Annotated in this window: 50 protein-coding genes (2 of these 50 running past the window's edge); 21 read left to right on the top strand and 29 right to left on the bottom strand. The window is 72.1% G+C overall.

Translation table 11 applies throughout. The features are described from left to right. Positions 1-112, bottom strand: the start of a protein-coding gene (locus tag ACZ516_RS12395) for a lysophospholipid acyltransferase family protein (protein WP_469009952.1). It extends 707 nt beyond the left edge of the window; only the first 112 of its 819 coding nucleotides appear in the window; its start codon is at positions 110-112; its stop codon lies beyond the left edge, outside the window. 222 nt (positions 113-334) lie between these two features. On the opposite strand from ACZ516_RS12395, the gene ACZ516_RS12390 reads away from it, so the two are divergent. Further along, positions 335-733, top strand: a complete 399-nt coding sequence (locus ACZ516_RS12390) for an SSI family serine proteinase inhibitor (protein WP_358698170.1) — start codon at positions 335-337, stop codon at positions 731-733. Between the two features lie 55 nt (positions 734-788). On the opposite strand, the gene ACZ516_RS12385 is transcribed toward ACZ516_RS12390, so the two are convergent. From ACZ516_RS12385 to ACZ516_RS12365, 5 genes are all read right to left on the bottom strand, one after another. Further along, positions 789-947: a hypothetical protein gene (locus tag ACZ516_RS12385; protein ID WP_358589874.1), complete on the bottom strand. Its 159-nt coding sequence runs from the start codon at positions 945-947 to the stop codon at positions 789-791. A gap of 87 nt (positions 948-1,034) precedes the next feature. After that, positions 1,035-1,985, bottom strand: coding sequence for a cytochrome c oxidase assembly protein (locus tag ACZ516_RS12380; protein WP_358589872.1), 951 nt, complete (start codon positions 1,983-1,985; stop codon positions 1,035-1,037). Positions 1,986-2,091: 106 nt separating this feature from the next. Then, positions 2,092-3,117 (bottom strand): 6-phosphofructokinase, encoded by a 1,026-nt coding sequence (locus tag ACZ516_RS12375; protein WP_358589870.1) that lies wholly within the window; start codon positions 3,115-3,117, stop codon positions 2,092-2,094. Between the two features lie 180 nt (positions 3,118-3,297). Then, positions 3,298-4,026, bottom strand: coding sequence for a type 1 glutamine amidotransferase (locus ACZ516_RS12370; protein WP_358589867.1), 729 nt, complete (start codon positions 4,024-4,026; stop codon positions 3,298-3,300). Between the two features lie 42 nt (positions 4,027-4,068). Further along, complete coding sequence (locus ACZ516_RS12365; RefSeq protein ID WP_358589865.1) at positions 4,069-5,307, bottom strand: MurT ligase domain-containing protein; 1,239 nt, start codon at positions 5,305-5,307, stop codon at positions 4,069-4,071. A 140-nt stretch (positions 5,308-5,447) separates the two neighbouring features. Between ACZ516_RS12365 and def the strand changes: the two genes are divergently transcribed. After that, positions 5,448-5,987 carry a peptide deformylase gene (gene def, locus ACZ516_RS12360; RefSeq protein WP_361082229.1) on the top strand — a complete coding sequence of 180 codons (540 nt, stop codon included), beginning with the start codon at positions 5,448-5,450 and terminating at the stop codon, positions 5,985-5,987. Between the two features lie 64 nt (positions 5,988-6,051). Here the strand turns inward: def and ACZ516_RS12355 are convergent, their stop codons facing one another. Continuing rightward, entirely contained in the window at positions 6,052-6,696 is a 645-nt protein-coding gene (locus tag ACZ516_RS12355; RefSeq protein WP_358587348.1) for a TetR/AcrR family transcriptional regulator, read from the bottom strand. Between the two features lie 166 nt (positions 6,697-6,862). On the opposite strand from ACZ516_RS12355, the gene ACZ516_RS12350 reads away from it, so the two are divergent. After that, positions 6,863-8,089 carry an acyl-CoA dehydrogenase family protein gene (locus tag ACZ516_RS12350; protein WP_469009948.1) on the top strand — a complete coding sequence of 409 codons (1,227 nt, stop codon included), beginning with the start codon at positions 6,863-6,865 and terminating at the stop codon, positions 8,087-8,089. 60 nt (positions 8,090-8,149) lie between these two features. Here the strand turns inward: ACZ516_RS12350 and ACZ516_RS12345 are convergent, their stop codons facing one another. The 4 genes from ACZ516_RS12345 to ACZ516_RS12330 all read right to left on the bottom strand — a co-directional run bounded on the left by ACZ516_RS12345 (position 8,150) and on the right by ACZ516_RS12330 (position 12,333). Further along, positions 8,150-8,938, bottom strand: coding sequence for a GNAT family N-acetyltransferase (locus ACZ516_RS12345; RefSeq protein ID WP_469009946.1), 789 nt, complete (start codon positions 8,936-8,938; stop codon positions 8,150-8,152). A gap of 61 nt (positions 8,939-8,999) precedes the next feature. Continuing rightward, the gene (locus ACZ516_RS12340) at positions 9,000-10,040 is read right to left on the bottom strand and encodes a PhlD (protein WP_469009945.1); all 1,041 of its coding nucleotides are present in this window, start codon (positions 10,038-10,040) and stop codon (positions 9,000-9,002) included. Between the two features lie 150 nt (positions 10,041-10,190). Then, positions 10,191-11,012, bottom strand: a complete 822-nt coding sequence (locus tag ACZ516_RS12335) for an MmyB family transcriptional regulator (RefSeq protein WP_469009943.1) — start codon at positions 11,010-11,012, stop codon at positions 10,191-10,193. Positions 11,013-11,445: 433 nt separating this feature from the next. After that, positions 11,446-12,333 (bottom strand): Gfo/Idh/MocA family protein, encoded by an 888-nt coding sequence (locus tag ACZ516_RS12330; protein ID WP_469009942.1) that lies wholly within the window; start codon positions 12,331-12,333, stop codon positions 11,446-11,448. Between the two features lie 331 nt (positions 12,334-12,664). On the opposite strand from ACZ516_RS12330, the gene ACZ516_RS12325 reads away from it, so the two are divergent. Together ACZ516_RS12325 and asnB are read left to right on the top strand one after the other, a co-directional pair. Beyond that, on the top strand, positions 12,665-13,294 hold the full coding sequence (locus ACZ516_RS12325) for a TetR/AcrR family transcriptional regulator (protein WP_467466519.1): 630 nt from the start codon (positions 12,665-12,667) through the stop codon (positions 13,292-13,294). 268 nt (positions 13,295-13,562) lie between these two features. Continuing rightward, entirely contained in the window at positions 13,563-15,404 is a 1,842-nt protein-coding gene (gene asnB / locus ACZ516_RS12320; protein ID WP_469009940.1) for an asparagine synthase (glutamine-hydrolyzing), read from the top strand. A gap of 10 nt (positions 15,405-15,414) precedes the next feature. On the opposite strand, the gene ACZ516_RS12315 is transcribed toward asnB, so the two are convergent. Together ACZ516_RS12315 and ACZ516_RS12310 are read right to left on the bottom strand one after the other, a co-directional pair. Beyond that, a complete protein-coding gene (locus ACZ516_RS12315; protein WP_361082242.1) occupies positions 15,415-15,684 on the bottom strand; it encodes a plasmid mobilization protein in 270 nt (89 codons plus the stop codon). A 257-nt stretch (positions 15,685-15,941) separates the two neighbouring features. Next, the gene (locus tag ACZ516_RS12310) at positions 15,942-16,697 is read right to left on the bottom strand and encodes a sulfite exporter TauE/SafE family protein (protein WP_469009939.1); all 756 of its coding nucleotides are present in this window, start codon (positions 16,695-16,697) and stop codon (positions 15,942-15,944) included. A 197-nt stretch (positions 16,698-16,894) separates the two neighbouring features. Here ACZ516_RS12310 and ACZ516_RS12305 point away from each other — a divergent pair, with 197 nt between their 5' ends. Together ACZ516_RS12305 and ACZ516_RS12300 are read left to right on the top strand one after the other, a co-directional pair. Then, positions 16,895-17,833: a LysR family transcriptional regulator gene (locus ACZ516_RS12305; RefSeq protein ID WP_469009938.1), complete on the top strand. Its 939-nt coding sequence runs from the start codon at positions 16,895-16,897 to the stop codon at positions 17,831-17,833. 152 nt (positions 17,834-17,985) lie between these two features. Beyond that, the gene (locus ACZ516_RS12300) at positions 17,986-20,052 is read left to right on the top strand and encodes a pectinesterase family protein (RefSeq protein WP_469009936.1); all 2,067 of its coding nucleotides are present in this window, start codon (positions 17,986-17,988) and stop codon (positions 20,050-20,052) included. Between the two features lie 89 nt (positions 20,053-20,141). Here ACZ516_RS12300 and lpdA read toward each other — a convergent pair whose 3' ends face one another. After that, positions 20,142-21,545: a dihydrolipoyl dehydrogenase gene (lpdA, locus tag ACZ516_RS12295; protein ID WP_469009934.1), complete on the bottom strand. Its 1,404-nt coding sequence runs from the start codon at positions 21,543-21,545 to the stop codon at positions 20,142-20,144. A gap of 280 nt (positions 21,546-21,825) precedes the next feature. Here lpdA and ACZ516_RS12290 point away from each other — a divergent pair, with 280 nt between their 5' ends. The 3 genes from ACZ516_RS12290 to ACZ516_RS12280 all read left to right on the top strand — a co-directional run bounded on the left by ACZ516_RS12290 (position 21,826) and on the right by ACZ516_RS12280 (position 25,208). Beyond that, a complete protein-coding gene (locus ACZ516_RS12290; RefSeq protein ID WP_361082250.1) occupies positions 21,826-22,707 on the top strand; it encodes an SAM-dependent methyltransferase in 882 nt (293 codons plus the stop codon). A gap of 262 nt (positions 22,708-22,969) precedes the next feature. After that, positions 22,970-23,845, top strand: coding sequence for a TauD/TfdA dioxygenase family protein (locus ACZ516_RS12285; protein ID WP_358698423.1), 876 nt, complete (start codon positions 22,970-22,972; stop codon positions 23,843-23,845). Positions 23,846-23,957: 112 nt separating this feature from the next. Then, entirely contained in the window at positions 23,958-25,208 is a 1,251-nt protein-coding gene (locus ACZ516_RS12280) for a CaiB/BaiF CoA transferase family protein (RefSeq protein WP_469009932.1), read from the top strand. Positions 25,209-25,335: 127 nt separating this feature from the next. Here ACZ516_RS12280 and ACZ516_RS12275 read toward each other — a convergent pair whose 3' ends face one another. From ACZ516_RS12275 to ACZ516_RS12265, 3 genes are all read right to left on the bottom strand, one after another. Then, entirely contained in the window at positions 25,336-25,776 is a 441-nt protein-coding gene (locus ACZ516_RS12275; protein WP_469009931.1) for an SSI family serine proteinase inhibitor, read from the bottom strand. A gap of 364 nt (positions 25,777-26,140) precedes the next feature. After that, positions 26,141-27,271, bottom strand: coding sequence for a diaminopropionate ammonia-lyase (locus ACZ516_RS12270; protein ID WP_469009930.1), 1,131 nt, complete (start codon positions 27,269-27,271; stop codon positions 26,141-26,143). 151 nt (positions 27,272-27,422) lie between these two features. After that, positions 27,423-27,866 (bottom strand): DUF3093 domain-containing protein, encoded by a 444-nt coding sequence (locus tag ACZ516_RS12265; protein WP_361085244.1) that lies wholly within the window; start codon positions 27,864-27,866, stop codon positions 27,423-27,425. Between the two features lie 220 nt (positions 27,867-28,086). On the opposite strand from ACZ516_RS12265, the gene ACZ516_RS12260 reads away from it, so the two are divergent. After that, complete coding sequence (locus tag ACZ516_RS12260; protein WP_469010464.1) at positions 28,087-30,831, top strand: alpha/beta hydrolase; 2,745 nt, start codon at positions 28,087-28,089, stop codon at positions 30,829-30,831. Positions 30,832-30,908: 77 nt separating this feature from the next. Here the strand turns inward: ACZ516_RS12260 and ACZ516_RS12255 are convergent, their stop codons facing one another. The 5 genes from ACZ516_RS12255 to ACZ516_RS12235 form a co-directional block, all read right to left on the bottom strand. Continuing rightward, positions 30,909-31,784 (bottom strand): slipin family protein, encoded by an 876-nt coding sequence (locus tag ACZ516_RS12255; protein WP_469010463.1) that lies wholly within the window; start codon positions 31,782-31,784, stop codon positions 30,909-30,911. Positions 31,785-31,902: 118 nt separating this feature from the next. Continuing rightward, positions 31,903-32,757, bottom strand: coding sequence for a hypothetical protein (locus ACZ516_RS12250; protein ID WP_358584621.1), 855 nt, complete (start codon positions 32,755-32,757; stop codon positions 31,903-31,905). Between the two features lie 289 nt (positions 32,758-33,046). Continuing rightward, a complete protein-coding gene (locus ACZ516_RS12245; protein ID WP_469009929.1) occupies positions 33,047-34,309 on the bottom strand; it encodes an MFS transporter in 1,263 nt (420 codons plus the stop codon). Positions 34,310-34,518: 209 nt separating this feature from the next. Then, the gene (locus ACZ516_RS12240; protein WP_358699471.1) at positions 34,519-34,989 is read right to left on the bottom strand and encodes a VOC family protein; all 471 of its coding nucleotides are present in this window, start codon (positions 34,987-34,989) and stop codon (positions 34,519-34,521) included. A 99-nt stretch (positions 34,990-35,088) separates the two neighbouring features. Continuing rightward, a complete protein-coding gene (locus ACZ516_RS12235; RefSeq protein WP_469009928.1) occupies positions 35,089-35,871 on the bottom strand; it encodes an arylamine N-acetyltransferase family protein in 783 nt (260 codons plus the stop codon). Between the two features lie 475 nt (positions 35,872-36,346). Between ACZ516_RS12235 and ACZ516_RS12230 the strand changes: the two genes are divergently transcribed. Further along, positions 36,347-38,566: an MMPL family transporter gene (locus ACZ516_RS12230; RefSeq protein ID WP_469009927.1), complete on the top strand. Its 2,220-nt coding sequence runs from the start codon at positions 36,347-36,349 to the stop codon at positions 38,564-38,566. 83 nt (positions 38,567-38,649) lie between these two features. Here ACZ516_RS12230 and ACZ516_RS12225 read toward each other — a convergent pair whose 3' ends face one another. Next, positions 38,650-39,090, bottom strand: a complete 441-nt coding sequence (locus ACZ516_RS12225) for a winged helix-turn-helix transcriptional regulator (RefSeq protein ID WP_358584612.1) — start codon at positions 39,088-39,090, stop codon at positions 38,650-38,652. A 106-nt stretch (positions 39,091-39,196) separates the two neighbouring features. Here ACZ516_RS12225 and ACZ516_RS12220 point away from each other — a divergent pair, with 106 nt between their 5' ends. Continuing rightward, positions 39,197-40,006 carry an NAD(P)H-binding protein gene (locus ACZ516_RS12220; protein WP_469009926.1) on the top strand — a complete coding sequence of 270 codons (810 nt, stop codon included), beginning with the start codon at positions 39,197-39,199 and terminating at the stop codon, positions 40,004-40,006. Between the two features lie 53 nt (positions 40,007-40,059). On the opposite strand, the gene ACZ516_RS12215 is transcribed toward ACZ516_RS12220, so the two are convergent. Then, complete coding sequence (locus ACZ516_RS12215) at positions 40,060-41,049, bottom strand: LacI family DNA-binding transcriptional regulator (protein ID WP_361085227.1); 990 nt, start codon at positions 41,047-41,049, stop codon at positions 40,060-40,062. Positions 41,050-41,424: 375 nt separating this feature from the next. Here ACZ516_RS12215 and ACZ516_RS12210 point away from each other — a divergent pair, with 375 nt between their 5' ends. From ACZ516_RS12210 to ACZ516_RS12190, 5 genes are all read left to right on the top strand, one after another. Then, a complete protein-coding gene (locus tag ACZ516_RS12210) occupies positions 41,425-42,360 on the top strand; it encodes a carbohydrate ABC transporter permease (RefSeq protein WP_469009924.1) in 936 nt (311 codons plus the stop codon). A gap of 5 nt (positions 42,361-42,365) precedes the next feature. Next, positions 42,366-43,301, top strand: coding sequence for a carbohydrate ABC transporter permease (locus ACZ516_RS12205; RefSeq protein WP_469009923.1), 936 nt, complete (start codon positions 42,366-42,368; stop codon positions 43,299-43,301). 110 nt (positions 43,302-43,411) lie between these two features. Continuing rightward, positions 43,412-44,752 (top strand): ABC transporter substrate-binding protein, encoded by a 1,341-nt coding sequence (locus ACZ516_RS12200; RefSeq protein WP_469009922.1) that lies wholly within the window; start codon positions 43,412-43,414, stop codon positions 44,750-44,752. A gap of 101 nt (positions 44,753-44,853) precedes the next feature. Next, entirely contained in the window at positions 44,854-46,899 is a 2,046-nt protein-coding gene (locus ACZ516_RS12195; RefSeq protein WP_469009920.1) for a beta-galactosidase, read from the top strand. A 64-nt stretch (positions 46,900-46,963) separates the two neighbouring features. Beyond that, positions 46,964-48,823, top strand: a complete 1,860-nt coding sequence (locus ACZ516_RS12190; protein WP_469009919.1) for a glycoside hydrolase family 30 protein — start codon at positions 46,964-46,966, stop codon at positions 48,821-48,823. Here the strand turns inward: ACZ516_RS12190 and ACZ516_RS12185 are convergent, their stop codons facing one another. After that, positions 48,824-49,858, bottom strand: coding sequence for a DUF3048 domain-containing protein (locus tag ACZ516_RS12185; protein ID WP_361085209.1), 1,035 nt, complete (start codon positions 49,856-49,858; stop codon positions 48,824-48,826). 258 nt (positions 49,859-50,116) lie between these two features. On the opposite strand from ACZ516_RS12185, the gene ACZ516_RS12180 reads away from it, so the two are divergent. After that, entirely contained in the window at positions 50,117-50,890 is a 774-nt protein-coding gene (locus tag ACZ516_RS12180) for a PTS sugar transporter subunit IIAB (RefSeq protein WP_469009917.1), read from the top strand. Between the two features lie 34 nt (positions 50,891-50,924). Beyond that, complete coding sequence (locus tag ACZ516_RS12175) at positions 50,925-52,496, top strand: PTS ascorbate transporter subunit IIC (protein WP_469009916.1); 1,572 nt, start codon at positions 50,925-50,927, stop codon at positions 52,494-52,496. Positions 52,497-52,517: 21 nt separating this feature from the next. Here the strand turns inward: ACZ516_RS12175 and ACZ516_RS12170 are convergent, their stop codons facing one another. The 4 genes from ACZ516_RS12170 to ACZ516_RS12155 form a co-directional block, all read right to left on the bottom strand. Beyond that, on the bottom strand, positions 52,518-53,375 hold the full coding sequence (locus tag ACZ516_RS12170) for an endo alpha-1,4 polygalactosaminidase (protein WP_469010461.1): 858 nt from the start codon (positions 53,373-53,375) through the stop codon (positions 52,518-52,520). 68 nt (positions 53,376-53,443) lie between these two features. After that, positions 53,444-54,325 carry an SGNH/GDSL hydrolase family protein gene (locus tag ACZ516_RS12165; protein WP_469009915.1) on the bottom strand — a complete coding sequence of 294 codons (882 nt, stop codon included), beginning with the start codon at positions 54,323-54,325 and terminating at the stop codon, positions 53,444-53,446. Between the two features lie 293 nt (positions 54,326-54,618). After that, positions 54,619-55,461, bottom strand: a complete 843-nt coding sequence (locus ACZ516_RS12160; RefSeq protein WP_358584589.1) for a DUF1206 domain-containing protein — start codon at positions 55,459-55,461, stop codon at positions 54,619-54,621. 77 nt (positions 55,462-55,538) lie between these two features. Further along, positions 55,539-55,991, bottom strand: coding sequence for an STAS domain-containing protein (locus tag ACZ516_RS12155; RefSeq protein ID WP_469009913.1), 453 nt, complete (start codon positions 55,989-55,991; stop codon positions 55,539-55,541). A 310-nt stretch (positions 55,992-56,301) separates the two neighbouring features. Here ACZ516_RS12155 and ACZ516_RS12150 point away from each other — a divergent pair, with 310 nt between their 5' ends. Beyond that, positions 56,302-56,549, top strand: partial view of a hypothetical protein gene (locus tag ACZ516_RS12150; protein ID WP_469009912.1) — the 5' portion only. Its footprint extends 904 nt past the window's final position; only the first 248 of its 1,152 coding nucleotides appear in the window; it begins with the start codon at positions 56,302-56,304; the stop codon falls past the right edge of the window.

Genomic DNA, 56,549 nt, shown 5'->3' with positions numbered 1-56,549 from the left:
CGACGATCGCGGCACCGGACTCGGGCACATGCTCCAGACCCTCGATCCTCGGCCGGAACAGCAGCCGTAGCAGAGGACCGAGGATCACGTACTTGAGCAGCAGATAGAACATGACGGCCACCTTCCCTGATCCGGGTGCCGACGCACCGTAGCCAATCGGCGACGCGTACGCGAGAGCCCGTTCGGGCTCTTACCCGCCGCCGCGCGGGCGACTCACCGGCGAGGCGGCTCGACGCACGGCCCGGACGGAGGATGCGCTGGTTGCCTCCCGGCGTCCCCGACGCCATGCACCGACGCCACCGCACGTCACCGTCACTCCCCCCGGAGGTTTCGCATGCGCCCCTTCACCGTCGCAGCCGCCGCTCTGATCGCGCTCGGCGCCGCCGTCCCCGCCCAGGCGGCGGACGAGGCCCCCGCCCCACGCCAGCGCGGCCTCTTCCTCACCGTCTCGGGCTCCGACAACACCTGGGTCCGCGGCGTCCTGCTGCGCTGCCACCCCCGGCCCGACGGGCACGGCCACCACCCGCACGCCGCCAAGGCGTGCGCGGCCATCGGCCGAGCCAAGGGAAACTTCGACAAGCTGGCCGACGAGCCGCACGCGTGCACCAAGCAGTACGACCCGGTGACCGTCACGGCGACCGGCACCTACCGGGGCCGGAGCGTCAACTGGCACAAGAAGTACCCCAACGCCTGCGCGATGGACGTGGACACCGCTCACGTCTTCCGCTTCTGACGTACGGGGCGGGCCCAAGCGGCACTCCCGGCCCCCGGCTGTCGCGCGGCGCGCCTCACGCGGCGCGCGACAGCACCATCGCCAGCGTGATCAGTCCAAGGACGACCCAGCCGAACCACAGCCAGCCGTTGCTCCCGAGCGTCACCGAATAGGCCGTCACCATGACCAGGCCTCCGATGGTGAACCCACCCATGGTCTTCGTGGAACCGGGCATCGCTCAGCCTCCTCCCGGCAGTCCCGGGCGCCTGCGCGCCAAGACCGCGGTCCGAAGACCATCGTGACCCGTGGAGGGCCTCCCGCGCTAGCGGCCGCGTGCGGCCAGTGAGGCCAGATAGGCGTTGTACGCCTCCAGCTCCTTGTCCCCGTCGCGGTCCGCGGCGCGGTCCTTGCGGCGGGCCTCACGGTCCTCCGAGCGCCGCCACTGGAAGAGCAGGGCCACCAGGACCACCACGGAGGGGATCTCGCTGAAGGCCCAGGCGATACCGCCCGCCGCCTCCTGATCGGCCAGCGGATCGATGCCCAGCGAGGCCGGCGGGTGCAGGTACGTGCCGATCATCGGCTGGGTCGCCATCATCAGCGCGATGCCGAAGAACGCGTGGAAGGGCATGCCGGCGAACAGCTCCAGCATCCGCATCACGTAGCCGGGGCGGTGCGGCCCCGGGTCGACGCCCATGATCGGCCAGAAGAAGACCAGGCCGACGGCGAGGAAGTGCACCATCATCCCGATGTGGCCCGCCTTGGAGCCCATCAGGGTGTCGAAGATCGGCGTGAAGTAGAGCGCGTACAGGCTCGCGATGAACAGCGGGATCGTGAACGCGGGGTGCGTGACGATCCGCATGTACCGGCTGTGCAGCAGCCACAGCAGCCACTCGCGCGGCCCCTTGTGACCGCGCGCCGCGGCCGGCAGGCCGCGCAGGGCCAGGGTGATCGGCGCGCCGAGCAGCAGCAGGATCGGCGACAGCATGCTGATCACCATGTGCTGGACCATGTGCACGCTGAACATGACCATGCCGTAGTCGTTGAGCTTGGTGCACATCACGAGCAGGACGGTGAGGATGCCGGTCACGAAGGAGATCGTGCGGCCCACCGGCCACTTGTCGCCGCGCCGCACGAGCCGCGTCACGCCCCACCCGTACAGGGCGAGGGCCACCAGGCAGCCGATGAGGAAGAAGGGGTCGGCGGAGAGTTCCAGGCCTCGCCCCAGCGTGAACGGCGGCAGATCCATGTTCATGCCGTGCCCGCTGTGATCCATCCGGTGGCTCCTGATTCGTGCGGATTGTGCGACGTGCGTCGGCACCAGAGTAGAACCGCCCCCGGCCGCTGACGCGACCGGGGGCGGCTAGTACAACGGGCAACGACTAGAGCACGCACTCCGCCTCGGCGTACCGCTCGTCCGGCACGGTCTTCAGCGTCTCGACGGCCTCGGCGAGCGGCACCATCGTGATGTCCGTGCCGCGCAGGGCCGTCATCCGGCCGAACTCGCCGCGGTGCACGGCCTCCACCGCGTGCCAGCCGAAGCGGGTCGCGAGGACGCGGTCGTACGCGGTCGGGGTGCCGCCGCGCTGGACGTGGCCGAGGATGACGGGCCGCGCCTCCTTGCCGAGGCGCTGCTCCAGTTCGAGGGAGAGCTGGCGGGCGATGCCGGCGAACCGCTCGTGGCCGTAGACGTCCTTGGCGCCCTCGTCGAAGTCCATGGACCCGGCCCGGGGCTTGGCGCCCTCGGCGGCCACGACGATCGCGAACTTCTTGCCCGCCGAGAAGCGCTCGCCGACCTTCGCGGCCAGCTCCTCGATGTCGAAGGGGCGCTCGGGCACCACGATGGCGTGCGCGCCGGCCGCCATGCCGGAGTGCAGGGCGATCCAGCCCGTGTGCCGGCCCATGACCTCGACGATCAGCACTCGCTGGTGCGACTCGGCGGTGGTCTTGAGGCGGTCGAGCGCCTCCGTCGCCACGCCCACCGCGGTGTCGAAGCCGAAGGTGACGTCGGTGACGGCGATGTCGTTGTCGATCGTCTTGGGCACGCCGACGATCGGCAGGCCCGCGTCGGACAGCAGCCGGGCCGCCTTCAGCGTGCCCTCACCGCCGATCGGGATGATCGCGTCGAGGCCGAGATCGGCGACGTGGCCCCGGGCGCGCTCCACACCGTCCCGCAGATGGGCGGGCTGCACGCGCGAGGAGCCGAGGATCGTGCCGCCGCGGGCGAGGATGCCGCCCACCGCGTCCAGGTCGAGCTTGCGGTAGTCGCACTCCAGGAGGCCTTTCCAGCCGTCGTGGAAGCCGATGACCTCGTCGCCGTGGTCCACGACCGCGCGGTGCACGACGGAGCGGATGACGGCGTTCAGGCCGGGGCAGTCGCCGCCGGAGGTCAGGACACCAATGCGCATAGCCCGGGAAACCTTTGCAACGTGGGCCGAAAGGGCCGGACCACGTCGTCCGGCTGGATCCCCGCCACCCTATAGGCGCCGGGGGGCGGGCCCGCATCAGGCGTCCGAGGGCTGGACGCCCCCGCTCACATGTGCGGGCGGGGCGTCAAGCGGGCCACCGCGCGGCCGGCGGGGCGGGCACTACGCGGGCTGCTGCGCGGCGTTGATGCGCTCGGCGCGCAGCGCCTCGTACCAGCGGTCGTCCGTGGGCGGCAGCGCGTTCACGTCGAGGGCCAGCTTGAGCAGCAGGTCCGCGATCAGCGGGTTGCGGGCCAGGACCGGGCCGTGCATGTACGTCCCGAAGACCGTGCCGTTGTACGCGCCCTCGGTGCCGTCGCCCGTGCCGTTGCCCCGGCCGAGCGTGACGCGGGCGAAGGGGCGCGCGGAGGGACCGATGTGCGTGATGCCCTGGTGGTTCTCGAAGCCGGTCAGCGGGGGCAGGCCCAGCTGCGGGTCGATGTCACCGAGGACGTCACCGACGCAGCGCTCGCCCTCGCCGCGCGTGGAGACCACGTCGAGCAGGCCGAGGCCCGGCTCGCGCTGACCGAGGTCGTTGATGAACTCGGTGCCGAGGATCTGGTAGCCGGCGCAGACCGAGAAGACGATCGCGCCGTTGCCCACGGCGCGCTCGAGGCCGCCGTCGCGGCGCAGCCGCTCCGCCGCGAGCCGCTGGGGGCGGTCCTCGCCACCGCCGATGAGGTAGATGTCACCGGAGGTGGGGATCGGCTGGTCGCTGCGCACGTCGTACCGCTCGACCTGGAGGCCGCGCTGGCGGGCGCGGCGCTCCACGACCAGGGCGTTGCCCTGGTCTCCGTACGTGCTGAGCAGGTCGGGGTAGACCCACACCAGCCGCAGGCTGTTGTCGCTCATGCTCATGTGTCCCTACGAAAAGGTCTAGAGGGGCCGGTGGGGTCAGTTGCCGACGCGGCGGCGCAGGTCCTGGAACGCGGTGTAGTTCGCGATCGTCTCGATGCGTCCCGGCGGGGCGAGCTGCACCGCTTCGTCGAGGCTCTCGCAGACCCGGAAGTCCAGGTTCGCGACCTCCAGGCGCACCGCCAGGTCCAGCTTGCGGTCGCCGAGCACGAAGATCGGGTGACCGGCGAGGCGGGTGTAGTCGACGTCCCACAGCCAGGAGGTGTCGGTGCCGTCGGCACCCCGGGCGTTGACGGAGAGGATCACCGGGGTCGGCGGCGGGTCGATCAGCGAGAACGTCTCCAGCCAGCCCGCGGGGTTCTTCGCGAGGAGCAGCCGCAGGTCGCGGCCCTGGAACTGCACGACGTCATAGCGTCCGGCGACCGCCTGCACCTGGTACATGCGCTCCAGGGCGACCTGCGGCGGCACACCGAAGACGGCGGCGACGGCGGCCGAGGAGGCGGCGTTGGCCTTGTTGGCGCGGCCGGGCAGCTGCAGGTGGATCGGCCAGGCGGAGCCGTGCGGGTCCAGGACGTGGTCGCCGGAGAGCACCCAGCTGGGCGCGGGGCGGCGGAAGCCGCACTCGCCGCAGAACCAGTCGTCCCCGGGGCGCTGCATGACGCCACCGCAGGACGGGCACGACCAGGCGTCGTCCTTCCACTCCTGGCCCGCGGCCACCCACACCACGTTCGGCGAGGAGGAGGCGGCCCAGACGACCAGCGGGTCGTCGGCGTTGGCGACGACGACGGCCTTGGTGCCGGCCAGGCCCTCGCGCCACTTCTCGGCGAGCATGCGGGTCTCGGCGGCGCGGTCCAGCTGGTCGCGCGAGAGGTTCAGCAGCGCGATGGCCTTGGGGTCCACGTCACGGGCGACGCCCGCGAGGTACTTCTCGTCGACCTCGATCACGCCGTACCGGGCGTCGGAGCCGCCGGCGAGCGCCGAGGTGATCCCGGCCGGCATGTTGGCGCCGAGGGCGTTGGAGACCACCGGGCCGCTGGCGCGCAGGGCCTCCGCGATCAGACGCGTGGTGGTCGTCTTGCCGTTGGTGGCCGACACGAGGACGACGTCCAGGTGTGTGGCGAGCCGTCCGAGCAGCTCGGGGTCGAGCCTGAGCGCGACCTTGCCGCCGATCACCGATCCGCTGCCGCGGCCCGCGGCGCGCGACACCGCGGCGGCCGCCTTGCCCGCCGTCACGGCCAGCTTGGCCCGCGGCGAGAGCGGGTCCGTGTTGCCTGACATCTGTCGAGATCCTCCTTGCGTACGGCGCCGCGCCTGCCCCCGGCATCGTTTCTCTGCTCAGCCTATCGAGATCCGCCGACAAGCCCGAACCACGGCACCACCTCGGCGCCGCTCCACTTCAGGACCGTACTCTTGCCGCCATGCGACACGGCTCGATCCCGGGCGCCTCGGGGCGCGTACGACCTCTGACCCTGCTCGGTGACCCCGTGCTCCACACGGCCTGCGCGGAGGTGAGCGACTTCGGGCCCGAACTGGCGCGGCTGGTCGAGGACATGTTCGCGACGATGTACGCGGCGCAGGGCGTGGGGCTGGCCGCGAATCAGATCGGCGTGGCCGAGCGGGTGTTCGTCTACGACTGCCCCGACGACGAGGACGTCCGTCACCTCGGGCACGTGGTCAATCCGACACTCGTCACGGCGGACGGGGTCACCGTGCGCGGCCCCGAGGGCTGTCTGTCGCTGCCGGGTCTCGAAGCGGGCACGCCCCGTTTCGACCATGCCGTGGTCGAAGGGTTCGACCTGCGGGGGGAGCCCGTGCGGGTGCACGGGACGGGCTGGTTCGCGCGCTGCCTCCAGCACGAGTGCGACCACCTGGAGGGTGGGGTCTACACCGACCGCGTCACCGGCTGGCGGCGGCGCAGGGTGCTGCGGGCCGCCGCCAGGGCCTCCTGGAACAGCTGAGGTGGCCTCCCGCGACGGCTGAGGTCCGCCGCGGGCCGGCGCGAGCGCCGGGGCGGACGCCCGCTCAGAAGCCCGGCCCGCCGACGCGGTTGCCCGCGGCGGCCAGGCGCCCCCAGAGCAGATCCGCCAGGCTGCGCACCAACTGCTCGCGCGAGCAGGGTCGTTCGCCGAGCCACCAGTCGCCGGCCGCGTGCATCATGCCGACGATGCCGTGCCCCCACACCCGGGCCAGCTGGGCGCCGTCGGGGCCGAGGTCGACGCGCTCCTCGATGACCTCCGCCAGCTCCTCGCCGAGGCGGCGCAGGACGGGGGCGGAGTGCAGACCGACGTCGAAGCCCTGCTCGCCGGGGGAGGGGGCCTCGGAGGGGTGCATCAGGAAGCGGTACACCTGCGGGCGGGCCTCGATCGCCGCGAGGTAGGTGTCGAGCGTCGCCTCGACGCGCTCCCTGCGTTCGGCGGGGGCGTCCAGGGCGGCGCGCAGGGCTTCGAGGAGCGCGTCCGTGTGCCGCTTGGCGAGGGCGGCGTACAGGCCGCCCTTGTCGCCGAAGTGGCGGTAGAGGATGGGCTTGGTGATGCCCGCCTCCGCGGCGATGGCGTTCATGGAGGCGCCGGGGCCGTCACGGAGCACCACCCGGTCCGCGGCCTCCAGCAGCTCGCGCCGCCGGTGCTCGGCGGACTTGTGCTGATCGTTCCGCTGTGTGGTCTCCATAGCGTTTCTCCCCGCCCCGTGCGATTGCGTGCCGCACGCGCAACGTAACACCTGGCGGGCGGCGGGCATCGAACGGGCTGCCGGAGGTTGACACGGACTACTGGCCGGTAACAGACTTTCGTTACCGCTAGTAACGCCGCAGTTGATCGCTGGTCCTGGAGGGGTCATGGCCGAGTTCACCATGGAGCTCAACGACGAACAGAAGGAGGTCCGGGACTGGCTCCACGGGTTCGCCGCCGAGGTGATCCGCCCCGCGGCCGCCGAGTGGGACGAGCGCGAGGAGACTCCCTGGCCCATCATCCAGGAGGCGGCGAAGCTCGGCATCTACTCCCTGGACTTCTACGCCCAGCAGTTCTTCGACCCGACGGGCCTCGGCATCCCGATGGCCACCGAGGAGATCTTCTGGGGCGACGCGGGCATCGGCCTGTCCATCATGGGCACGGGCCTGGCCGCCGTCGGGGTGCTCGCCAACGGCACCGAGGAGCAGATCGGCACCTGGATCCCGCAGATGTACGGCGACGCCGCCGACGTCAAGGTCGCCGCCTTCTGCTCCTCCGAGCCGGACGCGGGGTCCGACGTGGCCGCCATGCGCACCCGTGCCGTCTACGACGAGGCCAAGGACGAGTGGGTCCTGAACGGCACGAAGACCTGGGCGACCAACGGCGGCATAGCCAACGTCCACGTCGTCGTCGCGGTCGTCGACCCCGAGCTGGGCTCCAAGGGGCACGCCTCCTTCATCGTCCCGCCCCGGACACCGGGACTGTCCCAGGGCCAGAAGTTCAAGAAGCACGGCATCCGCGCCTCGCACACCGCCGAGGTGGTCCTGGAGGACGTACGCGTCCCCGGACACTGCCTGCTGGGCGGCAAGGAGAAACTGGACGAGCGCCTCGCCCGCGCCCGGGAGCGCGCCAAGTCCGGCGGTGAGCGCGTGAAGAACGCGGCGATGGCCACCTTCGAGGCGTCCCGCCCGGCCGTCGGCGCGATGGCGGTGGGCACGGCCCGCGCCGCGTACGAAGAGGCCCTGGAGTACGCCAAGACGCGCACGCAGTTCGGCCGCCCGATCATCGACAACCAGGGCGTGGCCTTCCAGCTCGCCGACATGCGCACCCAGATCGACGCGGCACGCCTCCTGGTGTGGCGCGCCTCGTGGATGGCGAGCACGGGCAAGAAGTTCGAGTCCGCCGAGGGCTCGATGTCGAAGCTCTACGCGAGCGAGGTCGCCAAGAAGGTCACCGCGCAGGCCGTGCAGATCCTCGGCGGCAACGGCTTCACCCGCGAGTACCCGGTGGAGCGCATGCACCGCGACGCCGCGATCTACACCATCTTCGAGGGCACGAGCGAGATCCAGCGCCTGGTCATCGCGCGGACCCTCTCGGGCATGCCGATCCGCTGAAGCAACCGGCACCCCGCGTGCCCCGCCTCCCGTCCGCCGCGGCGGGAGGCGGGGCCCGTCTCACGGCTGGTACACGTACGGGGTGGTCGTGCACAGCGTCGCGAAGCCCAGCCGGTCCAGGATCGGGCGGCTGTCGTCGGAGGCGTCGACCTGGAGGTAGCGGTAGCCGCGCTCGGCGGCGATCCGGGCGCGGTGGGCCACCGTCGCGCGGTAGATGCCCCTGCCGCGCCACCCGGGTGCGGTGCCGCCGCCCCAGAGTCCGGCGAAGTCGGTGCCGGGGCGCAACTCCATCCGGGCGCCGCACACCGGACGGTCACCGGCCATCGCGACCACCGCGACGATCTCGTCGGGCGTTTCGGCCAGCTGGGCGAGCACCCGCTGGGCGAGCCGCTCGCTCAGCGCGGCGTCGCCCTCGCCGAACGCCGCCAGATGGGCCTCGGCCATGAGCCGGACGCCCGCCGCGTCCGTCACCGGCAGCAGCCGCACGCCCTCGGGCAGCTCCGGCCCGGCCGGCAGCCCCTGCGCCTCGGCGACCATCACGGTCTCCGTCGGCTCGGCCACGAACCCCGCGGCGAGGAGCCGCCCGGCCAGATCAGCGGGGCGGTCGTAGGAGTGGAGCTTCCATTCGAACGCGCGGCGGGCGGCGGTGTAGTGCCGTATCTGCTCCGCGATCGCCGCGTCCGCCGTCGTCACGTCGATGTCCGCCCACAGGACACCGTTCCAGTCGTGCTCGGACCCCGTCTGGCGGACGATGCCGCCGACCCGCTCGACGCGGGTACCAGGACTGTCGCTTCGCGCGTCGCGCCTGATCTGCCGGTCGTACGCGGCCAGCGCCGCTGCGTGATCCATTCCGTCACTTCAACAGGGGCGGCCAAGGGGCGGCAAGCGAATATCGGCGGCGCGGCGAGGGTCAGGAGCGCCAGTGGCAGCGCAGCGCCGCCATGGAGAAGCCGGGGCCGAAGGCCACCGCGATGCCGGAAGCGCCGTCGGCGGGCGGCCCGCCGTGCGTGCGCTCGATGACGCGCAGGATGCTCACCCCGCCGAGGTTCCCCTCGTCGGTGAGGGTGTCCGTGGAGTGCCGCGCCGCGTGGGCGTCCAGGCCGAGCGAGGCGGCGGTGTCGGTGATGATGCGCGGGCTGCCGGGGTGGATGACGGCGAAGTCCACCGGCCGCGCGCCGACCCATGCGGTGAGCGCGGGCAGTACGTCGTCGGCGGCGGTGAGGGCCTGCTTGGTCGAGTCGAAGTGGAAGCCGTCCGGGGAGATCCGGCCGCGCTGCCGGTCGAGGCTGTCCGGCAGGACGTACTCGAAGGAGTCCTCGATCGCGAGCCCCGGACCCAGCGGGACATCGGTGACGACCGCGGCGGCCGCGGAGTCCCCGAAGAGGGCTTTGTAGATCATCGCTTCGATGCCGGTGTCGGCGTGGTGATAGACGCTGGAGATGACCTCGGCCGCCACGACGAGGACCTTGCTGCCGGGGCGCGCCGCGACGAGTTCGGCCGCCCGCATGAGGCAGTGGGTGCCGCCCGGGCAGGCCAGCGTGGTGAGCGCGATGCGCCGGACCGTGGGGCGCAGGCCGAGCCGTGCGATGAGGTTGACGTCGAGGTTCGGGACGGACCAGCCGGTGCTGTGGGTCGTGACGATCGCGTCGATGTCGCGGGCCTCAAGGCCCGCGGTGTCCAGCGCGGCCAAAGCGGCGCGTTCGGCCATCGTGAGCGCGTCGGTGAACGCGGCGCGGGCGCGCTCGCCGATGTCGGCCGCACCCGACACGGTGGGGGCGGCCAGCGGGCGGCTGAAATTACGGGTCCGTACGCCGCAGTTCTCCACCACGCGCAGGATCGCCCGCAGGCGGGGGTGGCCGGCGTGGTGGGCGCGTATGTCGTCGGCTATCTCCGCTGTGGTGACCTTGTGGTCACCGACGACGGTCTGCGGTCTGGAGACGTAAGCGGGCACAGGGCGGCTCCGACAGGGCTCGTGAGGACGTACGGGTGCGGCACAACGTACTTCACCGTCACGAAGCCGTCTTGCGACGAATGTGAGGGGAAGACCCTCAAGGACCTGCGGAGTTTGTGGGGGCAGTGAAGCCTGTGGGGCCTGTGGGGCTCACAGGGCGCGGAGCATCGGCGAGCGCCGGTGGGAGCGCATTTCGCCGGGGTGGAACACCAGGATCATCAGACGCGCGCCGGGCGCGGTCATGGGCTGCGCCGTGCACATGGTGACCCAGCCGGGCCCCAGTTCGGGATGGAGCAAGGGGCGCTCGTCCCCGTCGGGGTGGGGGTAGGAGACGCCTGTGCGGTACAGGTCGGCGGTCTCGGGTTCCGCGAGCACCTCCTTCTCGATCTGCAGGAGGGTGTCGTCCTCGGGTCTGGAGGCGAGGGCGGCCCGCAGCTGGGGGAGGACCATCGGGGCCCAGGCGCCGTGCCAGTCCATGAGGGCGCGGCGGCCGTCGGGGTCGAGAACCATCCAACGCATCACGTTGCCGGGGACGTTGCCCGCGGGGAACATGGCGTTGAGGGGCTCGTTGTAGGCGAGCATGTCCCAGGACGCGTCGGTGACGTAGGCCATGTGGGATATGCCGTCGACCGCCTCCTGCCATACGCCGGGGACCTCTTTGCCCGAGGAGAGATGGAGCGGGCCGGGCGGGTCCTGGAGCAGCGCGTAGCGGTTGAGGGAGACCCACTCCTGTTCGTTGAGCCCGAAGAGGCGCGCCACATCCCGCAGCAGGGAGGTCGGCGGATTGGGGTAGTTGCCGGATTCGAGACGGTGGTACGTCCCGAACGTGCGGTGCAGCAACTGGTCGACCTGGTGCTGCGACAGACCGGGAGCCCGCCGCCCCTGACCGCTCGGCCGGGAGAAGCCATGCGATTCGGGGGCAATGAGGGCGCGTCGTTCGCGGAGCAGAGCGCGGAGCGCCGTCTTGTTCATGGTGGGTAATCCCTCTTGGTGCACGCCGAGTTGGAGCGTGATCAGTCTAAATATTCACAGCTTCTTTGGTAGTAAACATTGCCCGAAGAAAACGATCAGACACTGCGGCATCATGGAGTGCGCGACCTCGTCGGCCTGCAGGTTTGATCGTCGGCGAGTGCGCGGGCACAACAGTGGGGCATCTTGTCCGGGGAGCCTGAGAATGGCTGAAATTCCCCGGCATTGGGTTCCCCCCAGGCCCCTCGGGCCGATGTGGGAAGCGTGTGGGACGGTTGTTCGTATTCCGATCCGTGTGGTTGGAAACAGGGCGACGCGGGACCGCGCGGAGCTCCTTCCCCGGTCGGTCTGGTGGGTCCACCGGCTGCGGTCGGTGCCGTCACTCGCCATTACGTAGCGGCCACGGTACCGACCGCCCGCGGTCGTCCCGGGTCGCTCACGCGGTGGCGATCCGCTCCTGTGCCCGTGCCAGGATCTGGGTGACCCGCAGCCCGAACCGGACGTCGCACGGGTGTGCCGTGCCGGTGCGCGCGGCCGCGACCAGGGCGTCGATCGCGTTGCGGAACGCCTCGTCCGCGCCCTCCCAGGACGGCAGCGCCGCGATGCCGTGCTCGCCCCGCAGCTCCATCGCGAGGCCCGCGCACTTCTCCGGCGCCGTCAGGCTCAGCGCCGCCGTGCTGGACGCGCCGCCGGTGTGCCGCAGGATGAGATGGGCCGTGTCGCCGGGCCCCGGCGCCGCCGTCACGTCGGTGACGTCCCCGAGGACCGGCAGCAGCATCGACAGGGCGTGCGGGCCCACGTCCCACAGGCCGCCGCGGCTCGCCCGCCACGGGGAGTCGAACGCGGCGCCCCCGTCGGGGGTGTAGAACGAGCCGTACCAGTCGGCGCGCCCGGTGAACCAGCCGCCGAGGGCGACCTGTTCGGCCAGCCAGGCGGAGCTGTCCGGGGCGAAGCGCAGCGTGAAGAACACCACCGACGCCACCTGGGCGCGTTCGACGGCCCGTGCGAGGTGGTGCGCGGCGTCCGGCGTGGTGGCCACCGGCTTGTCGAGCAGCAGATGGCATCCCGCCGCCGCGGCCCGCGCGGCCAGCGGCGCCTGCACATCGGGCGGCACCGCGAACGCCACGGCGTCACTGGCCGCGAACAGTTCGTCCGCGTCCGCGTACGCCGTCGTCGCGTGTGCGGAGGCGAGCGTGGCGGCGGCCTCCGGGCGGCGGCCCCACACACCGCTGAAGTCGACGTCGGGGTGCGCGGCCAGGGCGGGGGCGTGCGTGGTGGTGGCCCAGGGCCCGGTGCCCACCAGGCCGATGCGGAGTCGGTTCATGGGCGGCAGTATGACCGAAGCCGTCCGAAGCGGGCCTCCCGCGGCAGAAACGGTCCTCCGCAATGGCCGGTTGCGCACGGCACGCATTCCCGGGGAACGGCAGGCATGCGCTCCCGGCACATGCCAACTTCCGGGCGGTGGACACCCCTTCACCCGCTATGGTGAATTTCCATTCACCTCGTGGTGGCGGGGGAGCTTCATGGCGGCCATCCCGATTTCCGGCGATTCGCGCGCCCCGGGCAAGCGGTTTCGTCCAGGAGGGGACCGTGGAAGGAATGTGTCCGTGGGGAGAAGACACGTCATCGCGGAGAGTGTGGAAAGTGTGGAGAGTGTGCGGGGGGAGGCGTCCGGGGCAGGTGCGCGCGCCGGGGCCGCGGAGGCGCCGCGTGCCCTCGCGCCTCCGCCGGCCGGCTGCCGCAGGGGCTCCGAGGAAACCAAGGAGGCGATCACCCGCGCCGCGCGGTACCTCCTCGCGCGTCACGCGTACGGTGACATCACCCTCAAGGCGGTGGCCGACCGCGCCGGGGTGAGCGCGCCGCTGGTCCTGAAGTACTTCGGCAACAAGGACGCCCTGTTCGCGCACGTCATGTCCTTCGCGGCGGACGCCGAGACGTTCTTCGACGCGCCCCTCCCGGGTCTCGGGCGGCACATGGTCCACCACCTGCTGACCGGCCAGGCCGAGCGGGGCGCCGACCCCATCCTGCGCATCGTCTTCGCCCCGCTCCACGGCGAGCGCGGCGACATCCTGCGCGCCGACTTCCGCGCCCAGGTGGTCCAGCGGCTGACCGATCGGCTCTCCGGACCGGACGCGGGGCTGCGGGCCGAGCTGGCCGCGGGCATGCTGCTCGGGCTCGGTGTCATGTACGGCATCGCGCGCGGCCCGCGGCTGCGGGCCGCGGCGATCACCGAGATCACCGACCGGTACGCGCCTGCGGTGCAGGCCTTCCTGACTCCTCGCTGACGTGTCCGGCCGGGAGTCGGGCGGCCGTTGACAAGACTTTGCCCGTGGCCGGAATTTTTCCTTCCGCGCCCGTCCGAGCGTCCCTGCTCGGGGGAGCCGGGGAGTCGGAACGGGCCATGAGGCACCCTCTGGCCTTGGCAAAGTCCGGCCGAAACCATGCGGGTCGAGCCGTCGCGAGACCCCCGGTGTGTTGACCGCACGCCTTCGCGGGCACAGGATCCCTATGTAGGTGCTAGATACAACTAATTCATCGACCGGGAGGAACGACATGTGTGGCATCACCGGCTGGGTCTCCTTCGACCGTGACCTGACGGCCGCGTCCACCACCCTGGACGCCATGACGGAGACGATGTCCTGCCGGGGACCCGACGACCGCGGCACGTGGACGGAGGGTCCCGCCGCGCTCGGCCACCGCCGGCTCGCCATCATCGACCTGCCCGGCGGCCGCCAGCCCATGACGGCCGAGACGCCGACCGGCACCGTCGCCCTCGTCTACTCCGGGGAGACCTACAACTTCACCGAGCTGCGGCGCGAACTGGCGCGCCGCGGCCACCCCTTCGCCACCGACTCCGACACCGAGGTCGTCCTGCGCGGCTACCTGGAGTGGGGCGAGGCCCTCGCCGAGCGGCTCAACGGCATGTACGCGTTCGCGGTCTGGGACGCCCGGCACGACAAGCTCGTCATGGTCCGCGACCGCATGGGCATCAAGCCCTTCTACTACTACGAGACGCCGGACGGCGTCCTGTTCGGCTCCGAGCCCAAGGCGATCCTCGCCAATCCGCTGGCCGGGCGCCGCGTCACCAGGGACGGACTGCGCGAGCTGTTCACCGTCGTCAAGACCCCCGGCCACGCCGTGTGGGACGGCATGCGCGAGGTCGAGCCCGGCACCGTGGTGACCGTCGACCGCGCGGGGCTGCGCCGGCGCGTGTACTGGTCCCTGGAGACCAGGCCGCACACCGACGACCGTGACACGACCATCGCCAAGGTGCGCGAACTCCTGGAGGACATCGTCCGCCGCCAGCTCGTCTCGGACGTGCCGCGCTGCACGCTGCTCTCCGGCGGCCTCGACTCGTCGGCGATGACGGCCCTCGCCGCGCGGCAGCTGGCCGAGTCGGGCGAGACGGTGCGCAGCTTCGCCGTCGACTTCGTCGGCCAGGCGGACAACTTCGTCGCCGACGAACTGCGCGGCACGCCCGACACCCCCTTCGTGCACGACGTGGCGAAGGCGGCGGGCACCGAGCACCGCGACATCGTCCTGGACTCGGACGCGCTCGCCGACCCCGAGGTGCGCGCCAAGATGATCCGGGCGCGGGACCTCCCCATGGGCTTCGGTGACATGGACGCCTCCCTCTACCTCCTCTTCCGTGCCATCCGCGAGCACTCCACCGTCGCGCTCTCCGGGGAGTCCGCGGACGAGGTCTTCGGCGGCTACCTGCAGTTCTTCGACGAAACGGCGCGCACGGCCGACACGTTCCCCTGGCTGGTGCGGTTCACGGACCACTTCGGCGACGACTCCGACGTGCTGCGCCCCGACCTGACCGCGGCGCTCGATCTGTCCGCGTACGTCAAGGACAGCTACGCGGGCGCCGTGGAGGGCGTCCGCCGCCTGGACGGCGAGAGCGACTTCGAGTACCGGATGCGCACGATCTGCCATCTGCACCTGACCCGCTTCGTCCGCGTCCTGCTCGACCGCAAGGACCGCGCGAGCATGGCCGTGGGGCTCGAAGTGCGCGTGCCGTTCTGCGACCACCGCCTCGTCGAGTACGTGTACAACACGCCCTGGGCGCTGAAGTCCTTCGACGGCAGGGAGAAGAGCCTGCTGCGCGAGGCGACCGCCGATGTGCTGCCCAGGTCGGTGTACGACCGGGTGAAGAGCCCGTACCCCTCCACACAGGACCCCAAGTACGCCACCGCGCTCCAGGGGCATGTCAAGGATCTGCTCGCCGGGCCGGACCACCCGGTCTTCGGGCTCGTGGACCGGGAGCGGGCGGCGCGGGCCGCCGAGCGGGAGGCGCCGCAGATCACCCAGGCGTCGCGACGCGGCCTGGAGCGCACCCTGGACCTCGCGCTCTGGCTCGACCTCTACCGGCCCGAGCTGGACCTGTCCTGATCCCGGGCGCTCACTCCTTGGGCTCGGCCGTGGCGGCCAGGGTGTCGAGGAACCGCTGGAGCGCGACCTTGCGCCCGGCCCCCAGGCCCCGCTGCACGGGCGGCACGCCGGCCCCGCGCCGGGCCTCGGGGACCGGGGTGTCGGGGTGGTTCTCGATGTGGACGGTCGCCGCGTGGCGTACGAACTCCGCGACCGGCATCCCGAGCCGGTCCGCGTGGTCCACGATCGCGGCGTACTCCTCGGGCGTGAACAAGACCTGCACAGGCTTGGCACCGTCCATGGGCGCATGATGCCGCCCGGCCGGGTGCCACGAGGTGCGCTCGGCATATTCGCCCACGAAGGCGTGAAAAAGGGGAGGACGGCCGCGACGGGGCAGCGAAGCGGCCCCGGCCGGACGGGGGAATCTCAGCCGGGGCCGCTTCATGTTCAACGATAAACCATCGGGGGTGCCGGCGCGGTGAGGGGGGCGGCCGGAAGGAGCGGGCCGCGCGCGGGCCCGGCGCCCGCGCGCTGTCCGGGACCTCGCGGCACACCCCCCTAGTTCAAGATCATGGCCGTCGAGGCCGCGACGCCCACGATGACGATGAAGCCGCGCAGGGCGGCCGGCGGCAGGCGGCGGCCGTAGCGCGCGCCCACGAGCCCGCCCACCGTGGAGCCGGCGGCGATGAGGCCCGCCGCCGTCCAGTCGATGTCGGCGACCACGACGAAGACGACCGCCGCGACGCCGTTGACGAGCGAGGCGAGGACGTTCTTCACGGCGTTCAGGCGCTGCAGGTCGTCCAGGAGGAAGGCGCCGAACAGGCCCATGAGCAGCACGCCCTGGGCCGCGCCGAAGTAACCGCCGTAGACGCCGGCGCCGAGGACGCCGCACCACAGCGGCACGCCGCCGTCCCGCCTGCCCCGGCCCTCGCGCTCCTTGAGCCGCCGGCCGAGCCGGGGCTGGAGCAGCACCAGCACGCAGGCCGTCAGGATCAGCACCGGCACCACCGCCTGGAAGGCGTCGGCGGGCAGCTTCAGGAGCAGCAGCGCGCCGATCAGGCCGCCGATGAGGGAAGCCGCGCCGAACCGCAGCAGACGCCCGCGCTGCCCCTTCATCTCGCGGCGGTAGCCGTACGCGGCGCTGAGGGTGCCCGGCACGAGGCCGAGGTTGTTCGACACGTTGGCCAGTACGGGGGGCAGGCCGAAGGCCAGCAGGGTGGGGAAGGTGATGAGCGTGCCGGACCCCACCACCGCGTTGATCCCGCCGGCCGCGACACCGGCGGCCGCGACGGCCACCATTTCGAGCGCTTCCACACATCACCTTCCGCAGAGGGGCGCGGCCCGGGCCCCGGAGTCCGGTGGACCCCGGGTCGACGCCCGTCACCGGGTCGCCGCCCGGGCCGACAACGATCTTGGGCCCGGCACATACCCAAGTCAATCCTCGGGTTTTCTTGCATCTCCCCAAGTATTGGCTTCACTTGGGGTCCGGTCAGGCGGTAGCTTCGGTCCCCGTGACTCTCGATGATCTCCGTGTCTTCGTGGCCGTGTGCCGCGCGGGCAGCCTCAGCGCGGTGGCCCGCGACCTCACCTGTACGCAGTCGGCCGTGAGCCAGCACGTCAAACGGCTGGAGAAGGAGCTGGGCGTCAGCCTCCTGGAGCGGCACGCGCGGGGCGTGGTGCCCACCTCGGCCGGCCGGGTCCTGCGGGCCGCCGCCGCTGAGGGCATCGGCGGCATCGACCTCGCGGTGCGGCGCCTTCGGGAGCAGGCGCGCGGGGACGGCGGCGCGGTGCGGATCACCACCGGGGCCACCTCCGTGCGCCACTTCATGGCCGAAGGCGTCGTCGACTTCCGCCGACGCTACCCACGCGTGGGCCTGGAGTTCCAGACGGTGAGCTCCAGCAGCGGCTGTTTCGACGCGCTCGCCGCCGGCGACCTCGACCTCGCCTGGATCACGCTCGGGGAGCCCGTGCGCGGCATCGAACAGCGGCCCGTCGTGGACCTGCCGTGGGTCCTCGCCGTCCGCGCCGACGACCCGCTCGCCGGGCGGCCCTGCGTCGAACCCGCAGACGTGGCCGCCTGCCGGCTCATCACGCCGCCGGTGAACTCGACCTCGCGTGCCCATCTCGACGCCCGTCTCGGCGAGTTGGGCGTGGTGCTGCCGGCCGGGACCAGTGTCGCCGACTGGGACACGGCCGTGCTCCTCGCGGAGCTGGGCCTCGGGCAGGCGGTCGTGCCCGCGCTGCCCGACTCGCGGGGCCCCGCCCCCGCGGGCCTGCGCATGATCCCGGTGCCGGGTCTGCCGCCGCTCTCGGTCGGCTGGGCGGTACGCCGCTGGGACGCGCTCGGCCCGCTGGCCCGCGCCTTCGCCGACACCGTGGCCGAGCACTGCGCGCCGACCGGCTCCGTCCCGGCCCAGGGCGGTGCCACCGTCCCCGCCCGTCCTCGCTGAGGGGCCACCCGTCTTCGGTGAGAGGCGACTGTCCGCGGCGAAAGATCAGGCGAAAGATCAAAAGGAACGGCAACCTTTGTGCGCCCCGCGGCGACTGCTCAGCGGCCCGTGATCCACGGGCGCTCCACGTACGTACAGACGGGAAGCGACCCATGACTGAGCAGCACAGCCGCGGCAAGGCGCGGCACCGCAGAAAGAAGAAGGTGCTTCTGGTGGGCGCCCCGACGGTGCTGGCGGCCGCGGGGGTCCTCGCCTATGGCACGGTCTTCGGGGTGTTCGGCGAGGACGCGCGGCCCAAGGCGGCGGCCGCCCCGGCACCGGCCTGGGCCGACGACATCGCCGACGGCTTCGCGTCGGTCCACGCGCTCGGCCAGAAGGGGACCTACGGCGGGCGGGACGGGAGGACGGTCACCGTACGCAACCTCACCGACCTGGAGAAGTACGCGACCGCCCCCGAGCCCTACGTCATCGTGGTGGCCGCCACGATCCCGATGGACCCCAAGGGCAAGGAGATCAAGGTCGCCTCCGACAAGACGATCGTGGGCGCGGGCACCTCGGGGCAGATCGTCGGCGGCGGCTTCTTCCTCGGCCAGGGCGTGCACAACGTGATCATCCGGAATCTCACGATCCGTGACGCGTACCACGGCATCTGGAACGACAAGGAGCACGACTGGGACGCCATCCAGATGGACGGCGCGCACCATGTCTGGATCGACCACAACGACCTGCGGCACATGGCCGACGGGCTGATCGACAGCCGCAAGGACACCACGTACGTGACGGTGTCGTGGAACAGGCTCAGCGACAACAACAAGACGTTCGGCATCGGCTGGACCGAGCACACGACCGCGGACCTGACGATCCACCACAACTGGTTCCGCGAGACCGAGCAGCGCAACCCCTCGACCGACAACGTCGCGCACGCGCACCTCTACAACAACTACCTCCAGGACGACCCGGGCACCCGCATCACCTCGTCCTACGGCAACTACGCGCGCGGCAGCACGAAGATGGTCCTGGAGAACAGCTACTTCGAGGGCATGAACAACCCCGTCATCAAGGACGGCACCGCCGCCCTCGTCCAGCGGGGCAACGTCTTCTCCCGCACCAGCGGCCGCAACGAGAGCGGCGGCACCGCCTTCGACCCGAAGCGGTACTACTCCTACCGCCTGGACAAGGCCGCGGCGCTGCCCGCCCTCCTGAAGTCCGGTACCGGGCCGAGGAGTTCGCTCGGCACCGACGACAGCGGCAAGGCCACCGCGGCCGGCGCCCTCACCGTGGCCAAGGACGGCAGCGGCCAGTACACGAGCGTCCAGAAGGCCGTCGACGCCGTTCCCGCCGGCAACACCTCGCGGGTCGTGATCCGGATCGCCCCCGGCACCTACCGCGAGACGGTGAAGGTCCCCGCGAACAAGCCGCACGTCACGTTCGAGGGCACCGGCCGCAGCCGCAAGGACACCGTCATCGTCGAGGGCCACGCCGCCGGCATGGCCAAACCCGACGGATCGGGTACGTACGGCACCGGCGGCAGCGCCACGGTCGCCGTCGAGGCCGACGACTTCCAGGCCCGCAACCTCACCGTCTCCAACGACTTCGACGAGGCGCGCAACCAGCACCTGGACGGCCAGCAGGCCGTCGCGCTGCGCACCGCCGCCGACCGGATCCGCCTGGCCGACCTCATCGTCAGCGGCGACCAGGACACCCTGCTGCTCGACACGGCGGCCAAGGACAGGACGGGCCGGGTCCTGCTCACCGACTCCTACGTCATCGGCAACACCGACTTCGTCTTCGGCCGCGCCACCGCGGTCATCGACAAGTCCATCCTCACCCTGAAGAAGCGCTGGAACGGGACCTCGGCCGGATACGTCACCGCGCCCAGCACCCCGGCCGGGCGCAAGGGCTTCCTCGTCACCCGCACCACCGTCGACGGTGACGTCACCGCCCGCAGCTTCCACCTCGGCCGCCCCTGGCACGCCGGGGGCGACGCGAGCCTCGACCCGCAGGCCACCATCCGCGACAGCAAGCTGGGCGCGGCCGTCAAGACGGCCCCGTGGACCGACATGGGCGGCTTCTCGTGGAAGGACGACCGTTTCGCCGAGTACAAGAACACCGGCCCCGGCGCGGGCGGCCCCAGCGGGGAGCGCCCGCACCTGACCGACGCCCAGGCCGCCGCGCAGGAGCGGGCCGACTGGCTCGGCGACTGGCGGCCCACCGACTGACCTGACGGACGTGCACGGGCGGGGTCCGGGGCCGGTCCCAGCCCGCCCGTGCCGGGCCCGCTTCCGGCGGCGCGGGCGCCCCCGTACCGTCAGAAGTTGATCATGTGTCCGGCCAGGCCGTGCACCGCTTCCTTGACGGCCTCGCCCAGCGTCGGGTGCGCGTGGACGTTGCGTGCCACCTCGTGGACGGTCAGGTCCCACTGCTGGGCCAGGGTCAGTTCCGGCAGCAGTTCGGTCACGTCGGGGCCGATCAGGTGGGCGCCGATGATCTCGCCGTACTTCGCGTCACTGACGATCTTGACGAAGCCGACGGTGTCACCGAGGCCGTGCGCCTTGCCGTTGGCCTGGAAGGGGAACTTGGCGACCTTGACGTCGAAGCCCTTCTCCTTGGCCTGCGCCTCGGTCCAGCCGAAGCTCGCGATCTGCGGCTGCGAGTAGGTGGCGCGCGGGATCATCGGGTAGTCGAGTTCCATCGTCTCGGCGTCCCCGATCGTCTCGGCGGCGACCACGCCCATGGCCTCGGCGGTGTGCGCCAGCATCAGCTTCGCCGTGACGTCACCGATGGCGTAGATGTGCGGCACGTTCGTGCGGCAGCGGCCGTCCACGTCGATCGCGCCGCGCTCGGTGAGCGCCACGCCCGTCGCCTCCAGGCCGTAGCCGGTGACGTTCGGCGCGAAACCGATGGCCTGAAGGACCTTGTCGGCCTCCAGGACCTGCTCCTTGCCGTCCTTGCCGGTGACGGTCACCCGGACCTGCTCGCCCGACTCGTCGATGGACTCCACGCGCGTGGAGGTCAGCACGTCGATGCCGAGCCTGCGGTACTGCTTCGCCAGCTCCTTGGACACATCCGCGTCCTCCAGCGGCGCGACGCGGTCCAGGAACTCGACGATCGTCACCTTCACGCCGTAGTTGTGCAGCACGTACGCGAACTCGATGCCGATCGCGCCCGCGCCCGCGATCACGATGGAGCTCGGCAGGGAATCGGCGAGGATCTGCTCCTCGTAGGTGACCACGCGCTCGCTGCGCGAGGTGCCGGGCAGCAGCCGGGGCGTGGCACCGGTGGCGATGACGCAGTTCTCGAAGCCGATCGTGGCGGTCGTGCCGTCGGACTTCGCCACCTGGAGCGTGTTCGCGTCCAGGAAGGTGCCGCGGCCGTCGAACTCCGTGATGCCGTTCTTCTTCATCAGGAAGTGGACGCCCTTGACGCGGCCGTCCGCGACCGTGCGGCTGCGGCTGAACGCCGCGCCGTAGTCGAAGGACACCTGGCCCTCGACCTCGATGCCGTACGTCTTCTGCTCGTGCGTGAAGAGGTGGGCCAGCTCGGCGTTGCGCAGCAGCGCCTTCGTCGGGATGCAGCCGACGTTCAGGCAGACACCGCCCCAGTACTTCTCCTCGACGACGGCCACCCGCTTGCCCAGCTGGGCGGCGCGGATGGCGGCCACATAGCCGCCGGGTCCTGCTCCGAGCACGACGACGTCGAAGCGGTCTTCCATGGGGAGGTCCTCTCTGGGGTGGAACGGGATCCAGTGGTGCGGATGGCTCACTGCCACGATCATGCGCCATGCGGCGGCCCGAAGGGCGGGCGGGTGGCGCACACCACGGCACACCCCGGCCGCCGCCCGCCGGGGATGCGGCCACCCGCGTCCCCAACCACCGCTCGACACGCCTCCGTTGGAGTTCTCGTGAGCAGTTCACCCGAACGTGGATCACCGGATAGTGTCACGCCGACGGCACACGTTCCGCGAACCCCGCGGGAGAGGTGGAGAGCGCGCTGTGGACAGTGACAACCGGTCCGGGACGGCGGCCACGCCGCCGAGTCCGTCCATCCCCTACGACATCCCGACCTCGGCCCGCGCCTACGGCTGGATGCTGGGCGGCAAGGACAACTACGAGGTGGACCGCGACTTCCTGCTCTCCACCCTGCCGTCGTTCCCCGAGTGCGTCGACATCGCCCGGCAGAACCGCCAGTTCCTCTTCCGTGCCGTGCGGTACCTGACCCGCGAGGCGGGCATCCGCCAGTTCATCGACCTGGGCTGCGGTCTGCCCACCGACGCCAACGTCCACCAGGTCGCCCGGCGCTTCGCCCCCGACGCCCGCGTCGTCTACGTCGACATCGACCCGATCGTCCTCGCGCACGGCCGCGCGCTGCTCGCCGACGACTCCTCCACCACCGTGATCCACGGGGACATGCGCGATCAGGAGGCGATCCTGGACCACCCCGACGTGCGGCGCCTGATCGACTTCGACGAGCCGGTCGCGGTGCTCTTCCTCTCCGTCGGCCACCACCTCACCGACGCCGACGAACCCTCCCGCGTCCTGCGGACCGTCATCGACCGGGCGGCCCCCGGCAGCCTCATCGGCTTCTCCCAGGTCGTCGCCGACGACCCGGCCCGGGGCGCGGCGATGACCGCGCACATCTCCGGCGGCGGCGTCCCCTGGCAGACCCGCACCCCCGCGGAGGTCGACGCGCTGCTCGACGGCCTCGAACCCCTGGAGCCGGGCCTCGTCAACCTCGTCGACTGGCGCCCGGACGCCACCCAGCCGCCCCTCGCGCCGGTCGACCCGGACCTCGTGCCTTATCTCGGCGCCACCGCACTCAACAAGGGCATCTACGAGTACGGGGGAGTGCTCGGGGTGCCGCGCCGGCACGGCTGAAGCGCCGCCCGCGATCGGTTGACCCGGGGCGCCACGCGGCCCACAATGACGACCATGATCCAGCACCTGACCGCCGCAGCACGGACGTTCGGCGTCCCGTGGCGGCGCGGGTGCGAGCGCTCGGGCCGTTAGCCGTACGGAACCGCTCCGTCACCCCTGTCCGGCACCGCGCCCCGAAGGATCCCACCCCATGGCCGTCACCGACCGCGTCCCCCAGCCCCCGACCGCCGTCCTGCGCGAGGCCCGCGTGCCCGCCGACGGCATGTATGAAGGCCGCCGCACCCTGCGCCGCCTGCCGAAGGGGTGGCAGGAGCGGCCGTACGAACTGATCGACGTCACGCCCCTCGGCCGGCTCATCGGCGCCGAGATCCGCGGCGCCGACCTCGCGCGGCCCCTCGCGCCCGCCCTGCGCGACGAGCTGAACCGCGCCCTCCTGGAGTGGAAGGTGCTCTTCTTCCGGGGCGCCCACCTCACCACCGGGCAGCAGCGCGCCTTCGCCCGCAACTGGGGCGAACTGGAGACCAACCCGCTGCTCGCCGGCGGCTCCGCCGAGGACGTCGTCCGCTTCGACAAGGGAGCCGGCGCCGTCCCCACGTACGAGAACGTCTGGCACGCGGACGTCACCTTCCGCCGGTGCCCGGCCCTCGGCGCGGTGTTGCAGCTGCGCGAGGTGCCGCCGTTCGGCGGGGACACGATGTGGGCCGACATGGCCGCCGCGTACGACAATCTCGCCGACGACGTGAAAGAGCGCATCGAAGGGGCGCGGGCCGTGCACGACTTCATCCCCGGCTTCGCCCGCTTCTACGGTCCCGAACGGCTGGCCCCGCTCCAGGACCGCTTCCCGCCCGTCACCCACCCCGTGGTGCGCACCCACCCGGAGACCGGGCGCCGGACGCTCTTCGTGAACACGTCCTTCACCACCCACATCGTCGGCATGGAGCGCGCGGAGAGCGACCGGCTCCTCGGCCACCTCGTACGACAGGCCCATGTGCCGGAGTACCAGGTGCGGTTCCACTGGCAGGCCGGCGACGTCGCCTTCTGGGACAACCGCGCGACCCAGCACTACGCCGTCGACGACTACGCGCCGCACCGCCGGGTCGCGGAGCGGGTCGCGATCGCCGGGGACCGCCCGTACTGACGGGGCGATCCGCCCGACCGGCAGCGGCCCGCTCTTGACCCGCCGACCTGCGGACTCCTAGCCTCGCGGCATTCCGACCGGCCGTCGAACGCACGAACTGGGGCAGTGATCCATGGACTTCGCGTCGACCGAGGAGCGGGAGGAGCCGGGCCACGGCGCCCTCGCCGGGCTCAAGGTGCTCGATCTGTCCCGGGTCCTGGCCGGGCCGTACTGCGCGCAGATGCTCGCCGACCACGGCGCCGACGTCACGAAGGTCGAACCGCCGGCGGGCGACGAGACCCGGGGCTGGGGGCCGCCGTTCGTCGCTCCCGGCACCTCCGCCTACTACCAGAACCTCAACCGGGCCAAGAAGAACATCGTCGTCGACCTGTCGCTGCCCGCGGGGCGCGAGATCCTCGACACCCTGCTGCGCGACACGGACGTCCTCGTGGAGAATTTCAAGGCGGGCACGCTCGCCAAGTGGGGCTACCCCGACGAGGAACTGCGCCGCCGTTTCCCCGCCCTCGTCCACTGCCGCGTCACCGGCTTCGGGACCGACGGCCCGCTCGGCGGGCAGCCCGGCTACGACGCGGTGCTCCAGGCGTACGGCGGTCTGATGAGCGTCAACGGCGAGCCGGACGGGCCGCCCCTGCGCGTCGGGGTGCCGGTCGTCGACCAGGTCACCGGCATCCTCGCCTTCTCCGGCATCCTGCTCGCCCTGCACGAACGCCACCGCTCGGGCCTCGGCCAACTCGTGGACTGCACCCTCCTGGACACGGCCGTCAGCCTCCTGCACCCGCACTCGGCCTCCTGGCTCGCGGGCGGCGCCGTGCCCCGCCGCACCGGCTCGGCACATCCCACCATCGCCCCCTACGACTCCTTCACCGCCGCCGACGGGCCGGTCTTCATCGCGGTCGGCAACGACCGGCAGTTCGCCGCGCTCACCGACGTACTCGGTGTTCCCGGCCTCGCGGACGACCCCCGCTTTCGCACCAACCCGGACCGCGTGCGGCACCAGGGGGAGCTGCGGGCCGCGCTGGAGGAGCCCGTCGCGGCCCACCCCCGGGCCGAGCTGGCCGCCCTGCTCACCGCGCGGGGCGTGCCGGCCTCGCCGGTGCACGACGTGGCGCAGGCGCTGACCGCGCCGCAGGTGCGCCACCGCGGTCTGGTGGTCGAGGACGGCGACCACCGCGGGATCGCCTCCCCGGTGTCCCTCTCCCGTACGCCGGCGCGGGTGCGGCCCGAGGTGCGGGGCGCGGGAGCGGACACCCGAGAGGTACTCGGCGCGGCGGGCTACGACGACCAAGCCATCGCCCGGGCGGAGGCGGACGGCGTCGTACGCGCCGCCCAGGCGCCGCCGCCGAGCGGGCGGAGCTCGGCCTGACGCGCCGCCCGCCGCACACTACGGCCCCCGGTGTCCTCGGACACCGGGGGCCGCCCCGCATCCCGGCTGCCTTCCCCCACGAAAGGTCACCGGGACTCCCCTGAGTGTGGATCAGGGTCGGATCTCGTCAGAAGGTCAATGCGGCACCCTCCCCGAGTCCGGCCTTCATCATGCACCGGTTGGCGAAGGTACTGGACCAGCCGACGTGCTTGCCGTTCCAGACCCCGCTGACGGTCACCGTGACGGGCCGCCACTCCTTGGTGCAGACAGCATCGGACGTGTTGTTCACCAGGAGGCCGAACTGGCCCTCCGCCTTGGCGAGTTCGGCACACGCGGCCGCCGGCGAGGGGTGGGTGCCGGAGGGACGCGGTGCACAGGTGAGCGTCACGGCGCGTTCGACCGCCGCGGAGGTGGCGTCCTCGCCCTGACCGACCGTGAGCACCAGGACCGAGGGCGCGAAGAGGCTCGTCGGCTTGGGAGCCCCGGCCTGCGCGATACCTGATGTCGCGGCGAGGACGCAGGTGGCCGCCGCGGCGGCTGCTCCCATCGTCCTGAGGGTGCGACGCATGGTGATCTCTCCTTCACTCGTTGCGGTTGGTGACTGCGGTGGGGAGTCTTGCCGGTGCGCAGAGTGAGTGCCAATACGGATGGTCGATTTCCGGATGTGTGCGTTCGGTGGGCGGTTCCCGCACGGGCGTTCGGGCAGCTCAGGGGCGGTGGATCGGCGCCGTGCCGCCTGTCCAGCATATGGACCAACGTCACTGGTATAAACGCCAACTACCCTTTGACCTGGGGGAACGTGAAATTGGTTCTTTTTTCGACCACTCGCATCGTCCGGAAATCGCCGCTGGATCATCGGTGACCGCCCATCAGGCCACGACCGAGGCCCCGGACTTCCGGATCGGCGACCGCGGAAGGAGCCAGGTGCCGTGTCAGCCGGCGGGGTTGGCGGCCGCGCCCTCGGTGCTGATCAGTACGACGGTGCCGGCGGGCCCGAGCCCCAGCGCGGCCCGGCGGGCGGCACCGCCCTCGCCGCCGAGGGCGGCGCGCACCCCGGCGAGGGAGGCCGCACCGCAGGGCCCGGACGAGACCCCGAGCCGCGCGAGGTCCCGCACGGCCGTCGCGCTGTCGGCGTCGGTGACGGCGACCGCCGCGTCGAGACCGTCGCGCAGCACGGGCCAGGCGAGCGCCGAGGGCGTGCCGCAGTTGAGGCCGGCCATCGCCGTCGCGCCGGTCGTCACGCCGGTGAGCCGCCCCTCGCGCAGGCTCGCCAGCACGCAGGCGGCCGTCTGCGGCTCCACCGACAGGAGGGCGGGGGAGGTCCCGGGCAGGGGGCGTCGGCCGCGATAGTGCGTCACGGCGGCCTGGGCGAGCGATCCCACCCCCACCGGGACGGCGACGAGGGAGGGCGCACCGGCGCCCGCCGCTGCCAGTTGGGCGTCGATCTCGGCGAACAGCGTCGCGTACCCCTCGACGATCAGTGCCGGGATCTCCTCGTAGCCGTCCCACGCCATGTCCTGGACGAGCACCGTATCCGGCGCCTCGGCGGCGCGCGCCGCCCGTTCCACCGCCGCGTCGTAGGGGCCGGTCACGACGGTGACCTCGGCGCCCTCGCCCTCGATGGCGGCCACGGCCGCCGGATGCACGCCGTCCGGGACGAACACGCGGGCCCGGCACCCCAGTTGGCGGGCGGTTCTGGCCACCGCCCGGCCGTGATTGCCGTCGGTGGCCGTGACCAGACACGGCCGCGCACCGGATGCCGCCGGCCCGTCCTCCGCCCGCGCCAGCACTTGGTGGATCGCCCAAGAGGCACCGAGCGCCTTGAACGCGGGCAGGCCGAGCCGCGTCGACTCGTCCTTGACGAAGACCCGCCCTACGCCCAACTCGACGGCCAGAGTGGGGAGATCATGCAGCGCGGTCGGTGCGTAACCGGGCAGCGAGCGGTGGAAGGCGCCGGCATCCGCCCGCGCAGGGGGGCAGGTCCACGCCCGTGCGGCGGGACGCGCGTACCAGAGGAGGGAGGAGCGGGAACCGGCCACGGAGTCAGTCTCTCGATTCTGCACGTGATCACCTTCCCGCCCGCCCCGACCATCGGTCCAGCGAGAAAAGGTGGGCACGGGCATGTCGACGTCCGCGCTCTCCAGCGGTGAGCTGCTGGACCCCGGCCGGTTCCCGTCCGTTCCCGTCCGTTCCGGTCAGTTCCGGCCAGTTCGGTCAGCTTCGGGAGAAGGCGAGCACCGCCGCGAGGTTCATGGGCCGACGCGTCGAGACGTAGATGTAGGGCGCGCCGCCGTAGGCGTTCCTCAGCTCGATGCGCAGGGCGGTCGGGATGTAGGAGCGAAGGAGCAGCAGCGCGTACGGGTTCGCCTTGACCGTGCGCCATTCGAAGGCTTCCCGCTCGTCCAGGATCTCCGTCATGCCCAGCGCCTCGATGGGCACGGTCCGCTCACCGACGACCAGGGAGCCCGGCGTCACCAGGATGCGCGCCCTGCCGTGCGCGTGCACGATCGCGGAGGCCACCGCGATGCCGAGCGCCGCCACGGTCACCGCGACGATCGGTCCGAAGGGAATCGCCCCGAGCCCCAGTCCGGCTCCGCCCAGGACGACCAGGGCCCACCAGGAGCGGGGAACACTCAGCCGCTCTTCGTAGATGTGCATGACCGCATCCTGGCAGGGGAGTCCGCCGCCGCGTACAGCAGGATCCGGCCCTGCCGGTCTCCTGCGGTCCGTACGCGCGCCAAGGCAACGCGAAGCCTCCGGTTCCCGTCCTCGAAGAAGCAAGAGGGGCACATGAGTTCGTTTCTGTGCTCTGAGGACAGTGATCCAGAGGAGGACCACTTTGAGACGCGTCTCAAGAGTGGCGACCACGGCGCTCGCGATGCTCGCACTCGCGGCGGCGTCCCCGGGGGCGGCGCGGGCGCTGCCGTCGGCCGACGCCCGGCCCCCCGCGTCGCCCACCCCGCCGGGAAGCGACGACGGCCTTCCCCACGGCTGGCGGGTGGTGGGCGAGGGCAACGGCAGGGAACTGGTCTGGGCCGCGCCCGAGCCGGTGCCCATGGGGGACGCCCGCGTCGAGTTCTACTCGGGGGACAAGCTCCTCGGGCGGCCCGAAGCGGCCCGCGACGGCCGCTCGTTCCGGCTGCCGCTCGGCGGTGCGCGCGTCGGAGCGGCGAAGAAGCTGCGCGTCGTCGCCGGCGGCCGCCGCCTGGACGAGGCGGGAACCGGCCGGGAGCCGAACGCCCCGCGCTCCGTGTCGCTGCCGGCCCCGGCGCCCGCGAACGAGGTCGACCCCGGCACGCCGGGCCGCTACCGCACCGTCAGCGGCTCGTACACCCTGGACTCCGTGCGGCTGCCCGGCTACGCGCAGCCGGTGGAGATGAAGGCCGACGTGGTGGGCCCCGCCGACGCCCCGGGCAAGCGGCCACTGGCGCTGTTCCTGCACGGCCGGCACGCCACCTGTTACGGCGGCGGCGACGGAGCGGACGGTTCCTGGCCCTGCAAGGGCGGCGCCAAGCCGGTGCCGAGCCAGTCCGGTTACCAGAAGGCCCAGAAGCTCCTGGCCTCCCAGGGCTATGTCACGGTGTCCATCGCCGCCAACGGCATCAACGGCCAGGACCACCTCGCCGAGGACGCCGGCGCGCAGGCCCGCTCCTCGCTGGTGCGCCTGCACCTGGCCCACTGGGCGGACTGGGCCGAGAAGCGGGACGGTGCCCCGGCGGCGGTCCGCGACACCGCGCCCGCGGACCTGGACCGGGTGCTCCTGGTCGGCCACTCCCGCGGCGGCGAGGGCGTCAACCGGGCCGCCCTGGACAGCCTTTACGCCCCGCCCGCCGACCAGGACGGCTACCACGGCCCCGTGCGCTGGAAGATACGGGGCAACGTCCTGATAGGCCCCACCATCTTCGGGCAGAACCCCGTCCCGGACGTGCCCTCCGCGACGATCCTGCCCGGCTGCGACGGAGACGTGTCCGACCTCCAGGGCCAGCTCTACGCCGACGGGACGCGCCGCGTCAGCAACGGCACCGCCCTGCACAGCTCGCTCTACATGGTCGGCGCCAACCACAACTTCTTCAACAGCGAATGGACTCCCGGGCAGGCCAAGGCGCCCGCCGACGACGACTTCCAGACCGGGGGCCGGGACCGGGTGTGCTCGCCGGGCAGCAGGACCCGCCTGACCGCCAAGCAGCAGCAGACCGCGGGCGCCACGTACATAGCCGCGGCGGCACGGCTGTTCGTCGGGGGTGACGACCGGGTGCGGCCCCTCCTCGACGGCTCGAACCGGCGTGCTCCCTCGGCCGGCCCCGCGCGGGTGCTGAGCCACGCCGTCGGCGCGCGCCGCACGGAGGCCTTCCTGCCCGACTCCTCGACCACCGTCACGGGCGGCCGGCTGTGCGCCCAGGTGCATCCGGACGCCGCCCGCTCCTGCCTGCCGCCCGACATGGCGGGCGGCTCACCGCACTTCGCGGGCTGGGAGGTCTCGCCGGAGCCCGGCCGGGACGCCGTGGCGATGCGCTGGACGCGGGCCGGCGCCCCGGTACGGGTGAGCCCCGCCCGCCCGGTGTCGCTGGCGGGCGCCAAGAACCTCGCGCTGCGCGTGATCGTGCCGCCCAACACCACCGGCACCCAGCTGGACGTCACGCTCGTGGACGCCGCCGGGCACCGCGCCGGGCTCGGCCGGGTCCGCGTCGACGGGCTGCCGGGCACCGGTCGGACCGCCTCCTACTGGGGCCGCGAGGTCCGCGTGCCCCTGACCGCCGAGGTCCGGGCGAAGCTCGACCTCAAGCGGGTGAAGACCCTCGAACTCACCCCGCGCACCCGCTCCGGGAAGGCGTGGCTGGTGGACGCCTGGGGCTGGCGGGCCGGGACGCCCGCGGTGAAGCAGTCCGCGCTGGCCCGGGTCGACATCGGCCGGCTGACCGTCGACGAGGGCGATTCCGGGGTGCGCACGCACCACGTACCGGTCCGCGTCACCGGCTCGGGCACCGGCAAGGTCCGCCTCTTCGCGCCCAAGCCCGGCTCGGAGGAGGTCGGCCACCGCACGGTGCCGGTACGCCCGGGCGGCCCGGACGTCGACGTGCCGATCGAGGTGCGGGGCGACACCCGCTACGGCTATGACGTCCCGCACGACGCGTTCGCCAAGGCGGTGCGCGGCGCCGTGATCGGGTCCCACCACGGCGGCGTGACGGCACGCAACGACGACCCGATGCCCAAGCTGACCCTTGAGCCCGTCACCGACCGCGTCACCGAGGGCAAGCGGCTGAAGTGGCGCATGACGCTCGCGGAGCCCATCGACGTGGACCTCATGGCGGGACTCGCGTTCCGGCCCGTCGACCGGGGCGTCGAACTCTCCACGCTCGACGTGGATCCGCGCTGGCTCATGGAGGAGGCGGGCCAGAAACCCCGCCCGGGGCGCGCGCTCTCCAAGATGTGGAAGGACGGCGAATCCCTCTTCCTCATCCTGCCCGCCGGCAAGAAGAGCGTCGAGGTGAGCGTGCCGACCATCAAGGACACGGTGCGCGAGCCGGACGAACACCTGAAGGCCCAGCTGTTCGTGTACGACCAGTACGGGGAACCGCAGGACGGCGGACCGGTGATCACCGGAACGGTCCGGGACGCGAGGTAGCGCGGGGATCGACCGGCCCCGGCGGCCAGTTCAGTCGCCGGGCCGGTCGACCCGCCACGACGTTCGACCATCCGGGCTCACGGACTGTGCTCGACCGTGTCGGGTTCCTGCCCGTCGGTGATGTCCGGCTCGACGGTCGCCCCGGGGTCCGCCACGCGTTGGCGCTCTGAGGTCTCGGGGGCGGCCGCCGGGGGTTGCTGGGCCCGTTCCAGGAAGCGGAGCAGCTCCACCGGGAACGGCAGGACGAGGGTGCTGTTCTTCTCGGCGGCGACGGCCACCACGGTCTGGAGCAGCCGGAGTTGGAGCGCCGCGGGCTGTGTGGACATCTCCTTCGCGGCCTCGGCGAGCTTCTTGGAGGCCTGGAGTTCGGCGTCGGCGTTGATGACGCGGGCCCGGCGCTCGCGGTCGGCCTCGGCCTGGCGGGCCATCGAGCGCTTCATCGTCTCGGGCAGCGACACGTCCTTGATCTCGACGCGGTCGATCTGCACGCCCCAGCCGATGGCCGGGCTGTCGATCATCAACTCCAGGCCCTGGTTGAGCTTTTCGTGGTTGGAGAGCAGGTCGTCGAGGTCGCTCTTGCCGATGATGGAGCGCAGCGACGTCTGCGCCATCTGCGAGACCGCGAAGCGGTAGTCCTCCACCCGCACGACCGCCTCGGCGGCGTCCACCACCTTGAAGTAGATGACGGCGTCCACCCGCACCGTGACGTTGTCCCGGGTGATGCCGTCCTGCGCGGGCACCGGCAGCGTCACGATCTGCATGTTCACCTTGCGCAGCCGGTCGACGAACGGGACGACCAGCGTGAAGCCGGGCTCCCGCACATGTCCGGAGAGCCGGCCGAGACGGAAGACCACACCACGCTCGTACTGCTTGATCACCCGGGCCGCGGCCATCCCGTACACCAGGCAGCCCGAGGCGACCGCCGCGCCTGCTGTCAGCAGCTCTTGCACCATGGCGACCCCCCTGACGTCCGAGTCGGCCACTGTTTTCACGATATGCCCGCGCTTGTCCATCGGTCGAGCCCCGGGCGGCACCGGAATCAGCCGGCACCGGACTCGGCCGGCACGCGGGTCAATCGGCGGCGGGCCCGGGCCGGTCCGGGTGGGGTCGGGACTCGTGCAGGCGTGTGTGATAGCGCCCCTCGGACTCGCGCCCGGTCGGATCCTCACCCGCCATGATCACCTGCCGCACGGTGTCCCGCCGCTCCTCGGGACCGGTGAAGAGCCGCTGCGGGTAGGTGCGCGACCTGTCCGTCTCGGTGCGCAGGCCGTGCGCCGCCAGCGTCGCCGCGATACGGCCGTAGGGCACGCTCCGCAGCACGAACGCGCTCACCCACACCTGGGTGCGCGCACAGCCGAGCAGCGCGTCGAACGTGCGGTGGGAGAGGTAGCTGATACCGCCCGTGACGGTGATCAGCCCGACGCGGGCGACCGCGCGGCACAGCTCGGCACTGGGCGGACGCTGTTCCAGGTCCTCGGCGTACGCCTCGTCGAGGAGCCCCACCTCCAGCGCGTAGCGGGTGGCGTTCGCCGCGACGTCGAGCCCGATGACCGGCGTGGCGTCCGCGCGCCGCCGCGAGGCGTAGAACTCCTTGTCGTACTGGACGAGTTCGTGCGGGGTGAGTGCCGCGGTCCGCGCGGAGGTGTAGTGGGCGTACAGGTCGGCGAGGGTGAGGTCGTGGTTGAGCAGCGCCGCGTTGATGCCGTAGGAGCAGCACACGTCGAGGACCGTGACGGGGCCGCCGCTGCCGGGCACCTGGGCGCGCAGGTCGCGGGTGCGGCGGAAGACCGCCTGGGCGTGGTGCGGGATCTCGTACTCGTACGGCGCCAGGGTGCGGAAGTAGGCGCGCGGGTCCGGCTGGTCGTAGAGGTCGTCGAACCGGGTCTTGCCCGATGCGGTCCTTTTCCTCGGCCGGTCTGTGGCCATGGGGCACCTCCGGGAGTGAGGGGTCGGTCGGGGCCGATGTGCAGCTCTACCCGGCCCGCGCCGACCTCGCCAGGCCCCATGGCGGCTACCGGCCACGGCACCGCCCGCCGCGCCGTTCCCGAGGCGCCTGTCCGACCGCCCTGGAGCCGATGCTCACCTCCCAGGGTCCCACGCCCCGGAGCCGGCCGTTCCGGCGCATTCCTCCGGGCCCCCGCGCCGGGGCACCTGGCGAGAGGCACCCGGCGAGGGGCCCGCCTCCCGTACGGCCCCCGGCCCCCGTGCGACCCCCTCAGCCGACCGCGACGGCAGGCCCCTCGGCCGGTGCCGTGTGGCCCGGCTCCCGCGCGGTCGCCCCCGCCCGCCGGGCCCACCGCACCGCGGGCCCCATCAGCAGGGACGCCGCGAGGAAGACCGCGCCGAGCACCAGCCACCCCGGCACGCCCCACGTCACCAGGAGCCACGTCAGCAGGAGCGGTCCCGCGGTGCGGGCGACCGGGACGCCCGTGCCGAAGAAGCCCTGGTACTGGCCCACGTGCCGCGCGGGCGCCAGCGCGAAGCCGATCTGCCACGACCCGGCCGACTGCTGCATCTCGGCGATCACCTGGAGCACCGCGCCGACGACCAGGACGGCGGCCGCCGCCCACGGCGAGAACCCCGCCGCCGACCCCGCGAAGACCGCGCACGAGGCGAACATGACGAGCCCGGAGCGCCGCACCGCGCGGACGGCCGTCGCCGGACCGGTGACGCCCCCGGCCATGCGCACCTGGAAGGCCATCACCGCCAGGGTGTTGAGGACGAACAGCGCCGAGACCAGCCACCCCGGGGCGGCGGTGCGCTCCACCGTCCACAGCGGGATCGCGAGGCTGAGCAGCGGCATCCGCAGCAGCAGCACCGCGTTGAGGAGGGCCACCACCGCGTAGGGCCGATCGCGCAGAACGGCGAGCCTCGGCCCGCCCACGGCCGCGGCCGGGGTCCGCGGCAGCGCGGGAAGCCGTAGCAGCACGGCCCCGCAGAGCAGGAAACCCGCCACGTCGAGTGCGAGGACCGCGCGGTAGGCCTCGGCGGTGTCATGGCGCAGGGCCAGCCCGCCGATGGCCGCCCCGAGGGCGAGACCGGCGTTGAGCGTCGACTGGAGGTGGGCCAGCACCGCCGTGCGCTCCGGGGCCGGTACGAGCCCGGCGAGCAGCGCCTGCCGGGCCGCCGCCAGACCGCACTGCGCGACCGCGTACACCACGGCCGCCACGACGAACAGCGGGAAGGAGCGGACGAAGAGGAAGGCCCCCACCGCCGCCGCCGTGGCCAGGGCGAGCAGCACCGACGTCCCGCGCGGCCCCCGCCGGTCGGCGAGCGCGCCCAGCGGCACCCCGGCCACCGACCCGATCGCCCACGCGACCGTCAGGCCGAGGCCGATCTGGGTGGGGGAGAGGCCGACGACCCGGGTGAAGTAGAGCGCCGACGACACGTAGTACGCGCCGTCGCCGACGGAATTGCTCAGCTGCGCGGCCGCGAGGGCGCGCGGCGCCCCCGGCGGCGGAAGAACACGGATCGACACGACGCTCCCCGAGTCGGCGGCCCGACGGGCCGGCCCTGGTGTGACGCGTCGAAGGTAGGCCGGGGGCGACGGCCGTGAGCGGGCCAATCACCCACCGCGATCGTGCGCCAATCCGGCCTCGCACCTCACGCCTGGCGCCTCGCCCCTCCCGTCTCACGCTTCGCGCCCCACACCTGGCGCCTCACACCCGCGCCTCGCACTCCCGCGTTTCAGCCGTCGGCCGCCGCCCGGAGCGCCGCCACGTCGAGCTTCTTCATGCCGAACATGGCCTGCATGGCGCGCTGGGCGCGTTCCGGGTCCGGGCCGGTGACCAGTTCGGTGAGGATGGTGGGCACGACCTGCCAGGACAGGCCGTACTTGTCCTTGAGCCAGCCGCAGGGACCCTCCTCGCCGCCCTCGGACAGCTTCGCCCAGTAGTGGTCGACCTCCTCCTGGTCGGCGCAGTCGACGGAGAGGGAGACGGCCTCGCTGAAGGTGAACTCCGGGCCGCCGTTGAGGGCGGTGAACGGCTTGCCGTCCAGCTCGAAGTCCACCGTCAAGACGGTGCCCGCCGGGCGCGGGGCGCCTTCTCCGTAGTACGAGATGTTCTTGATCGCGGAGTTCGGGAAGACCGAGACGTAGAAGTTCGCGGCCTCCTCGCCCTGCGTGTCGAACCAGAGGTTGGGGGTGATCCTGGGCATGGCACTCTCCTGTCGCGTACGCGCCGGTCCCGCCCGCACCTGCCGGGCGAACTGTCTCTATGGGGACCGTCGCAGCGCCCGGAACTCATCGCCACTCGGTCACCGGGATGCGCGCACGCGCGGCTCCCGCTCCAGACGGATGCCGAAGTACCGCTCGTACGCCGCGAGGACCTCCGCCTCCGAGGCCAGCTCGGTGACCGTCCGTTCGCCGTCGCGGGTGGTGGTCAGGGAGCGGCCGCTGAGCGTGATCCGGCTGTCCCCGTCGATGATCGAGCAGACCAGGGAGCGGGTGAAGTGGGAGGCGGGGGAGGTGCGGTGGTACCAGGCGCCGCCCGTGAAGTCCGCCAGGGTGCGCGGGCGCGGGTCCAGCAGGTACTGCGGTTTTCCGTCCTTGAGGACGTCCAGGTCGCCCTCCGCGCTCTCCACGAGACGGAACGTGCCGCCGGGGTCCTTCTGCTCGCCCCGCTCCCCGTAAGCCAGCGGCAGATGGCTCTGGGCGCCGAACCCGATGTCCGCGAGCCACTGGCCGCCGTCCCGCGTACGCACCAGGAGCGCCAGGTGGTCGAAGGGGATGCCGAGCCGTCCCTCCTCGTCGTACACCCGGGCCTGCAGCGGTGTCACGTCGAAGCCGAGGGCCGTCAGAAGGGCCCCGAAGGCGCCGTTGAGTTCGTAGCAGAAGCCGCCGCGGCGCTCCCGCACGACCTTCGCCACCAGGGCCTCGGCGGTCAGTTCGATCTCCTCGCCGAGGTGGACCGAGAGGTTCTCGAAGGGGACGCTGCGCAGATGCGCGAGGTGCAGCTCGCCGAGGGCCCGGGCGGTGGGGGCGGCCGGGCGGGCGGCGCCGATCCGCCGCAGGTAGGCATCGGTCTGTTCGGTGTCCATGGGGCAAGTGTGGCGGGGGCGGCCGCGCCCGGACCACGGCCCCCCGGCGTTGCCCGCACCGGCCATCGGACCTAGGACCTCCGCCCTACCGTCCCGCGCACAATTCCGGGACGCGGCACCAGCGAGACCTCAGGAGGTGCATCACCGAGGGACCACAGGCAGCGAGGGACTACAGGCAGCGAGGGATCACAGGCAGGAGGAACCGATCGTTCCGCGCCAATGGCCGACGAGAGTATTGACACGTGACTGCACCCTGTGAACTAGACCGGGACCGCGCCTCTCCTCCCAGGGGATGAGACTCCACCGCACGCAGTACACCGCCCGTGGGCCGATAGTCGGGCTCGCAGTCGGACTCCCGCGCCGCCGTCGGCGGCGAGTATGGAGAGCAATCCCGCCGACCCGCCCGACGTGCGCCGACCGCACCGACGGAGGGCCGGCTCCTGCCAGCTCCAACCCGACGGGGGTCCCTTTCGCCGTGGCTACGTTCCTGTACAAACTAGGCCGCCTCGCCTTCCGGCGACGCCGTTACGTGGCGCTGCTCTGGGTGGCGCTCCTCGTCGGTGCGGGCGTCGCTGCCTCGACCGCCCCGGCCCCGCCGGAGGACTCCTTCTCCATGCCGGGAACGGAGTCGCAGAAGGCCTTCGACCTCCTGGAGAAGCGCTTCCCGGACGCCAGCGCCGACGGCGCCAGCGCACGCGTCGTCATACGGGCCCCCAAGGGCGAGAAGATCACCTCGGCCGACTCCAAGGCCGAGGTCAAGAAGATGGTCGCGGCGATCGGCGAGGGCTCGCAGGTAGCCGGCGTCGACGATCCGTACAAGGCGAAGACCGTCAGCAAGGACGGCACCACCGCCTACACCTCCGTGACGTACAAGGTGGCCGCCACCGAACTGACGGACAAGTCGCGGGACGCCCTGACCAAGGCCACCGACACGACCCGGCACGCGGGTCTGACCGTCGAGGCCGGCGGCGACGCCGTCATGGCCGAGCAGGACATGGGCGGCAGCGCCGAACTCATCGGCATCGCCATCTCCGCCGTCGTCCTGATCCTCACCTTCGGCTCGCTGGTCGCCGCGGGCATGCCGCTGCTCACCGCCGTCATCGGCGTCATGATCGGCGTCAGCGCCATCGGGGCGCTGGGCAGCACCCTCGACCTGTCCGCCACGACCTCCACCCTGGCGACGATGATCGGCCTCGCCGTCGGCATCGACTACGCCCTGTTCATCGTCTCCCGCTTCCGGGCCGAGATAGCCGAGGGCCGCACCCCGGAGGACGCGGCGGGCCGCGCCACCGGAACCGCAGGTTCCGCCGTGGTGTTCGCCGGGCTCACCGTCGTCGTCGCCCTCTCCGGCCTCGCGGTCGTCAACATCCCGATCCTCACCAAGATGGGCCTGGCCGCCGCCGGGACCGTGGTGGTCGCCGTCCTCATCGCGCTCACCCTGATCCCCGCGCTGCTCGGCTTCGCCGGCCGCAAGGTGCTGCGCCGCAAGGACCGCAAGAAGTCCACGAGCGAGCTTCAGGACCCGAACGCCAAGCCCAAGCTCGGCACCCGCTGGGCGCGCTTCGTGCTGCGCCGCCCGCTCGCCGTCCTGCTCGTCGCGGTCGTCGGCCTCGGCGCGATGGCGATCCCGGCCACCAGCCTCGAACTCGGCCTGCCCGACGAGGGCACGGCGGCGCCGGACACCACCCAGCGCAAGGCGTACGACATGCTGTCCGAGTCCTTCGGCGCCGGCTTCAACGGCCCGCTGATGGTCACCGTCAGCAAGGACTCCGGGGTCGCGGCCGCCGCGAAGACCGTCGGCGAGAAGCTCGCCAAGGTCGACGGCGTCGTCACCGTGACGCCTCCCACGCCCAACAAGGCCGACGACACCGCCATCCTGAGCGTCGTCCCCGGGAGCGGACCGAGCGACCACAAGACCGAGGAACTGGTCAAGTCGATCCGCTCCAGCGCCGAGGGCATCGGCGCCGACACCGGCTCCGAGATCCTGGTCACCGGCCAGACCGCGATGACCATCGACTTCTCGCAGACCCTGGACGACGCGCTGCTGCCCTACCTGGGCCTGGTCGTCGGCCTCGCGTTCCTGCTCCTGATGCTGGTCTTCCGCTCGATCCTCGTCCCGCTCAAGGCGGCGCTCGGCTTCCTGCTCTCGGTGGCCGCCGCGCTCGGCGCCGTCGTCGCCGTCTTCCAGTGGGGCTGGCTCGCGGACGTCGTGGGCGTCGACCAGCCGGGCCCGATCATGAGCATGATGCCGATCTTCATGATCGGCGTGGTCTTCGGTCTCGCCATGGACTACGAGGTGTTCCTCGTGACGCGGATGCGCGAGGCGTACGTCCACGGGGCGCGCCCCGGTGAGTCGATCGTCACCGGCTTCACCCACGGCGGACGGGTCGTGGCCGCGGCCGCGATCATCATGATCAGCGTCTTCTCCGGCTTCATCATGGAGAACGACGACATGATCAAGATGATGGGCTTCGGACTGGCCGTGGCCGTCCTCTTCGACGCGTTCGTCGTCCGCATGGCGATCGTGCCCGCCGTGCTCGCGCTGCTCGGCAAGGCCGCGTGGTGGCTGCCGCGCTGGCTGGACAAGGCGCTGCCGAACGTGGACGTGGAGGGCGAGAAGCTGCACAAGTCCCTCGGCGACACGATGACGCCCGACGCGCGGGACGAACGGGAGCTCGAGTCCGTCGGCAGGTGACACGGCCGTAACCACCGGGCGGGCCGGCCGGGGCATCCCTCACGGGGCGCCCCGGCCGGCCCGCTCGGCGCTTGTCGGCCCCGTCAGGGCTGCTGCCGGCGCTCGCGCTGCTGCTGTGGTGAGGCGTCGTACGAGGCGCGGGCCGCGGCGATGGCGGGCCGGTGGCCGATCGACCAGTCGGCGAGCGCCTTGACGAGGTGCGTGAAGCTGTGGCCCATCTCCGTCAGCTCGTACTCGACCTGGGGCGGGATCGTCGGATACACCGTCCGTCTCACCAGCCCGTCCCGCTCCAGGCGGCGCACCGTGACGGTGAGCATGCGCTGCGAGATGCCGCCGTGGATCCTGCGCTGCAACTCCTTGAACCGCAGGACACCCGCGGCGAGTTCCACCACCACGTACACGGACCACTTGTCGCCGAGCCGGTCGAGGACGTCCCTGACCCCGCACTCGTCCTGCGGCGTCTCACAGCTGATCACCGGGTCCCCGGCCGCGGGGGTGGTTACCGCGGTGTGCCCTGCTGACATCCAAGTGCCTCCTTACGCGGCGCGGTCGCCGCTGCCGATGATGGTCCCGAAACCGCTGACCGGCGGCGTCACGTAGAGAACCGCTCACCACGGGGGGAACCATCCCATGCTCATGATCACCGGCGCCACGGGCGCCCTCGGCAAGCTCGTCACCGCCCGCCTCACCGGCCGCGACGACGTCGTCATCGGCACGCGCCGCCCGGCGCCCGGCGAGCGCCGCGTCGACTTCGACGACGCCGCCTCGCTGGACTTCACCGGCGTCGACACCCTCCTGCTGATCTCCGCGGGCGCCGCCGAGGACGACGTGGTCACCGCCCGCCACGACGCCGCGATATCCGCCGCGGAGAAGGCGGGCGTGCGCCACCTCGTGTACACCAGCCTCAGCGGCGACGGCGACCACCTCACCTACGCGCCGGCTCACCGGTGGACCGAACGCAGGCTCCGCGCCTCCTCGTCGGCGTGGACCGTGCTGCGCAACGGCCTGTACGCGGAGTTCCTCGCCGCCATCGCCGCGCCGGGCCCCGACGGCACGATCGCCGCGCCGCTGGGCGTCGGCCGCCTCGCCGCCGTGGCCCGCGAGGACCTCGCGGAGGTGGCCGTCCGGGTGGCGACGGCGCCGGCCGCGCACGCGGGCCGCACCTATGAGCTGGTCGGCGAAGAGACCCTGGGCGGCGCCGATCTCGCGGCCGCGCTCGGCGGCTCGTACGAACCGGGCTCCCTCGCCGCGACCCGCGCCGCCCTCATCGAGGCGGGCCAGGCCCTGCCCTTCCAAGTGCCGATGCTCATGAGCACCTACTCGGCCATCGCGGGCGGCTTCCTGGACGGTACGTCGGTCGCCCGCAACGACCTGCGCACCCTGCTCGGCCGCGCACCGCGCCCGGCGATCGAGGCGTACCTGCGAGCGGTACGGGGCTGAGGGTCCGGCCCGGTGCCCGTGGAGCCGTCGGGCCCATGGCCCCGCTCCGGGCGCTACCGCGACGGTGGCGGCGCCGTGCTGTCGCGCAGGACGAGCCGCGTCGGCACCAGCGTCGTACCGCGCTCGGCGGCGCCCTGCCGGACCTGCCGCAGCACCCCCTCGACACAGCGCCGCCCGACCTCCGCGAAGTCCTGGTGCACCGTCGTCAGCGGGGGCAGGAAGGAACCCGACTCGGGGATGTCGTCGAAGCCGATCACGCTGACGTCCCGCGGTACTTCGCGGCCCCGCTCGTGCAGGGCCCGCAACAGACCGAGCGCCATCTGGTCGTTGGCGGCGAACACCGCCGTGCAGTCGTCCCGCGGGGCGAGTTCGAGACCGGCCCGGTAGCCCGACTCCGCCGACCAGTCGCCCCGCACCGGCGGCGGCACGAAGCGCCCCTCCTCGACGAGCGCCGCACGCCAGGCGTCGGCGCGGCGCTGGGCGGCGAACGACTCCGCGGGCCCCGCCAGATGCCACACCGTGCGATGGCCGAGGTCGAGCAAGTGCCGTACGGCGGCCCGGGTGCCGCCGCTCTGGTCGGTGTCGACCACGGTGTAGCGGTCGCCCGCGTCCGAGTCCGCCACGACGACCTGGACGTGGGGCGGCAGGGAGAGCGTCGCCGCGTCCAGCAGATGCACCTCCATGATGACGATCACCGCGTCGACGGCCAGTTCGCCGAGCCGGGAGAAGGCGCCGCGCACCTCGTCCTGCGTGGGCACGGCGACCGGCAGCAGCGTGACGGCGTACCCCTCCTGGGCCGCGGACGTGGCGATCGCCTCCAGCGTGCGGACGTTGCCCGTGGTGGAGAGGGTGAAGGTGATGACGCCGATGGTGCGGAACTCACCGCGTTTGAGGGCGCGGGCGGCGCTGTTGGGCCGGTAGCCCAGCTCCTTCATGGCGGCGAGCACCTCCAGGCGGGTCTCCTCCGTCACGCCGGCGTAGCCGTTGGAGACCCGGGACACCGTCTGGGAGGACACGCCGGCGAGGCGGGCGACATCCGCCATGGAGGCACGCTGGGGCTGCCCCCCGGCCCGGGGCCGACGGCCTGCCCGCGCCCCTGCTCCCCGCTCCGACGGGCCGCTGCCCGCCTCCCTCGCCGGGACCCTGCCCCTCGTCCCCACGCCGTCCTCCGCTGCCACGCCGTCCCTTGCTTCCACGCTCTCCCTCACCAGGTGAGCCGTCGGTCCGCCGAACGACCCTTGACCCCCGTCATCGGGGCAGTGTAGACATGCCGCCACCGAATGTTTACGTAAACATAACACCGCGCCCTGCACGGCGGAGCGTGATGTTTGCGTAAACACGCGGCCTATGTTTACGCAAACATCGGCGGCACGGAGCGGCACACGCCGGTTCCGCGCGGGACGAGCGAGGAACGTGACATGACGACGCTGCACCCGACGACGGCCACAGGGCGGAGATCCATCCGGCCTCCCTCGCGGCGGCCCCGCCGCGCCGGCCGCTCCTGGGCGGGGTGGGGGTTCATCGGCCCGTTCGTGACGGTCTTCGCCCTCGTCTTCCTCGCGCCCCTCGCCTACTCCGTCCACCTCAGCCTGTTCCGTGAGCAACTCATCGGCGGCACCACGTTCGTGGGGTTCGACAACTACGAGCAGGCGCTCAAGGACGAGCAGTTCTGGGCGTCTCTCGGCCGCGTCTCGCTGTTCCTCGCGGTCCAGGTGCCGATCATGCTCGGCATCGCCCTGCTCGTGGCCCTCGCCGTGGACAGCGGCCGCCTCTACGGCAAGGACTTCTTCCGGATCGCGGTCTTTTTGCCGTACGCGGTGCCCGCCGTGGTGGCCTCGCTGATGTGGGGCTTCCTGTACGGCACCCGCTTCGGGCTCGTCGGCGACATCAACGACGCCCTCGGCGTGTCGCTGCCCGACCCCCTCTCCCCGGACCTGGTGCTCGCCTCGATCGGCAACATCGTCACCTGGGAGTTCGTCGGCTACAACATGCTGATCTTCTACGCGGCGCTCCGCGTGATCCCGCACTCCCTCTACGAGGCCGCGCAGATCGACGGCGCCGGCCAGTGGCGCGTCATCGCGGCGATCAAACTCCCCGCCATCCGGGGCGCCCTCGTCATCGCGACCATCTTCTCGGTCATCGGCAGCTTCCAGCTCTTCAACGAACCCGCGATCCTCCAGAAGCTGGCGCCCAACGCCATCACCACCGACTACACCCCGAACTACTACACGTACTCGCTGTCCTTCTCCGGCCGGCAGCACAACTACTCCGCGACGGTCGCCATCGTCATGGGCCTGATCACCATGGTCGTCGCCTACGTCGTCCAGCTGCGCGGCATGCGCAAGGGAGCGTGAGCCCGATGACCGACGCCACCACCGCCCCCCGCCCCGCCACCCGGCCGCCCGCCGCCGTCCCCCGGCTGCGCGCCCCGAGCCGCCGCGTGACGAGGCGCCGGCCGAGGCGCAGTGTCACGCTGACCGTCGTCACCGGCGTGGTCCTGCTCTACAGCCTGGCACCGCTCGTGTGGCTGCTGCTGAGCGCCACGAAGACGCAAGCGGGCCTGGCCGACTCGTTCGGGCTCTGGTTCGACGGGGAGTTCGCGCTCTGGGACAACATCACCGAGACGTTCGCCTACCAGGACGGCGTGTTCGTCCGCTGGCTCCTCAACACCCTGCTGTACGTGGTGGTGGGCGCGGGCGGCGCCACCCTCCTCGCGGTCCTCGGCGGCTACGCCCTCGCCAAGTTCGACTTCCCCGGCAAGCGGGGCGTGTTCGCGGTCGTCATCGGGGCGGTCGCGGTGCCCACCACGGCACTCGCCGTCCCCACCTTCCTGATGTTCAGCGAACTGGGTCTGACCGACACCCCCTGGGCGATCATCGTCCCCTCCCTGATCTCGCCGTTCGGCCTGTACCTGATGTGGGTGTTCGCGAGCGAGGCGATCCCCACCGAGCTGATGGAGGCCGCCCGCGTGGACGGCGCGGGCGAGCTGCGCACCTTCTTCCAGGTCGCCCTGCCGCTGCTGGCGCCCGGCACCGTCACCGTGCTCCTGTTCACCACGGTCGCGACCTGGAACAACTACTTCCTGCCGCTGATCATGCTGAAGGACCCGGACTGGTACCCGCTGACCCTCGGCCTCGACGCGTGGAACAAGCAGGCGTCCACGGCCGGCGGCGAAGCCGTCTTCAACCTCGTCGTCACCGGCTCCCTGCTGACCATCGTGCCGCTGATCGCGGCCTTCCTGCTGCTCCAGAAGTACTGGCGGTCCGGCCTCTCCGCCGGAAGCGTCAAGGAGTGAGCTCGACCCCCGCCCGCCGTACGGCAGCCCGGGCACGACAGCCCACGCACGGAATGTCGCACCCCGTCCCCGAGCACCACCACGAGAACACGAGAAGTGGAAGCATCGCCATGCCCAAGCGTCCCCGCCGCCTGCTGCGCGGCACCGGTATCGTCTGCGCCCTCGTCCTCGGGGCGAGCGCCTGCGGCGGCTCCGACGACGGCAACTCCACGCAGGAGCGGGTCGGCCCGGCCGACATCCGGGCCGCGCTGAAGAAGGGCGGCACCGTCACCGTCTGGGCGTGGGAGCCCACCCTGAAGCAGGTCGCCGCCGACTTCGAGGAGAAGTACCCGAAGGTCGACGTCGAACTGGTCAACGCGGGCACCAACAACGACCAGTACAAGGCGCTGCAGAACGCCATCTCCGCGAAGAAGGGCGTCCCCGACGTCGCGCAGATCGAGTACTACGCGCTCGGCGAGTACGCCCTGACGAAGTCCGTCACCGACCTCACCCCCTTCGGCGCAGGCAAGCTCGCCGGCAGCTACTCGCCGGGGCCGTGGAACGCCGTGAAGAACGACGAGGGGATCCACGGCCTCCCCATGGACTCCGGGCCCATGGCGCTCTTCTACAACAAGAAGGTCTTCGACAAGTACGAGATCGCCGTGCCCACGACCTGGGACGAGTACGTCGAGGCGGCCCGCAAGCTGCACGAGGCGAACCCCAAGGCGTTCATCACCGGTGACGTCGGGGACGCCGGGCTGACCACCAGCCTGCTGTGGCAGGCCGGTTCGCACCCCTACGACGTCGACGGCACCGAGGTCGGCATCGACTTCACCGACGCGGGGGCGAAGAAGTACACCGGCACCTGGCAGAAGCTCATCGACGAGAAGCTTCTGGCGCCCGTCGCGGGATGGAGCGACGACTGGTACAAGGGCCTCGGCGACGGCACCATCGCCACCCTGCCCATCGGCGCCTGGATGCCCGCCAACTTCGCCTCGGGCGTGAAGGGCGCGGCCGGCGACTGGCGCGTGGCGCCCCTGCCCCAGTGGACCAAGGGCGCCGGGGCGAGCGCCGAGAACGGCGGCAGCTCGCTGGCCCTGCCCACACTCGGCGAGGACAAGGAACTGGCCTACGCCTTCGTCGAGTACGCCAACTCCGGCGCGGGTGTGCGGACCCGCGTCGCGGGCGGCGCCTTCCCCGCGACCACCAAGGACCTCCGGTCCAAGGAGTTCCAGGACACGAGATTCCCCTACTTCGGCGGCCAGCGGGCCAACAAGATCTTCGCCGAGTCCGCGGCGGACGTCCCGGCCGACTGGGAGTACCTGCCGTACCAGGTCTACGCCAACTCGATCTTCAACGACACCGCCGGGAAGGCCTACGTCTCGGGCACGCCGCTGGCCAAGGGACTCAGGTCCTGGCAGGACGCCTCGGCCAGGTACGGAACCGAGCAGGGCTTCACCGTACGGAAGTAACAGAAGCAGCCGACGGCCCCGGCCGCCCCGCACGGGCTCATCCCCCTCCCGCATCCCCGCACCCGTGCGCCGCTCGCCGGCGGCGCACCGGAAGGACCACCATGATCTCCCCCCTCCCGCTCCGGCTCCTGGACGGAGCGGACGGCGACGGCCCCCGCCCCCGCCTCGCCTACGGCGCGGACTACAACCCCGAGCAGTGGCCGCGCGAGGTCTGGGCGGAGGACGTGCGGCTGATGCGCGAGGCCGGCGTGAACATCGTCTCCCTCGGCATCTTCTCCTGGGCCCGCCTCCAACCCGCCGAGGACACCTGGGACTTCGCCTGGCTCGACCACGTCATGGACCTGCTGCACGCGGGCGGCATCGCCGTCGACCTGGCCACCGCGACCGCCTCACCGCCGCCCTGGCTGACCACGGCACACCCCGAGATCCTGCCCGTGACCGCGTCCGGCGAGACCCTGTGGCCCGGCGCCCGCCAGCACTGGCGGCCCACCTCACCCGTCTTCAGGAGCCACGCCCTGCGGCTGGTGCGCGCGATGGCCGACCGCTACGCCGGCCACCCCGCCCTGGTGGCCTGGCACATCTCCAACGAGCTGGGCTGCCACAACGTCTACGACTACTCCGACGACGCGGCCCGCGCCTTCCGCGTCTGGCTGCGCGAGCGCTACCGCACCCTCGACGCCCTCAACCACGCCTGGGGCACCGCCTTCTGGTCCCAGCGCTACGGCGACTGGGAGCAGATCCTGCCGCCCCGTCTCGCCGCCTCCCACCCCAACCCCACCCAGCAGCTGGACTTCAAGCGGTTCTCCTCCGACGCGCTGAAGGAGTATCTGCGCGCCGAGCGCGACATCCTGCGCGATCTCACCCCGGACGTGCCCGTCACCACCAACTTCATGGTGATGGGCGGCACGAAGGGCATGAACTACGCCGACTGGGCGGACGAGACCGACTTCGTCTCCAACGACCACTACGTGAGCCCCGGCCCCCAGGCGCGGGACGAGCTGTCCTTCTCGGCCAACCTCACCAGCGGCATCGCGGGCCACCGCCCGTGGTTCCTCATGGAGCACTCCACCAGCGCCGTCAACTGGCAGCCCGTCAACCTCGCCAAGCGCCCCGGCGACCTCGCCCGCGATTCACTGCTGCACGTCGCCCACGGCGCCGACGCCGTCTGCTTCTTCCAGTGGCGCCAGTCGGCGGCGGGCGCCGAGAAGTACCACTCCGCGATGGTCCCGCACGCCGGGGCGGACAGCGAGGTCTTCCGCGCCGTGCGCGACCTCGGGCGGACGCTCGGCGCGCTGGCCCCCGTCGCGGGCAGCACGCGGGAGCCCGCCCGGGTCGCCGTCCTCTTCGACTGGGAGTCGTGGTGGGCGAGCGAACAGGACTCCCACCCCACCACACTCCTCGACTACCGCCAGGAGGCCCTCGACTGGTACTCCGCGCTGCTCGCCCTCGGCATCCGCGCCGACGTCGTCACCACGCGGGCCGACCTCGACACCTACGACCTGCTGATCGCGCCCGTCCTCCACCTGGTCCCCGAGGCGCTCGCCAAGGACCTCACGGGCTATGTCGAGAGCGGCGGCCACCTGGTCACCACGTACTTCTCCGGAATCGTCGACGAGAACGACCACATCTGGCTCGGCGGCCACCCCGGTGCCCTGCGGGAGCTCCTTGGCATCCGGGTCGAGGAGTTCGGGCCGCTGCTGGCCGACGACAGCGTCGAGCTGGACGACGCCACGACGGGCACGGTGTGGACCGACCGGATCACCGTCGCCGCCCCCGGCGTGGAGGTCCTGGCCACCTACCGCACCGGCGCGTACGCGGGCCGCCCCGCCGTCACCCGCAGGGCCTCGGGCGCAGGCTCGGCCGCGTACGTCTCCACCCGGCTCGGCGCCGAGGGCCTGACCGCGCTGCTGCCGCGGCTGCTCGACGCCGCCGGCGTGGACAGCGAACTGCCCGCCGCCGCACGCGGACGCGCCGAACTCGCCGTACGCCGTGGCGAGGACGGCCGCTACCTGTTCCTCGTCAACCGGACCGACGAACCGGTGCCCCTGCCCGGCCTGACCGGCGAACCGCTGACCGGCCCCGGCGAGGGCGGCGACCTCGTCCTTCCCCCCAGGGGCGTCGCCGTCCTGCGGCAGCCCGCCCCCTGACCCGCACCCGATCCCCGCCCACAGCGCCACCGCACCGCGACCGCACACGAGTTGGGAGCACACGTTGGCACGCCGTACCCGCACACGACGCCTCGTCGCAGCCGTCGGCATCACCGCCCTCGCCACCGGGGCCGCACTGATCACCGTCCCGCAGCCCGCGGCCGTCGCCGCCACCGCCGCCGTCACCGTCCGGCCCGACCCCTCCTACCGGCAGGAGAAGTTCGAGGGGTGGGGCACCAGCCTCGCCTGGTTCGCCAACGCCACGGGCGGCTACCCCGAGGAGATACGCCAGAAGCTGGCGCGCCTCCTCTTCGACGACGACGGACTCGCCCTGAACATCGCCCGCTACAACATCGGCGGCGGCAACGCCCCGGACGTCAAGGACTACCTCCGCGCCGGGGGAGCGGTCGAGGGCTGGTGGCGGGCCCCCGAGGGCACCACCCGCGAGGACACCGGCTGGTGGGACGCGAAGGACCCGGCGAACTGGAACCCCCGCGCCGACGCCACCCAGCGCTGGTGGGTCGACAGGATCAAGAACGACATCGACCACTGGGAGACGTTCAGCAACTCCCCGCCCTGGTTCATGACCAGGAGCGGCTACGTCTCCGGCGGCTTCGACGCCGCCCAGGACCAGCTGAAGGCCGAATCGGCCGACGATTTCGCCGCCTACCTGGCGGGCGCGACCAGGCGGCTGGAGAAGGAGCACGGCATCAAGGTCGACACCCTCGACCCGTTCAACGAACCGAACACCACCTACTGGAGCACCCGCCTCGGCAGCGACGGCGAACCCGTCGGCGGCCGCCAGGAAGGCGCCCACATGGGCCCCGAGCTCCAGCAGCGTGTCATCCGGGCCCTGGCACCGGCCCTGCGCGCGTCCGGGACCCGCGCCAAGATATCCGCGATGGACGAGACCAACCCCGAGGTGTTCGCGCGCAACTGGCACAGCTACCCCGCTGAGGTCCGCGCCCTGGTCGACCGGATGAACGTCCACACCTACGGCACCGCCGGCCGTACGACGGTACGGGACCTGGCGAAGGCGGCCGGCAAGCCGCTGTGGATGAGCGAGGTCGAGGGCGACTGGGGGGACGGCCAGGACTTCGCGGACATGTCCCCGGGCCTCGGCCTCGCCCAGCACATGGTCGACGACCTGCGCGAACTGGAGCCCCGTGCCTGGGTGTTCTGGCAGCCGGTGGAGGACTACGACAACATGAAGCCGGGCGGCGAGTCCGCCAAGGGCGGTAACTGGGGCAGCATCCAGCTCCCGTTCAGCTGCACCGCCGAGGACACCCTCGACACCTGCCCCATCCGCACGAACACCAAGTTCGACACCGCCCGCAACTTCACGCACTACATCAAGCCCGGCGACCGCCTCATCAAGGTCGACGACACCTCGAGCGCCGCCGCCGTCGCCGCGAACGGCCGAGGGGCGACCGTCGTCCGCGTCAACAGCACCACCGCCGAACGGACCGTCACCGTCGACCTGTCGAAGTTCGCCCGCGTCAGCCGCGGCGCCACCGTCACACCGGTGGTGACCAGCGCCGAAGGCAAGCTCGAACGGCACCCCGCCATCGGCGTCACCGGCCGGAAGGCCACCTTCACCGTGCCCGCGGAATCGGTGACCTCCTTCGTCGTCACCGGGGTCTCGGGCGTCGCCGAGGACGCGGCCGTGCCCCGCAAGGACGCCACTACCCGGCTGACCGGCGTCCACAGCAGCAAGCACCTCACCGCCACCGAAACCGGCCTCGTCGTCGAGAGCGTCGGGGCGCCCGGCGGGACACAGCGCTGGCAGCTGCGCGGGATCGGCGGCGCCACCGGGAGCACGCGGTGCCACGTGATCACGGACCCGGCGGGCGGCAAGCGCCTGACCGTACGCGCCACCGGGAAGCACGCCCCGGTGCTCGAACCCGACCGGGGCCGCCCCTGATCAGCTGCGGTCCGCGTAGACGATCCAGACCTGACCGGGGGCGAAGGGCATCCGCCGGCCGTCGGGCAGCGTGAACGTCGTGCCGGCGGTGGCCGAGGGCCGCGCCCACCGGGTGGGGTAGCTCTTCCCGTCCCGTAGGACGAGCGCCTCCCCGCCGCCGACCGTCTCGATGTACGGCGTCACCGCGCCCGTGTAGTCCTTGTAGCGCGAGGACCGCATCGTCACGTACTGGATCACGACGGTGCGTGCGCCCAGCCGCGCCCCGGAGGTGCTGCGCGCCGGCGCACCGTCGAAGGACGCCAGCCAGCGGCCTTCATCGGCCGACCAGTCGAAGGTGTGCGAGGCCAGGTCGTAGTCGACCGCCATCCGCGCCATGGGGGTGCCGCCCGCCGGGGCGGGACCGAAGCGGAAGCCGATGTCGGCGGGCCGGTCGGCCTTCGGCATCGAGCGCAGCAGCGCCTTGGGACGGACGAAGAGGTCGTGCGGGGCGGGCCGGCCGGACTGCCGGAAGTACGCCTCGGGGACATCGGTGTGCGTGCGGGCGTGGACGGGGGAATCCTGGAGCGTCTTGAGGAGCGCGCTGCGCACCCCGGAGTACGCGAGGGCCGGCCGGCCGAACTGGCGCAGGAGTTCGATGTCGGACTCGCGGGCGCTGCGCACCGGCCCCGCCGCTTTCGGCAGCTTGCCGGAGTACACGCCCATCAGGCGGCTCATCCCGCCCTCGACCTTCTCCACGTAGACGATGTCCGCGTCCCCGATGCCGGTGTGCGGACGTGCCTCGCTCGCGTTGTCGAACTTCACCGCGAGCACCGGGCCCTGTCGTGCCGCCTGCCCGGTGAAGGGGGAAAGGCTCTGGGCCGGCGGCACCCGCTCGGGCGCCGGGGCACCGCTGCCCGCCGGGGCGGGGCCACCCGCGGGGGAGGAGTCGCCGTCCAGGGCGGAACAGCCGGCGGCGAGGGCCGCCGTGGCGGTCAGGGTGAGAACGGTCGCGGCGACGCGGTTGCGGCGCGCGGGGCGGACCGGTGCTGATGCCATCGAGGTGTCTCCCTTCATGGCGGTACCCGGCGTCGGGCCGGGCATCTGTCGTGGCCGCACAGCGGCAGCACCAGGCCTTCCTCCCGGAGCCGGGCCCGTATCACCGCAGGGGCCATCCACCCGGTCGCGTCACTCCTTCCGGGCGTTGTGCGCCCCTCCTGGCGCGCCGCACCCGGGCGGCGCGTCGCGGCAGTAGGCGGGACTCAGCAGTAGGCGGGACTCAGCGGTGCCACGCGCCCGTCGGTGAGAATCATGTGCATGGCAGCGCTGAACGAGATCCTCCCCGTGGCAGCCGTCCTCCTCGACGCGCCGGCGGCCGACTGGCGCGAAGCCGTCCGGCGCGCCGGTGACCTGTTGGTCGCGACGGGCGCCGCGGCGGACGCGTACACCGTCGAGATGATCGAGAACGTCGAGCGGAACGGCCCGTACCTCGTCGTCGCCCCCGGTCTCGCCCTGGCCCACGCCAGGCCCTCGCCCGCCGTCCACGCCACCGGCATGTCCTGGGTGCGCCTCGCGGCACCCGTGGAGTTCGGCCACGAGACCAACGACCCCGTCGAACTGGTCGTCGGTCTCGCCGCGAAGGACGCCGGCGAGCACACCGCCGCCATGGGCGCGCTCGCCCGGCTCCTCGCCGACCCCGACACCGCCCGCGTCCTGCGCGAGGCGCCGACCCCGCGAGCGGTGCACGCCCTCCTGGCGGACGCGCCCGAGGAGGCGCGTCCGGAGGTACGCGGCGACAGGGGCGCCTCGCACAAGATCCTGACCGTGTGCGGCAACGGCGTCGGCACGAGCCTGTTCCTCAAACAGACCCTGGAAGTCGTCCTGGAGCGCTGGGGCTGGAGCGGGTACGTCACGGTCGAGGCGACCGACACCATCTCCGCCAAGGGCAAGGCGCACGAGGCCGTCGCCGTCCTCACCTCGCGGGAGATCGCCGGGACACTCGGCGACGTCGGCGTGCCGGTGAAGGTCGTGGAGGACTTCACCAGCGCGGCGGAGGCCGACCGCGTCCTGCGCGACACGTACGACGTCTGACGGCCCCGGCAGCGGCAAGGAGAGGGAACACACCATGGACCGGTTCGTGACGATCGCACAGTTCCTGGTCGACGAGATCCTCAGCCGACCCGCCTACCTCATCGGGCTCATCACCGCCGCCGGGCTGCTCGCCCTGCGGAAGTCCGCCGGGCAGATCGTGGGCGGCGCCATCAAGGCGACGCTGGGCTTCCTGCTGATCGGGGCCGGCGCCACCCTCGTCGTCGACGCCCTCGCCCCGCTCGGCAGAATGATCCAGGGTGCCACCGGGGCGCACGGCGTGATCCCCACCAACGAGGCGATCGTCGGCATCGCCCAGGAGCGGTACGGCGCCCGCGTCGCCTGGCTGATGATCCTCGGGTTCGCCGTCAGCCTGCTCCTGGCCCGCTTCACGCCCCTGCGGTATGTGTTCCTGACCGGCCATCACATGCTGTTCATGGCGACCCTGCTGACGATGGTGCTCGCCATCGGGGGCCAGGCCACGTGGGTCGTGGTCGTCGTCGGCGGTGTCCTGCTCGGAATCCTGCTGGTGGCACTGCCGGCCTTCGCGCACCCCTGGACCAAGCGGGTCACCGGCAACGACAGTGTGGCGATCGGCCACTTCGGCACCGCCGGTTACATCGCGGCGGGCGCCACGGGCCGGCTGGTGGGAGGCCGCAGCCGCTCCACCGAGGAGATGGACCTCCCCGAAGGGCTGCGCTTTCTGCGCGACTCGATGGTGGCGACCGCCCTGTCCATGGTCCTGATCCACCTCGTCACCTCCCTCGTCTTCCTCGGCAAGGTCGGCAGGACGGCCGCCTTCAAGGCCTTCGGCGAGGACGGCGCGGCGGGTGCGGCCGGCGTCGGCGACTACGTCATGCGGTCCGTCATGCAGGGGCTCCAGTTCGGCATCGCGGTCGCCGTGATCCTCTTCGGCGTCCGGACGATCCTCGGCGAACTCGTCCCCGCCTTCCAGGGCATCGCGCGCAAGCTGGTGCCCGGCGCCGTGCCCTCGCTCGACGCGCCCATCGTCTTCCCCTACGCCCCGAACGCCGTCCTCGTCGGTTTCCTCTCCAGCTTCACGGGCGGCCTCGTGAGCCTCGGACTGCTCGCCTGGATCCTCCACCCCGCCTTCGGTCTCGCCCTGGTCCTGCCCGGTCTGGTCCCGCACTTCTTCACGGGCGGCGCGGCCGGCGTCTACGGCAACGCGACCGGCGGCCGGCGCGGCGCGGCCCTCGGCGCCTTCGTCAACGGCGTCCTCATCACCTTCCTGCCGGCGCTGCTCCTGAAGGTCCTCGGTGCCTTCGGCGAGGAGAACACCACGTTCGGGGACGCGGACTTCGGTTGGTTCGGCACGCTCGTGGGGTACGCGGCCAAGGCGGGGGAGCCGGGCGGGGCCCTCCTGATGCTGCTGATCGGCGCGGTCGTCCTGCTCGGCGCGATCGTCGTCCAGAAGCGGGTGGTGGAGACCGGCTGGGACCCGGGCGCCCACCGCGACGCCCTGCTGCCACCGGACAAGGGCCCGGCCGCCGGGGCCACGGACACCGGCGGTCCCGCGGTGACGTACGGCAAGATCGCTCCTCCGCGCGGCGCCCCGAAGCCCCCTCCGCCGCCCGGGCGGCAAGGCTGACCTGCCGGGACGCCCGCGCCGTCAGCAGTGCCGGTACACGTGCCCGTCCTCGCCCTCGGGCAGGACGTCGCGGTCGCGCAAGGTCACCGACAGTTTCGCGCCCCAGGAGCGGCAGGCGGCGTCGAAGTCCTTCTGCTCGTACTCGATGTCGAAGACCCTGCCGTCGTACGCCGCCTCGAACGCGGGGCACTCCCGGTAGCGGGCGCACTCCTCGGTCACGGCGAAGTCGAAGCCGATGGCGCGCCGCCGCGTCAGGAGGTCGGTGGTGTTCTTCTGGGCGATGGCCAGGCCCTCGTCATGGGCGCGGCGGGCCAGGAGCCGGGCGAAGGCCACCGCGTCATCCACGGTGAGCAGCCCCTTGGAGCGCTCGTAGGAGTCGAGGTTGTCGGGCTCCACGGCGTCGAAACCGGCCTCGGAGCAGCCCTCGATCCACTTCCCGACGACATCGAGCAGGGCGGAGCGCTTGGCGGGGGTGGAGATGTCGAGCAGGGGCTCGTGCCAGTCCTCGTCGACGACCAGGCGCCCGTCGCCGTCGCGCAGGAGCAGCTCGGGGTGCTCGCCCTGCCACCAGCGCGCGGCCTTCCTGCCGGGCTGGGCCTGGAAGGCGTTGACGTAGCAGATGTTGTACCGGCCGGGGGCGGGATCGGCGGCGCGATCGCGCGTGAGGGCCCGCACCTTCGCCGGGGGCCGGTAGGCGCCGCCCAGTTGGTAGTCGAACGCCGCGTCGACGGGCGGGCGCCGGACGGCGTCACCGGCGGGGGAGCTGGGGGCCGGCGAACAGGCGGTGGCGAGGGGGCCGAGAAGCACGAGGAGCAGCGCGCCCCCGACGCCGGCGCGTGCGGTCCGCGTGCGGCGGTTCTTGCTGGTGGGCCACTTGATTCCGGTCACCGGGCCAGGATCGCAGCCCCGCGCCGTCGGACGGTGCGCGGGGCGCGGTCCCTGGGCGGTCAGGACAGTTTCAGTGCTTTCGCCGCCTGCTGGGCCATCCCGGCCTCGCCGGCGGCGTTGGGGTGCACGGGGACGAAGTTCGTGCCGAAGAGCACCGGTTCGATCCACCGCTCCTTCGCCGGGCGGCAGGCGTCATGGGCGTCGGAGGCGGCGTCCATGTCGACGTACGTCGTGCCGGTCGCCGCGGCGGCGCGCCGGGCGGCGGCGTTCAAGTGGGCCTGCGTGTCGCGGAGGTAGGGCACATCGCCCTCGGCCAGGGACATCTTGAGGAAGCAGCCGGGGACGGCCTTGGCGGGAGTGATCCAGGGGTAGCCGAGGATCGCGACCCGCGCCTTCGGTGATCTGGCCTTGATCCGCTGGAGGGAGGCCTTGATGGCCGGGTACGTCGTGGACTCGATCCGGTCCTTGAAGGTGGTGCCGTACGTGTCCTTGCAGGGGCTGCCCTTGCCGCCGGAGAGGACCCCGGCGGTACCGCAGGCGAGGACGGCGTTGATGAACGTGTTCTCGTCGTTGCCGCCGATGGTGAGCGTCACCAGCTGTGTGTCGCCCTTCAGCGCGTCGAACTGCGGCGGCACGCCCGGGTGTTGGGAGGACGTGAAGTCCTTGGTCTGGGCTCCGCCACAGGTCACGTCCGTCAGTTTCGCGCCGAGGGAGGCGGCCAGGAGGTGCGGGTAGTTCTTCGACGTACGGGCGCAGACGAGCGGCGCTCCCGGGTCGAGGGGCAGAACGCCCGAGCCCGCGCTGTAGCTGTCGCCGAGGGCGACATAGCGCAGCGGCTTCGGGGTCTCGGCGGCGGCCGGTCCCGCGCCGAGGCCGAGTACGGCGACCGCGCCGACGGCGGCGAGGGCGGCGACGGGGCGATGCTGAGCGGGCATCCGCATGGACGTTCTCCTCCGAGGGGGGAGCGAGGTGCCGGGGCCCGGGCAACGTATTGCAGGATCGGCGGCGTCCACTACAGGCGGGGATGCGTGTCGGGGTGAGACGTGTTGGCATCGGGGTGACAAAAGACGACGACCGGCGTCCGCCCCGCGCCCAGGTCCCTCGTCGTGAGGTCTGGTTGCTGCGCGGTGCGAACGCCGGTCCGGCCTCGAAGGCGACGGAGTCACGAGGTGACGGGGCGAGCGGATGAGTCCGTGAGCGGGTGGGCGGGTGAGTGGGTGTGGGGGGCGCCGGGTCAGAGCTTGCGCCAGCGCGCGTTCGCGAAGGAGAAGAGGCCGAAGGCGGCGAGCCCGAAGGCGATGATCGCGAGCAGCCACGGCCCGAAGCCGGTGTCGGCGAAGGAGCGCAGGGTGTTGTCCATGCCCTTGGCCTCGCCGGACTTGTGCCGCACACCGGCGGCGACGGCAAACCCACCGGCCACCGCGAAGACGACGCCCCTGGACACGCCGCCGAACACACCGAGGATGTCCACGGCCTGGCGCACCCGGTGCGACATCTCGGACAGACGCAGCCGCTTGTGGAACTTGCGCATCAGCGCGCGGCCGGCGATCCAGAGCCCCGCCACGAGCACGGCGGCGCCCGCCGCGGCGACGATCCACCGCCCGCCGGGCCAGTCGAAGGCCTTGGCCGTCACGTCCTTGGTCTGCTGGTCGCTCGAACCGCTGCCACTGCCCTCGTCGCCGGTCGCGTAGGCGAGGACGGAGTACGCGACGAAGATGTAGAAGAGGCACCGCGCGGCGGACATCGCCCGCTTGCTCGGCTTGTCGCCGTCCGGCCCGGCCTGTCCGAAGAAGGCCTCCGAGAGCCGCCACAGGGCCATTCCGGCCAGGGCGATGCCGAGCAGCCACAGCAGGATGTTGCCGAACGGCCGGTCCGCGAGCTCCGCCACGGCGCCACCGCGGTCCGCCTGCCGGCTCCCGCCGTCGGAGAAGGCGATCCGCAGGGCCAGCGTGCCGATGAGGAGGTAGATCACTCCGCGGCCGATGAATCCGGCGCGGGCGATCGAGGCGATGGCCGTCCCCTTGGCCGCCCGTCGGGCCCGGCCCTTTCCGTGTGCTGTCACCGAAGGCAGATGCATGGCTTCCCCATGCCCCGAGGGCCTCTCCTTATGCGATCCGAACAGTCATGATGTGCCCCCCGACCGGCGGGGGCACATCAGTGGTGGACGCTCCGCGCGCCCGGTCGCCTGTTGGTGTACGGGGCGCCGGCCGGGATCGTGAAGCTCCGGTCGAGGCGGGTGATGCGCAGCACGCGCCAGTTGCGGGCGCTGCCCGGCACGAGCCACAGCGTGCCCTGTGCCGAGGCCACCTGCTGCCGGATCCGTACCAGCAGCCGCAGGCCGCCGGCGTCGAGGAACGTCACCTTCCGCAGGTCCGCGACGACTTGCCGACCGGCTCGGTCGAGCAGGGCCGTCACACGAGGGGTGAGCTCCTGGTCGGCCCAGGCGTCGAGTTCACCCCAGAACGCAAGGACATCCGTGCCGTTCACCATGCGATGGTTCAGGCCGAAGGTGAAGTCGGCGGTGCCCGTTTCCCAGTCCAGCAGTGTCCTGCCTCCTTCACTGAAAGTAATCAATGGAAGGGTGGTGCGGCTGATGCGAAGCGGCATCGGACGCCGCCGGATTCCAGGGCGGTACCGAAGTCCTATGCTCATCTTTCCCGCTCAGCGCCGTTCGTACCCTTGTCCGGCCGGTAGTTTGAGCGGATCGAACGATGGAGCACAGTTCAAGTGGTTTACTACTCAGTGTAGTTGCGGTCCGGGTGGTCGGCGCCCGGTCCTGACCCGCCGATGACGGCGGCGGCCCCCCTCGCCGTACGCCGGGGCCGCCCGGGCAATTCGAACGGATCACCGCCTGCTTGTCGTGCCCGGCGCAAGCAGCGGATACGGTGCTGACGTGGTGATCGATAGGGAGGGGCCGATGCCAGGTACTGCGCTGCTCATCGCGGCGGCCCCCGTCAGCAAGAGCCGGCTCGTCGACGCGGCCTCCGTACTTCCCGTACTCGCGGCGGTGTCGCCCGCGGCGCTCGCCGGGACCGACCCCGCGAGCGTGGTGGAACTGGCCGACCCGCTGGACCCGCAGTCGGTCCTGACGCGGCTGCGGGCCGCCGCCATGGCGCCGGGGCCGTTGATGATCTACCTGGTCGGGCAGGTCCATCTCGACCGGCG

Source organism: Streptomyces sp. NPDC034037 (genome assembly GCF_055575715.1).
This window is presented reverse-complemented; position numbering and strand designations above follow the sequence as displayed.

Bases quoted from the DNA above. Each gene is read 5' to 3' on its own strand.
- ACZ516_RS12390 (WP_358698170.1), top strand. From the start codon at position 335: ATGCGCCCCTTCACCGTCGCAGCCGCCGCTCTGATCGCGCTCGGCGCC.
- ACZ516_RS12385 (WP_358589874.1), bottom strand. From the start codon at position 947: ATGCCCGGTTCCACGAAGACCATGGGTGGGTTCACCATCGGAGGCCTG.
- ACZ516_RS12380 (WP_358589872.1), bottom strand. From the start codon at position 1,985: ATGGATCACAGCGGGCACGGCATGAACATGGATCTGCCGCCGTTCACG.
- ACZ516_RS12375 (WP_358589870.1), bottom strand. From the start codon at position 3,117: ATGCGCATTGGTGTCCTGACCTCCGGCGGCGACTGCCCCGGCCTGAAC.
- ACZ516_RS12370 (WP_358589867.1), bottom strand. From the start codon at position 4,026: ATGAGCGACAACAGCCTGCGGCTGGTGTGGGTCTACCCCGACCTGCTC.
- ACZ516_RS12365 (WP_358589865.1), bottom strand. From the start codon at position 5,307: ATGTCAGGCAACACGGACCCGCTCTCGCCGCGGGCCAAGCTGGCCGTG.
- def (WP_361082229.1), top strand. From the start codon at position 5,448: ATGCGACACGGCTCGATCCCGGGCGCCTCGGGGCGCGTACGACCTCTG.
- ACZ516_RS12355 (WP_358587348.1), bottom strand. From the start codon at position 6,696: ATGGAGACCACACAGCGGAACGATCAGCACAAGTCCGCCGAGCACCGG.
- ACZ516_RS12350 (WP_469009948.1), top strand. From the start codon at position 6,863: ATGGCCGAGTTCACCATGGAGCTCAACGACGAACAGAAGGAGGTCCGG.
- ACZ516_RS12345 (WP_469009946.1), bottom strand. From the start codon at position 8,938: ATGGATCACGCAGCGGCGCTGGCCGCGTACGACCGGCAGATCAGGCGC.
- ACZ516_RS12335 (WP_469009943.1), bottom strand. From the start codon at position 11,012: ATGAACAAGACGGCGCTCCGCGCTCTGCTCCGCGAACGACGCGCCCTC.
- ACZ516_RS12330 (WP_469009942.1), bottom strand. From the start codon at position 12,333: ATGAACCGACTCCGCATCGGCCTGGTGGGCACCGGGCCCTGGGCCACC.
- asnB (WP_469009940.1), top strand. From the start codon at position 13,563: ATGTGTGGCATCACCGGCTGGGTCTCCTTCGACCGTGACCTGACGGCC.
- ACZ516_RS12315 (WP_361082242.1), bottom strand. From the start codon at position 15,684: ATGGACGGTGCCAAGCCTGTGCAGGTCTTGTTCACGCCCGAGGAGTAC.
- ACZ516_RS12300 (WP_469009936.1), top strand. From the start codon at position 17,986: ATGACTGAGCAGCACAGCCGCGGCAAGGCGCGGCACCGCAGAAAGAAG.
- lpdA (WP_469009934.1), bottom strand. From the start codon at position 21,545: ATGGAAGACCGCTTCGACGTCGTCGTGCTCGGAGCAGGACCCGGCGGC.
- ACZ516_RS12285 (WP_358698423.1), top strand. From the start codon at position 22,970: ATGTATGAAGGCCGCCGCACCCTGCGCCGCCTGCCGAAGGGGTGGCAG.
- ACZ516_RS12280 (WP_469009932.1), top strand. From the start codon at position 23,958: ATGGACTTCGCGTCGACCGAGGAGCGGGAGGAGCCGGGCCACGGCGCC.
- ACZ516_RS12275 (WP_469009931.1), bottom strand. From the start codon at position 25,776: ATGCGTCGCACCCTCAGGACGATGGGAGCAGCCGCCGCGGCGGCCACC.
- ACZ516_RS12265 (WP_361085244.1), bottom strand. From the start codon at position 27,866: ATGCACATCTACGAAGAGCGGCTGAGTGTTCCCCGCTCCTGGTGGGCC.
- ACZ516_RS12260 (WP_469010464.1), top strand. From the start codon at position 28,087: ATGCTCGCACTCGCGGCGGCGTCCCCGGGGGCGGCGCGGGCGCTGCCG.
- ACZ516_RS12255 (WP_469010463.1), bottom strand. From the start codon at position 31,784: ATGGTGCAAGAGCTGCTGACAGCAGGCGCGGCGGTCGCCTCGGGCTGC.
- ACZ516_RS12250 (WP_358584621.1), bottom strand. From the start codon at position 32,757: ATGGCCACAGACCGGCCGAGGAAAAGGACCGCATCGGGCAAGACCCGG.
- ACZ516_RS12240 (WP_358699471.1), bottom strand. From the start codon at position 34,989: ATGCCCAGGATCACCCCCAACCTCTGGTTCGACACGCAGGGCGAGGAG.
- ACZ516_RS12235 (WP_469009928.1), bottom strand. From the start codon at position 35,871: ATGGACACCGAACAGACCGATGCCTACCTGCGGCGGATCGGCGCCGCC.
- ACZ516_RS12225 (WP_358584612.1), bottom strand. From the start codon at position 39,090: ATGTCAGCAGGGCACACCGCGGTAACCACCCCCGCGGCCGGGGACCCG.
- ACZ516_RS12220 (WP_469009926.1), top strand. From the start codon at position 39,197: ATGCTCATGATCACCGGCGCCACGGGCGCCCTCGGCAAGCTCGTCACC.
- ACZ516_RS12215 (WP_361085227.1), bottom strand. From the start codon at position 41,049: ATGGCGGATGTCGCCCGCCTCGCCGGCGTGTCCTCCCAGACGGTGTCC.
- ACZ516_RS12210 (WP_469009924.1), top strand. From the start codon at position 41,425: ATGACGACGCTGCACCCGACGACGGCCACAGGGCGGAGATCCATCCGG.
- ACZ516_RS12205 (WP_469009923.1), top strand. From the start codon at position 42,366: ATGACCGACGCCACCACCGCCCCCCGCCCCGCCACCCGGCCGCCCGCC.
- ACZ516_RS12200 (WP_469009922.1), top strand. From the start codon at position 43,412: ATGCCCAAGCGTCCCCGCCGCCTGCTGCGCGGCACCGGTATCGTCTGC.
- ACZ516_RS12195 (WP_469009920.1), top strand. From the start codon at position 44,854: ATGATCTCCCCCCTCCCGCTCCGGCTCCTGGACGGAGCGGACGGCGAC.
- ACZ516_RS12185 (WP_361085209.1), bottom strand. From the start codon at position 49,858: ATGGCATCAGCACCGGTCCGCCCCGCGCGCCGCAACCGCGTCGCCGCG.
- ACZ516_RS12180 (WP_469009917.1), top strand. From the start codon at position 50,117: ATGGCAGCGCTGAACGAGATCCTCCCCGTGGCAGCCGTCCTCCTCGAC.
- ACZ516_RS12175 (WP_469009916.1), top strand. From the start codon at position 50,925: ATGGACCGGTTCGTGACGATCGCACAGTTCCTGGTCGACGAGATCCTC.
- ACZ516_RS12165 (WP_469009915.1), bottom strand. From the start codon at position 54,325: ATGCGGATGCCCGCTCAGCATCGCCCCGTCGCCGCCCTCGCCGCCGTC.
- ACZ516_RS12160 (WP_358584589.1), bottom strand. From the start codon at position 55,461: ATGCATCTGCCTTCGGTGACAGCACACGGAAAGGGCCGGGCCCGACGG.
- ACZ516_RS12155 (WP_469009913.1), bottom strand. From the start codon at position 55,991: ATGCCGCTTCGCATCAGCCGCACCACCCTTCCATTGATTACTTTCAGT.